This window comes from Magnetospirillum aberrantis SpK (assembly GCF_011022235.1).
Taxonomy (GTDB): Bacteria; Pseudomonadota; Alphaproteobacteria; order Rhodospirillales; family Magnetospirillaceae; genus Magnetospirillum; species Magnetospirillum aberrantis.
Genome location: NZ_JAAIYP010000044.1, coordinates 1 through 54,648, shown reverse-complemented (window position 1 = coordinate 54,648; position 54,648 = coordinate 1). Strand labels below are relative to the sequence as shown.

The following is a 54,648-nucleotide window of genomic DNA, read 5'->3' as shown; positions in this document are numbered from 1 at the left end:
CCTTCCCGGTGCTGATCGGCCGTCGCGACGTGGTACAGAAACGCATCAAGGATCTGGACCTGCGCCTCAAGCTGGGAACCGATTTCGATCTGGTGGACCCCGAGAACGACCACCGCTTCACCGAATACTGGCGCGCCTATCACACCATCATGGAGCGCAAGGGCGTGTCGCCCGACTATGCCCAGACGGTGATCCGCACCCGGACCACGGTGATCGGTGCGCTGATGGTCCTGCGCGGCGAGGCCGACGCCCTGATCTGCGGCACCATCGGCCGCTACGAAAAGCACCTGAGCCATATCTCGGACGTCATCGGCCTGCGCGACGGCGTCAAGGTGCCGGCGGCCATGAGTCTGTTGATCATGCCCCAGGGCACGTTCTTCATTTGCGACACCTACGTCACCGCCGACCCGACGCCGGAACAGATCGTCGAGACCACCTTGCTGGCGTCCGAGGAAGTGCGCCGCTTCGGCATCGAACCCAAGGTGGCGCTGTTGTCCCATTCCAACTTCGGCTCGCACCGCTCGGCCTCGGGCGCCAAGATGCGCGAGGCGCTGGCCCTGTTGCACGAACGCGCGCCGTATCTGGAGGTCGAGGGCGAAATGCATGGCGACGCCGCCATCAACGAAGGCATCCGCTCCCGCATCTTCCCCAATTCGCGCCTCAAGGGACAGGCCAACCTGTTGATCATGCCCAACCTGGACGCCGCCAACATCTCGTTCAACCTGATCAAGGCGTTGGGCGAGGGCATGACCGTCGGCCCGATCCTGATGGGCGCGCGGTTGCCGGCCCACATCCTCACGCCGTCGGCCACCGTGCGCAACATCGTCAACGTCACGGCCCTGGCCGCCGTCGACGCCCAGATGGCGGCACAGTCCCGACGCTAAGGAGCTGGGGGCGCGGTTCCGGCCGCGCCCCATCCACCATCATGACACCCGATGAAATCCTTTCCCGCATCCTGTACCAGGATCAGGACGTCATCGTCCTGGACAAGCCGGCCGGGTTGCCGGTGCATGCCGGGCCCAATTCGCCCGACCATCTGGAACTGTACCTGGACGCGCTGAAATTCGGCTGGAACCAGCCGCCGCGCCTGGCCCACCGGCTGGACCGCGACACCTCGGGCTGTCTGGTGCTGGGCCGCCACGACAAGGCCATGCGCCGTCTTGGCAAGATGTTCATGGCCCATCAGGTGGACAAGGCCTATTGGACGGTGGTGGTCGGCCGCCCGGCCCAGGATTCCGGCCGCGTCGACAGCCCCATCCTCAAGGTGGTGACACCGCGCACCAAGGACAGCCACGGCTTTTGGCGCATCGTCTGCGACCCCAAGGGGCAAGAGGCGGTGACCGACTGGCGGGTGATGGGCAGCACCGGCGATTTGACCTGGATCGAATGCGTGCCGCGCACCGGCCGCACCCACCAGATTCGCGTGCACATGAAGGAGTTGGGCTGTCCGGTTCTGGGCGACGCCTATTACGGCCTCGATCCCCAACCGGCCGCCCCCTTGCACCTGCATTCGCGGCGTGTCGGGCTCAGGCCCCTGTCGCCCAGCAAACCCGCCATCCGGGTCGAGGCGCCGCCGCCCGAGCACATGCGGGCGGCACTGGGGGCTTGCGGCTGGAACGGCGCCTGAACACAACCATTTGAGTCGCATTCCTTCCGGGATTCCGGCAACCTTTTTGCGCGTTCAAATATGAATGCACAATCGGGAGGGGAATTACCGTGAGCAACAACCACTCGAAAATCCGCTTTATCGGCTATGCCATTCCCACCACTCCGGCATCCATGGTCGCCATCGGCGATCCCAACGGCCCCGGCGCGGTGGCAGGCACCTATCTGGGCAGCAAGGATCTGGCCGCCGACATCGCCGCCCGGGTGGCGGTCCTGAAGAACGCGGTCGAAGCGGCCCGCGCGCAATTGCAAGGCGCCCCCAACGACACCAGCATCACCAACGTATTCGTGGCCCCGGAATTCTATTTCCACGGCGAGCAAGGCCCCTATGTCTATGCCGACGATGCCGACGACCCGGCACCCATGCTCCTGGCGGCGCTGGCCAAGGCTTTCCCGGCCAGCGACTACCCCAACTGGACCTTTGTCTGCGGCTCGGCCATTTCCGCCCAGATCCGCAATATCGACCATGTCTACGCCGAGAACTCCACCGTCGTGCGCAATGCCGTGGTCGAGGCGCTGTCCAAGCAATGGCTGGCGGCTTTCGGACCGCTGAACGGCGTGATCTTCGACATGCTGGTGAACTTCATCAAGAACTGCCATTCCTATCCCAACATGGAAGTGCGCAACCGCGCCCTGGTGGTCAGCAACATCCCGGTCAGCACCTATGACGGCGCCAGCACCGACCGCATGACCACCGAGAAGTACTTCGTCTCGAACGAAGACTTCATCCTGTACGACGTCACCGGCCGCCGTGACGTGGTCACCGAGCAGATGACCGCCTATCCCCTGATCGATCTGAGCGGCGGCGACCTCAAACGATCGCCCTTCGACCAATACGCGGTGTTCCGCCAGGATTACGGGGTCGCCAACTTCCCAGAATACATGGATTTCGCCATCGAGATCTGCCTGGACCACAGCGACGTGCGTCTGCGCCGCAACATCGAAAGCGAGCCGTGGCCACGGCCCACCGACGCCATCCACATCCACCTGATCCCGTCCTGCGGCATGCAGATCAGCCAATCCAGCGTCGCCGCCGACAAGGACGGTTTCGTCTTCAACTGCGACGGCCAATACGCCTTGGACAAGAGCGACGGCACGCCGCAACAGGGGACGTTGAACAGCGTGGATTGCGTCTACGTCAACCACAACCAGCCGCCCGGCAATACCGGCTATGCCGCCCACACCCAACTGGCACGGGTCTCGGTGGCGGCCACCGGCAACGACCCCAAGGCCAAGACCTCGACCCAGCCCCAGTTCCACAAGCTGGAAGCGACCGACATCGTGGTCGCCGACGTCACCGCCATCCCCGAATTGGCTTCCCATTTCGCCGGGGGGCCGGGACAAATCCACATCTACGGCCGCGACACGCCGTTTACCCTATACCCGTGATACCGCGGCCGCCCTTTGAAATATTCGCCGGGCGGTATGACAGGGCAGGAAGGGGGCGTCAACGGGCGTCCTCTTCCTCATCGTCATAAATTCGTCATTTCGCCAAATGACGAAATAAGCTTATGCTGTCGCCATGATCGACAGCTTCGAAATCCTGACCAAGGCTCTGGCCGACGCCTCCCGTCTCCGCCTCCTCAAACAGCTTGAGGACGGCGAGGTCTGCGTCTGCGTGCTGACCGAATCGTTGGGTCTGGCCCCGGCCACCGTTTCCAAACACCTGTCGCTGCTGAAGGCCGCCGGATTCATCCAGGCGCGCAAGAACGGCCGCTGGGTGCATTACCGCCTGCACGATTCCCCCGCCCCGGCGGCGGCAGCGTTGCTGGCGGTGCTGCGCGAACAAGTGTCGTCCGAGGCGGCATCCCCCACCCCCTGCTGCGAGTAACGTCATGACCGACCGTGTCTATAACGTCCTGTTCCTGTGCACCGGCAATTCCGCCCGTTCGGTGCTGGCCGAGGTCCTGCTGGCCACCAGGGGCGAAGGCCGCTTCCGTACCTTTTCCGCTGGATCGCATCCCGCCGGCGCCGTCAACCCGCTGACCCTGCGCACCCTGGAACTGGCGGGCCTTTCCACCGAAAACTTGCGTTCCAAGAGTTGGGACGAATTCGCCGTCCCCGGCGCGCCAACCATGGATTTCGTCTTCACCGTCTGCGACAACGCCGCCGGCGAGGTCTGCCCCGTCTGGCCGGGTCAGCCGATCAGCGCCCATTGGGGGTTCGAGGACCCCGCCGCCGCCACCGGCAGCGAGGCGGAACGGCTGGCGGTGTTCGCAGAGGTGTTCCGCCAGATCGACCGCCGGGTCAGCGCCTTCGCCGCCCTGCCCATCGCCAGCCTGGACCGGCTGGCGCTGAAGCGCGAAGTGGACCGCCTGGGCCAGGAGAGCGCCCGGTGAGCACCTTCGAACGCTATCTGTCGCTGTGGGTGGCGCTGTGCATCGTCGTCGGCGTCGCCCTGGGCCATTTCCTGCCCGGCGCGGCCCGGGCGCTGGGCGACCTGGAAGTGGCCCGCGTCAACCTGCCGGTGGCGGTGCTGGTATGGCTGATGATCATTCCCATGCTGCTGCGCATCGATTTCGGCGCGCTCGGCCATGTGCGCGAACACTGGCGCGGGTTGCTGTCCACGGTGGGCATCAACTGGCTGGTCAAGCCGTTCTCCATGGCGCTTTTGGCCTGGGTGTTCGTGGAAACCCTGTTCCGGCCGCTGCTGCCCGCCGAACAGATCGAATCCTACGTGGCCGGCCTGATCCTGCTGGCGGCGGCACCGTGCACCGCCATGGTCTTCGTCTGGAGCAACCTGTGCCGGGGCGAACCCCATTTCACCCTGACCCAGGTGGCGTTGAACGACACCATCATGGTGTTCGCCTTCGCCCCCATCGTCGGCCTGTTGCTGGGGCTGTCGTCCATCGTGGTGCCGTGGGACACCCTGTTGCTGTCGGTGGCGCTGTATATCGTGGTGCCGGTGGCCGTGGCCCAGGCATGGCGCCGTACCGTACTCAGGCGCGGCGGCGAGGCTGCGCTGGCGGGATTGCTGCGGCGGCTGGGGCCGCTGTCCATCACCGCCCTGCTGGCGACGCTGGTGCTGCTGTTCGCCTTTCAGGGCGGGCGCATCCTGGAACAGCCGCTGGTCATCGCCCTGCTGGCGGTGCCCATCACCATCCAGGTCTATTTCAACGCCGCGCTGGCCTATGGACTGAACAAGAAACTGGGCGTCGCCCATTGCGTCGCCGGCCCATCGGCGTTGATCGGTGCCAGCAACTTCTTCGAACTGGCGGTGGCCGCCGCCATCAGCCTGTTCGGGCTGGATTCCGGCGCGGCGCTGGCCACCGTGGTCGGCGTGCTGGTGGAAGTGCCGGTCATGCTGAGCGTGGTGCGCATCGTCAACGCCAGCAAAGGCTGGTACGAGGAGGCATGACGCCTCCTCACCCGGTCAGCGCCCGATGGTCAGCGTCGCCCAGCCGTCGATGACCTGACGGTCCTTGAGGGTCAGGCCCTGGCGCTCGTGCACGCCCATGACCATGCGTTCCTGCCAGTCCAACAACCCCGACAGCACGGCGACGCCGTCGGGCGCCAGATGGGCCGCCAGATCCTTGGCGAAGCGCATCAGCGGCTTGGCCAGGATGTTGGCGCAGATGATGTCGAACGGCCGTTTCTTCTTCAGCAGCGGATTGCGGTAACCGTCGGACACCACGCTGGTAAAGCGGGCGCCCACCTGGTTCAGTTTGGCATTGTTGGCCGCCACCTTGACCGCGCCGGGGTCGATATCGGTGGCGATGACGTCGCAGGCCCACATCTTGGCCATGGCGATGCCCAGGATGCCCGAGCCCGAGCCCAGGTCGAGGGGACGCAGGAAACGCCGCTTCTTGGCCAGCTTGTCCAGCGCCAACAGACAGCCCCGCGTGGTGGCATGCTCACCCGAACCGAAAGCGGTGCCGGCGTCCACCAGAAGCTCGATACGGCCGATGGGGGTCGGTTCCTCCCAATGCGAGCCGCGCACGTAGAAGCGGCCGGCGTCGATGGCCGGAAAATCGCGCAGGTTCTCAAGCACCCAATCGACGTTGGGCAGCCGCTCGACCACCAGTTCCGGCACCTCCAACCCGTTGGCGGCGGCCACCGTGGACAGGGCGGCGATGATCTTGGCCCGCTCGGGCGGAGTGCGGGAATAGCCTTCCAGATGCCAGGGGCAGTCGCCATCGGAAATGCCCGACTTGTCGTCCATGAACATGGTGACCGATTCGGCGAAGCGCTCGAACACCTCTTCGAACACGGGCATGGCCTCGGGGCCGGTGGTCAGACGCAGGTGCCAGATATCGGGAAACACGGGGGGCATGGAAAGAGCCTTGCTGGAATGGACCGAAAGACCGCCACCTATACCGCAGCAATCACCGGAAAGCCAACCGGCACGACCCCCACGCCAGACGGATCAGCGCCCGGCTGCCGAAATTGCCCTTGTTGCCGGGACCTGCCCGGCGCACGGTGCCGAAATAGGTCAGGTAAAGCTGGCGGAAGCGGGTCTTTTCCACCGCCACGCCGCCCAGGCCGCGCACTTTCTGCACCTGACGCCCGTTTTCGGGCGCGAACCCCATGCCGGCGCGGGGCGCCGACAACAGCGCCGCCGGTTCGCCGTCCAATGCCGTCATCACCCGGAAAAAGGCGCCGTACCCTTCGCCCATGCCCTCCAGATACAGATCCAACTGTTCCGGTTCCTCGACCAATCCCGCGCCGTCGCGCAACGGCAAGTCGTCGGGATCGTGGATCAGGATTTCGTCGGCCGATCCCCACAACTCGCTTCGCCCGGCCTTGTCCAACATTTCCGCCAGGGTGGGAAAGGCCGAAACGTGCAGCGCCGGCCCCGACAGGCCGCCGGTATAAACCAGCGAAAAAGCCCGACGCGCCACCGTGAGCGTGCCGCCCACCGGCCGGATGTCGCGCCCGTCCTGGCGAGCCAGCAACTGGTCGCAATGCAGCGTCGGCGCGGAGGATTGCGGCGGCAGGGGAACCGGCTGGCTTTGCCGCGGTGGGACCGGAAGCGGTTGCGGCTGCGGTTGCGACACCGGCGGCGGCGCCTCGGGCTCGGGTGGCGGCGTCTCGGCACAGGATGCCAAGAGCAAAAGCCCTCCCAACAGGCCGGCCATCCCTATCCGGCGTGGCGTCATGGCATCCCCCCTTCGGACCCAGGTCACTGCGTTTCGACGAAACTTCCCAGAACCTTTTTCAGTCCGGCCTTGTCAAAATCCACTTCCAGCTTGTCACCGTCCACCGCCACCACGAAGCCGTTGCCGAATTTCTGGTGGAAAACGCGGTCGCCGACGGCGAAGTCGCCCGCACTCTCGCGCGACGCCACCTGCCACGACGTGCCCTGCGCCTCGGGTTTGCGCCAGCCGCCGCCAACATCGCCGGAATTCCACGCCGCCGAGGACGCGCCGCCGGCATAAAGCCCCCGCTCGGCCTGACGTTCCACATGGGAATCGGGCAGTTCCTCCAGAAAGCGCGACGGCAACGCCGCCTGCCACTGGTTGTAGATACGGCGGTTGGCGGCAAAGGTCACCAGCACGCGCCGCCGCGCCCGGGTCAGCCCCACATAGGCCAGACGGCGTTCCTCTTCCAGGCCGGGATTGCCGCCTTCGTCCATGGCGCGCTGATGGGGAAAAACGCCTTCCTCCCAACCGGGCAGGAACACGCTGTCGAATTCCAGCCCCTTGGCGCCGTGCAAGGTCATGATGGTGACCTTGTCGACGTCGGAACGTTCGTCGTTCTCCATCACCAGGGCGACATGTTCCAGGAAGCCCTGAAGGCTGTCGAAATCGGCCAGGGCGCGCACCAGTTCCTTGAGGTTCTCAAGCCGACCCGGCGCCTCGGGACTTTTGTCGTTCTGCCACATGGTGGTGTAGCCCGATTCGTCGAGCACCACCTGCGCCAGTTCGCCATGGGACAGCGTCGCCATCCGCTCGCGCCAGCGCAGCATGTCGTCGCAGAAACCAGCCAGGGCCTTGCGCGGCTTGGGCTTCATCTCGTCGGTTTCGACCACCAGCCGCGCCGCCTCGAACAGCGACAGGCCGCGGGCACGGGCGGCGTTGTGCACCACCTGCAACGCCGCGTCGCCCAATCCCCGTTTGGGCAGGTTGACGATGCGTTCGAACGCCAACCCGTCGTCGGGCGAATTGATCAGCCGCAGATAGGCCATGGCGTCGCGGATTTCCTGACGCTCATAAAAACGTGGGCCGCCGATGACCCGATAGGGAACGCCGGTGGTGATCAGACGCTCTTCGAATTCGCGAGTCTGGAAGCCGGCGCGCACCAGGATGGCCATGGTCGCCAGACTTTCGCCGCGCCGCTGAAGCGTCTCGATCTCGTCGACCACCACGCGGGCTTCCTCGGGACCGTCCCACACACCGCGCACCCGCACTTTCTCGATGGCGGCGGCATCATGCGACAGGCCTGGGCGCAAGGTCTTGCCCAGCCGTCCCTCGTTGTTGGCGATCAGCCCGGAAGCGGCGGCCAGGATGTGCGGGGTCGAGCGGTAATTGCTTTCCAGCTTGACCACCTTGGCGCCGGGGAAATCCCGTTCGAACCGCAAGATGTTGCCGACCTCGGCACCGCGCCAGGAATAGATGCTCTGGTCGTCGTCACCGACACAACAGATGTTCTTGTGACTTTGCGCCAAAAGCCGCAGCCACAGATATTGGGCGACGTTGGTGTCCTGATATTCGTCCACCAAGATATAGCGGAACTGCGCCTGATAATGGGCCAGCACGTCGGCATGGTCGAGAAACAAGGTCAGGCAATGCAGCAACAAGTCGCCGAAATCGCAGGCGTTCAGCGTCAACAGCCGTTGCTGGTACTGGGCGTAAAGTTCCTGCGCCCGGCCGCCGGCCAGTTCGGTGGTGTCCGCCGCCGTCAGCTTGTCGGGCAAACGACCCTGGTCCTTCCAACGCTGGATGGTGCCCATCAGCGCCTGGGCCGGCCACCGCTTGGCGTCGATGTGCTCGGCCTCCATCACCTGTTTCAACAGCCGCACCTGGTCGTCGGCATCAAGGATGGTGAAGTTGGATTTGAGCCCCAGCAGTTCGGCATGGCGGCGCAGGATGCGCACGCACAACGCATGGAAGGTTCCCAGCCAGACGCCCTCGGCCACCGGACCGATCAGCCCGGCGACACGGTCACGCATCTCGCGCGCCGCCTTGTTGGTGAAGGTCACCGCCAGACATTGCCACGGCTGCGCCCGGCGCGACGCCAGGATATGGGCCAGCCGCGCCGTCAGAACCTTGGTCTTGCCGGTTCCCGCCCCCGACAGCACCAGCACCGGGCCTTCGGTGGTGGTCACCGCTTGGTGCTGTTCCGGGTTCAGGCCCACCAGCCACGGCGCGTCGGGCGGCACCGCCACCGGACCGGCCGAAGCGCGCGGGCTGGCCGGTTGAAAAGGGGCGGGAATGTCGTCGTCAAGGGCGAAGGGATCGGACATGGCTGGAATATAGTGGGAACATTTCCCGCCGCCTAGCCCCAAAGCCAACCATCGGCGCTGGGAACAGACGCGAAACGCGTGTAATGTCCCAGCATGGATACCCTGATCCTTTCCGTCTTCGCCTTCACCTATGCCGGCATGGCGCTGGGGCGCGTTCCGGGCTTCAAGCTGGATCGCACCGGCATCGCGCTTTTGGGGCTGGTGGCGTTGCTGGCCGGCGGCGCGGTGGATTTGGAACACGCCGGGGCAGCCATCAACATGCCGACCCTGTTGCTGTTGTTCGCGCTGATGATCGTCTCCAGCCAGTTCCAGGAAGCCGGCTTCTATGGCGCGGTGGCGGCACGGGTGGCGGCGGCCAAGGGGTCGAGCGACCGGCTGTTGGCGGTCACCATCGCGGTGGGTGGCGGCCTGTCGGCGGTTCTGGCCAACGACATCGTGGTGTTCGCCATGACCCCCATCGTCGCCGAAGGGGTGCGCCGGCGCGGTCTCGACCCCCGGCCGTTCCTGTTGGGATTGGCCGGCGGCGCCAACGCCGGCAGCGCCATGACCATCATCGGCAATCCCCAGAACATCCTGATCGGTCAGGTCGGCGACCTGGATTTCTGGCGGTTCCTGTTGGCCTGTGGCGTGCCGGGACTATTGTCGCTGGGCGTGGTGTTCTGGGTGGTGCGCTGGACCTGGCGGGGCGCGTTGCAGGCCGTTCCCGCCCCCATCGTACCGCAACCCATGCCGCGTCCCGACCTGTTCCAAACCGGCAAGGGCGTGGTGGCGATCCTGTTCCTGATGGCGCTGTTCGCCACCGACCTGCCGCGCGAGGTGGGGGCGCTGATCATCGCCGCCTTCCTGCTGCTCAGCCGCCGGCTGGCCAGCCGCGACATGATCGGCGCGGTGGACTGGCACCTGTTGGTGCTGTTCGCCTGTCTGTTCGTGGTCACCGATGCCTTCTCGGCCACCGAATTCGCCGCCCAGGGCGCCGAAATGCTGGCCGAGACGGGATGGATGCCGCATCGCCTTGGCGTCATGGCGCCGATGATGGCGCTGGCCAGCAACACCATCGGCAACGTGCCCGCCACCATGCTGATCCTGTCGGTGTGGCCGTTCGGCGACCCCGGCCCCATGTACGGGCTGGCGCTGTTGTCGACGCTGGCCGGCAACCTGTTGCTGGTGGGATCGCTGGCCAACATCATCGTGGTCGAACGCGCCGCCCGCGCCGGGGTGCGCGTCGGCTTCCTCGACTTCGCCCGCGCCGGCATCCCGATGACGGCGGCGACCATGGCCTTGGCCTGTGGCTGGCTGTGGCTGGGCGGCTGGATGGGGTGGTAGAGCGCTCCTCAGAACCCCGGCAAACGCCGTCCCAGGTCGTAGCCTTCCTCAAGCGCCGCCAACACGATGTTGGCACAGGCGGTGGCATCCGACAGCGCGTCGTGGTGCTTGAGCGTCAGGCACAGGTAGCGGGCGACGTCCGGCAGCTTGGTCGGCCGCAGGTTCCATTGGTCGCGCGCCACCTGCACCGTGCACAAAAAGGGCTTCGCTGGATCGGGCAGGCCATAGGTGGCGCAGCATCCCTCCAGCACCCGGCGATCGAAGGCGGCGTTATGGGCCGCCAGGAAGTCGACGCCGGCCACCATTTCAGCCAGTTCCGGCCATACCCCGGCGAAGTCCGGGGCGTCCTTGACGTCGTCCCAGGTCAGGCCGTGGATTTCGGTGAACATGACACGCGGGCGCGGCGGCCGGATCAGACGGGCGAGGGAATGAACGACACGGCCGTTCTCGGCCACCACCACCGCCACCGAACAGGCGGCGTCACGGCCGTTGTCGGCGGTCTCGAAGTCGATGGCGGCGAAACGGGTCATTCGCCGTCGTCGAATTCCAGATGGCTGGTGCTGGTCAGGTCGTCCTGGCTCATCACCCGGTTGCGCCCCTGGCGCTTGGACAGGTACAGCGCCTCGTCGGCGCGGTGGACGAAGGCGCCCAGCGTCTCGCCGAACTCGTATTCGGCGACGCCGATGGACAAGGTCACCTGTCCCAACACCTGACCGGTGCGGCGGTTCAACACCTTGCGGCTGGCCACCAGCCGGCGGATGTTGTCGGCCACCGCCACCGCGTCCTTGAGCCGGGTGTCGGGCAGGATGATGGCGAATTCCTCGCCACCGTAGCGCGCCGCCGTGTCCTTGCCCTTGATGCTGTCTGAAATGGTGCGGGCCACCAGCTTCAGCACCTGATCGCCCAGCATGTGGCCGTGGGTATCGTTGAAGTTCTTGAAGAAGTCGATGTCGATCATCAGCAGCGACAGGAACTTCCGTTCCTCTTCGCTTTCCAACGCCGCCTCGCGCAGCGCCACATCGAACAGCTTGCGGTTGGCCAGACCGGTCAGCGCGTCGGTGGTCGCCTCGCGCTTCAACTGGTCCAAATCCTCGCGCAGGCGGGCGATTTCCGAGGACGAGGTTTCCAGCCGCTGTTCCAGTTGGCGGTTGACCTCGATCATCATCTTGGTCTCGTCGAGGATCGAACGCACCAGCACGCCCAAATCGGCGGCGTCCTTGACCTCAAGCTCGCCCGAGAAGTTCTGCAACGCCTCGCCGTATTGGGCGGCTCCGGCATTGGCGGTGACCAGATATTCCAAGACACGCGCCACCGCGTCCTCGATGCGCTTGCCCACCGCGCGCAACTCGGCCTCGTGCTGGCTGGTGCCGAAGAAGCGCTCGTACAGGTCGGCGCAAATGTCGTCGGAAAATTTCTGTCCGGCCCGCAAGATGCCGTTGACCGCCTTGGTCAGGTCGGGGTTGCGGTCGGCGACGAAGGCGTACCACACCATGAAATTATTGGGATGTGCCGGCACGCCGTGGCGGTCCATCATGCCAAGGGCGGCCCGCGCGCAATGGGCGGCGACGTCGTAAGGGTCGGTGAACTTGATCCCCACCTGCGGTGTCCCCTGCCCTAGTTACATTGGCCGAGGGAACCCTCGGCGCAGATACGGTTGCCGTCCACCCAGCGCGCCCCGGACAGGTCAGCGTTGAGGAAGTCGGCCCCCAACGTCTTGGCCCCGGTCAGGTCGGCACCGCGCAGGTTGGCCCGGAAGAACCTGGCCCGCCGCAAATCCGCCTCGCGCAGCGACGCCCCCTCCAGGTCGGCCTTGGTGAAGTCGGCCTCGGCGAACACGCCCTGGTCCAGCCGCGCCGCCTTCATGGAGGTGCTGACGAAGCGGGCGCGATAGCCGTCGGCCCCCACCAGCGTCGTGCCGGCCAAGGTGGCACGCTGGAAACTGGTTTCACGCAGCCGCGCCCCGCTCAGGTCGTGGCCCGACAGATCGCGCCCGTCCACATAGCACCGCTGCCAATCGACCTTCGGCTCGGCCGGCTGGGTACAATCGGCGGCTTGGGCCGAGGCCAGCCGCACGGACACGGCAGCGACCACCAGCAAGAAAAAAAGAACATCACGCATGGCTTAAGGTTTAAACCGGACCCTGCCGGGGGCAAAGCGATATTTCCAGCCGCCGCGACGGTTTACCTGTGTGCCGTTCGGTCCTAGGCTATGAAGCAACGACCGAGGAGGACCCACCATGGCCAGAACTGCCGCCGACACAGCCTTGGACGAGGCCGAGAAGATGTGGCTGGCCGGAGAACGCCAGCAAGCGCGCGAGGCGTTCCGCCGCGCCCGGCTGTTGTTCCACGAGGCGGGCGACCACCTGGGCGAAGCATTGGCACTGACCCAATTGGGGGATTTCGAGACCGAGACCGGCCATCCGGCGGCCGCGCGCGAGGTTTACGCCGAAGCCCGCGCCCTTTATGCCCAACACGGCGGCCAATGCGAACAGGCGGCCATCGTGGTCAGGTTGGGCCAGTTGGCCGCGCGCGAAGGCGATCTGGTCAAGGCTCGGCAATGCTATGCATCCGCCCACGAGCTGTATCACGCCGCCGGCGATCTGTCGGGACTGGCGCATGTGGCCAAACGGACCGGACACCTGGAACGCGACCACGACCGCCAGGATCTGGCGCTCGACCGCTACAACGAGGCATTGGCTCTTTACACGCGGGCCGGCGACACCTTGGGGCAGGCACATACCCTCAAGGCCACGGGGCAATTGTTGCGGCAAATGGGCCATGCCGACCAATCCCACGACCGCCTGGAAAAGGCGCTCGACCTCTATCGCGAGGCCGGCGACATCCTGGGCGAGGCGGCGGCGTCGCACACGCTGGCCCATCTGCTGCACCATCTGGGCGACACGGACGGTGCGCGCGATGCCTTGGACAAAGCGCGCCACCTGTTCGCCGCCGCCGGCCACCTCAAGGGCGAGGCCGAGGTGCTGACCGACCTGGGGCGAATCCTGACCACCGCCGACCCGGTCCGCGCCCACAGCGCCCTCAAGCGCGCCGCCAGCCTGTTCCGTCGCCTGGGCGACGACAGGACGGCGGACGTGGAAGCCCTGGCCGGGAAGTTCTTTTAATTTATCAGATGGCGTAATCGACGCTGGCAGGCAGGCGGGGGACAAAGGCCCCGCCCAGGATTTCCGCCAGAACCCGCAAATCCGAGATGACGTCCAACACCGCCGTTTCGGCACCGCCCCCCAACAGGACGCCGTGCCCGGACCCGTCGGGCAAGACCAGTTCCAGGCCGGTCCGCCCGACCTGATCGATAGCCGCCTGACAGTCGCTGACCGGATAGCTCAGCATGTAGGGCACCCCCACGGTGTCCATCAGGATGGCGGCGTCGACACCATAGGCCGGGCCACGCGGATCGTCGGGCGGCGGATCGACGAACACGAAATGCGGCCGTTCGGGACGATTGAGACGCGAGCGCAGGAACAAGAACCAATCATGGCTCCACAGCCGCACCCAGCCGCGCTCGCGCGCCGCCTTGGCCGCTTCCATCACCGCCGGCTCGATGTCGTTGACGTCCATCTCGATGGCCAGTTGCGGCCCCCCCACCGCGCCCAGCACCCGCCCCGCCACCACCCAGGAGCCGGGATGCGGGTCGGGCGGGATCGGTCCCGGTACGGCGGAAAACCATGCGCGGTTGGCGAAGCGGCTGTGGTTCTCGATGACCGAGGCCACCGCCGGCAACGGCCCCGGCAGGGCGCCGGCGCCGGCATGGGTGTCGGTATAGGAGAAGTACACCAAGTCGTCGCCGGCCCGTTCGGCCACCGGCAATGCCAGACGAGCAACCGCGGCGGCCAGGATGAACTGGTTCCACAAGGTGGCGCGATGATCCACGGTCATAAAGGTCCCAAGGCTTTTTCCGTCGGGCCTTATGACGCCCGTTGCATGGGCGTACGTCAATAGCTTAGCTGTATGGTTGGGTATTAATTTTTCGCAATATCCTCACTGCCCTTGGCGGAAGCCGCGGACGTGGTGCCGACCGGTTTGTCTTCCGGTTTGCCACGAGTCAGGGCGACGGCGACACAGGCCAGGACAACGGGTGACAGACTGCGCCACAGGAACATCGGGAACCCTCCATCAAGGCGACCACGGTCGCACGGCAGGGGCCTTCCGATCAACAGGTAATGCGAATGACTTTCGATTGCGGACGTATAATCAGCGCCCAGTCCGCTTTTGCGCCGCCCCTTGGACCGGACGAGGACCGGCGACGCGCGGCATGGTGGCAAGCACGCCCTCGACCTGCCGGCCGAGCGAGCGGACGTCGGCGCGGGAGCTGACACCCACCGCCCGCAGCTTGCCGGCGAAGGCGGTAACCGCCGGGGCGTTCCCTGGTTTTCCGAAAATCTGACCGAACCCGGCACGCCCCAAGGTGCGGTAACAGGTGCCCAACAGCACCGCCGCCTGATAAAGCGACAACCCCAGCGGCGCCAGCAACTCGCCGCGCGTCGCCTCGCCCAGTTGGCAGAAAGCGGCCGTCAACTCGCGCATTTCGCTATCCGGGGGATTGGACAATGCCAGACGGACCTGGTTGTCGTTCAAGGTTTCCCACCAGAATTCCTCTTCGCGCGAGCGGTTCTCGACCACCATGGTCTCCAGCTTCTCGCGCGCCTCGACCAACGCCGCGGCGTGGGTGTTGGCGTTGGCCGGCGCCGCCGGCGCTTCGGCCACCTTGACCTCGGCCCGGCGGTTGGCGGCCTGGGCGACCACTTCCGCGACCTGCTGGGCGGTCTTGAGCTCCAGCAACATCGGCCCCATCTCGCGCACTTTTTCCACCGAAAGGCCGGCGTAATGGGGCACCAGCGGCACCTGCCACTCGTGGATCAGGTACTCGTTCATCGCTTCGTACAGACGGCCGGCCTTGCTGGCGGGATTGTTGGGGTCCCCCCCCACCGTGGCGCGGAAATGCTTTTTCGCGTGGGTGCGCACGATCATCGAGACGATGTCGTGCACCGAGCGGCCACAGCGCAGACGAACGAAGTCGTCGTTGACCGGCCGTCCCTGGGCGTCCACCAGCAAATGGGAAAAGGCGTCGCGGCGCTTTTGGAATATCAGCATCAAGCCGTGCAGAAGGTCCGAAGACGTCAGCACCGAATCATAGAATTCATCACCATCCATGTCGCCGAAAGCGGGAATAAGATCGCGGAACACTGCCGCCACCGGCCCCTTCAGGGTCTCGGTGATCAGACGGACGGCAAGGTTGTGTTCCACGTCTTTCACGGCAATCGTCCCCTGGCGCATTCTGCGCCCGTTGCCACCCCAGTCAACTCTAGCAGTATCGTCCGATCATTTCGGCCGTGCAATCGTCGAGATGTGACGAAATCCCTCGGAAAATAGGCCCTGGCAACGCTTTTTGACAATACTCGCATCCCGCCTGGGGTTGACTTTTGCCCTTACTGAACCGCACTCTCCAGTTTCTTACCGAAGGGGTGTCCCGGATGCGGGACTGAGAGGCCGGAACAGCGTCCGCCGGCGACCCTTGGAACCTGATCCGGGTCATGCCGGCGAAGGGATCGGAAGCAGATTTTCCGCACCCGCCGGCCTGTCCAAGCAATATCGAGGGATAGGCCATGTCCGAAACGTCCGAAAACCTGTTGGTCACCACCGGCCCGTTGCCGGGGTCGCGCAAGATTCATGTCGCGGGGTCCCGCCCCGACATCCGCGTCGCCATGCGCGAAATCGACCTGGAACCCAGCTCGGGCGAGGCGCCGGTGCGGCTTTACGACACCTCGGGGCCCTACACCGATTGCGGCGCCAAGGTGGACATCACCCAGGGCTTGCCCGAGATTCGGCGCAACTGGGTTGTGGAACGCGGCGATGTGGAAACCTATCCCGGCCGCACCCACCGCCCCGAGGATGACGGGCTCAAGCCCGGCGAGACCATCGGCGTGCCGGTGTTCGACCGCGCCCACCGTCAGCCCCTACGCGCCAAGGCCGGAAAGGCGGTGACCCAACTGGCCTATGCCCGCGCCGGTATCGTCACCCCCGAGATGGAATACGTCGCCATCCGCGAGAATTTGCGCGTGGCCGAAGCCCGCGAAGCCGCTGCCCGCGACGGCGAGGATTTCGGCGCCGACATCCCCGATCAGGTGACGCCCGAATTCGTGCGCTCCGAAATCGCCCGCGGCCGCGCCATCATCCCGGCCAACGTCAACCACCCCGAAGCCGAGCCGATGATCATCGGCCGCAACTTCCTCACCAAGATCAACGCCAACATCGGCAATTCGGCGGTGGCGTCCAGCGTGTCGGAAGAGGTGGAAAAGCTGGTGTGGGCCATCCGCTGGGGCGCCGACACGGTGATGGACCTGTCCACCGGCCGGCACATCCACGCCACCCGCGAATGGATCTTGCGCAATTCCCCGGTTCCCATCGGCACCGTGCCCATCTACCAGGCCCTGGAAAAGGTGGACGGCAAGGCCGAGGACCTGACTTGGGACATCTTCAAGGACACGCTGATCGAACAATGCGAACAGGGCGTGGACTATTTCACCATCCACGCCGGTCTGCGTCTGGCCCACATCCCGCTGACCGCCAAGCGGGTCACCGGCATCGTGTCGCGCGGCGGCTCGATCATGGCCAAATGGTGTCTGGCCCATCACAAGGAAAACTTCCTCTACACCCATTTCGAGGATATCTGCGAGATCCTCAAGGCCTATGACGTGGCCTTCTCCTTGGGTGACGGCCTGCGCCCCGGTTCCATCGCCGACGCCAACGACGCCGCCCAGTTCGCCGAACTGGAAACCCTGGGCGAGTTGACCCACGTCGCGTGGAAGCACGATTGCCAGGTGATCATCGAAGGCCCCGGCCACGTCCCCATGCACAAGATCAAGACCAACGTCGAGAAGCAGCTCAAACTGTGCGGCGAGGCGCCGTTCTATACCCTGGGGCCGCTGGTCACCGACATCGCGCCGGGCTACGACCACATCACCTCGGCGATCGGCGCGGCCATGATCGGCTGGTTCGGCACCGCCATGCTGTGCTACGTCACGCCCAAGGAGCATCTGGGACTGCCCGACCGCCAGGACGTGCGCGAGGGCGTGGTCACCTACAAGCTGGCCGCCCACGCCGCCGATCTGGCCAAGGGCCATCCGGCGGCGCGCGAACGCGACGACGCGCTGAGCCGTGCCCGCTTCGAGTTCCGCTGGAAGGACCAGTTCCACCTGTCGCTCGACCCGGAAAAGGCCCAGGACTTCCACGACCAGACCTTGCCGGCCGAGGGCGCCAAGCTGGCGCATTTCTGCTCCATGTGCGGCCCCAAGTTCTGTGCCTACAAGATCAGCCAGGAAGTGCGCGATATCGCCGCCGAACAGGGCATGGAGGCCATGAGCGAGAAGTTCCGTTCCGAAGGCGGCGAAATCTACCACAGCGAAAAGCCGGCGGCGGAATAGCCCCCCCTATTGCGCGCAACGGCGGCATGACCAAGTCCCGGCGGGGTCCGCTCGCCGGGACCTTTCGTTTCAATGCACCGCGTGCAGGCCGCCGCGCGGCGGCGGCGCCTCGGCGGTCATGGCCTCCAGGATGGCTTGCTTCATGCCCTCGGACAGGTCGCGGGCACGGTCCAGGCCGTCCAGGACGATGAAGGTGATGCCGCTGTCGTCCTTGAGCAGCCGCGCCGACACCCCGGCGTCACGCAGCATGGCCAGCACGGTGTCGCGGTCGGACAACGCCCGCACCACTGCCGCCGTCAGTGGATGGGTGACCTCGCGCGGCAGAAGGTCGAAATAAAGCCGCCCCACCGTCACCGGATCGGCCGCGGAAATCTGGCGCAGGATCGTCTCGGCCCGGCGCACCACCGCCGCCATGATACCCATCGGCTTGATATGGGCGGCGGCCCGGTGCAGCGTCTCGCAAAGCCCTTCCAGACGGCCTTCCCAGGCCGGATCGTGCAGGACGATGGACGTCAGGTTACGGGCCAATTGCTCGACGGTGTCGGCCTTGAGGCTTTGTGGGCTGGGCATGGTGTCCTCCGTTCGGCTTTGCACTGATACGGAACATCCACATCCTGTCAGGCGTTTTATTTCGGCAAGGTGAAGACGAAGGTGCTGCCCTGGGCCGGGTCTCCTTCGATCCAGATACGGCCGCCAGCGTCGCTAACGATGCGCTTGACGATGGCCAGCCCGGCGCCGGTGCCGCTGCGCGGTCCCGGCGGGTGCAGGCGAGTGAACAAACGAAAGACGTCGTCGCGATAGACGGGATCGATGCCGATGCCGTTGTCTTCCACCCACAGCCGCCAGCAATCGCCCATGTCCTCGGCGCCGATGCGAATATGGGGGGAAACTCCGTCGCGACGATAGATCAAGGCATTGGCGATCAGGTGACGGAAAAGCTCATGCAGTGACATGCGGGCAAGCGCCACCGACGGCAGCGCCCCGACATCGACGACGGCATGGGCGTCCTTGACTTCCTCGGCCAACAGGTCAAGCACCGCGCTCACCACCACCAGCAACGACACCGGCTCGAGCTTGCCGCCCGGTTCGGTACTGGGGGCGGCATAGACCGCCAGATCTTGAACCAGCCGACGCATGCGCCGGGCGCCATCGATGGCGAAATGGGCCAACTCGCGGCCTTCGGCCCCCAGGTCGGAGCCATGGCGACGTAACAGCAACTGGCAGAAACTGACCACCAGCCGCGACGGTTCGGCCAGGTCATGGCTGGCGACGCGGGCGAATTCCCGCAATTCCTCGTGCGTCGCCTCAAGCTCGGCCACCGTTCCCGACAACGCCTGGGATTGTTCCGCCAACATCTCGTGGGCTTGGCCCAACGCGGCAAGCGCCTCGTTCTTTTCGGCAATGATCCGCTCCAGATGGACCACGTACTCGCTTTCCAGTCCCTGGACGATCTCGTGTTCACTGATGACGCCGCTGGCCACGCCATCGTCGTCCACCACCACCAGATGGCGGATGGCATGGACCCGCAAGGCCTCGGTCGCATCCAGAAGCGATGCACTTGGCGCGATGGTGTGCAACGGTTTGCCCATCACCTCGCCGGCGCGAAGGCCGTCCACCGGGCTGTGCTGGCGCAACAGCCGCACCGCGTCGCGTTCGGTCAGGATGCCGACCGCGCGCCCCTGGCTTTCGATCGCCACGCAATAGATGCCCGGCTGGGCCAGAAGCGACAGCACGCCATGCAAGGACGCATTCTCGTCCGCCGTCGCCACCGGAGCCATGACCGCGCGGACATCCTTTGGCCGAACATAGAAATCGACGCCGAGATGACGCACGAAATCGGTCTCGGTCACCACCCCGGCGACGCGACCATCGGCATCCGTCACCACCAGATGGCGGAAACGATGCTCCTTCATGAGTTTGAAGGCCTCGAAATGATCAAGGTCGGCCGGCACCGACAACGGCGTCGAGGTCATCACCTGGGCCACCGTCAGTTGGGTTCCGGCCTCGACCCCATCATAGCACTTGACCACGTCACGTTCGGTGACGATGCCCACCGGACGGGCGTCCTCCTCCACCACCAGACACGAGATGCAGCGCTCGGACAGGATATCCAGCGCCTCAGCCATGGTGGTGTGCGGCGCCACGGTGACCACCGCTGTGCTCATGATCTGGGAAAGCGGGACCGCGCGCATGGTCTGCCGTCGCATGATTGTGGAACGGCCGTACTTTACGGGCATGCCCTTACCGAGGCGAGGGACATCTGCGCATGGCTGGAGGGATTCCTCAGAATGTTCTCATAGACCGTTGGCAAGGGCGATGCGACGCATCAGCCGGTAGCTGTCCTTTGGGGTGCGCTTCAGGCTGTCGAAATCCACCCGCACCAGCCCGAACCGCCGCGACAGGCCGAACGCCCACTCGAAATTATCCAACAGGCTCCAGGCCAGATACCCTCTGACGTCGGCACCCGCGCCCAAGGCCCGATGCACCTGCGCCACATGATCTTCAAGGAAACGGGCCCGCTTGCTGTCGCGCACGCTGCCGTCCGCTTCCACCACGTCGTCATAGGCGGCGCCGTTCTCGGCGACAAAGACCGGCGGATTGCCGTAACGGTCGCGCAGGTCGAGCAATTGTTCGTAAAGCCCTTCGGGCTCGACCGGCCAGCCCATGTCGGTGCGCCGCGATGTCTTGGGCGTTCCCCAGCCGGCGGCGAAGGGACGTTCCGGCGCATGCCTCATGGTGTTGCGGCTGTAATAGTTCAGCCCCAACAGATCGACGGGACATCGCACCAGTTCCATGTCGCCCGGCCGCACGATGGCCGCCATGCGTTCGGCCAGCAAGGCCGGCACCTCGCCCTTGAACAATCCGTCCAGGGTGACGCGGTTCCACACCGCGTCCCACAGGGCGGCGGCACGACGGTCGGCGTCGGTCCCGCTGTCGGCGACGCACGGGCTGAAATTGCTGACGGTGCCGAGCATCAGGTCGGAGCGTTCGGCACGGGCCGCCCGCAGCCCCGCGCCCTGGGCCAGATTCTGGTGGTGCAGCGCCTTCAGGATGCCATCCTCGCCCAGGCGCAGACCGGGGGCGTGTTCGCCCAAGCCGTGGCCGAACACCGCCACCACGTTAGGCTCGTTCAACATCATCCAGGTCTTGACCCGATCGCCCAGCCGACGCACCGCCAGAGCGGCATAATCGGCGAAAGGTCCGGTCATCTCGCGTCCCAGCCAGCCGCCCTTGTCCTGAAGCGGTTGCGGCAGATCCCAATGGTACAGACAGGCCATGGGCCGGATGCCGGCGGCCAACAGCGCGTCCACCAGACGATCATAGAAATCCAGCCCCTTGGGGTTCACCGCGCCGGTTCCGGCGGGAACGATCCGCGGCCAGGCCAGCGAGAAACGGTAGGCGTTGAACCCTGCCGCCCGCATCAGGGCGACATCCTCGGCATAGCGGTGGTAATGGTCGCAGGCCACCCGCGCCGAAGTCCCGTCCAGGATGCGCCCAGCTTGGGTAAAGGCGTCCCAGATGTCCGGGCCACGGCCATCGGCGTCAAGCGCCCCCTCGACCTGATAGGCCGAGGTCGACGCCCCCCACCAGAATCCTTTTGGGAATTGTCGGGTCGGCGCGGCGAAAGCCGCCGCCGGCAACGCGGAAGAGGCGGCAACCCCGGCAAGAAGCTGGCGTCGGCTGATCCTCATGCTGTCCTCGCGGTGGTGGCGTCCCACGGCAAGTAGGTCCCGAACGCGGGCCCGGCAAGCCGGTCAGAAGGTGGGACGCTGATGGAAGCCATGGCCCGGCAGTTCGCTCCACGGTTCCACCTCGATGGCGCTGACCCATGCCGAGGGCGGCCCCTGACGACAGGCGGCCAGCATGGCCTCCACCGTCGCCGCATCACCCATGAACACCGCCTCGACCCGGCCGTCGGACAGATTGCGCACCCAACCGGCCAACCCCATCCCCTGGGCCGTCTGCACCGTCCAGCCGCGATACCACACGCCCTGGACCCGGCCCGAGACCACGGCGCGGACACAGGTCGGATGGTTCATGGCGTATTCCCCGAAGCCTGCGGCACCGCCGATGCCGGCATCTCGATGGAAATCTCGACCCGGCGGTTACGGGCGCGGTCATCCATGGTGTCGTTGCCGGTCAGCGGCCGGCTGTCGGCGAAACCTTCGGCCGACAACCGGTCGGGGGCGATCCGTCCGGTCTGAAGCAGGTAATGCACCACCGAGGCGGCACGCGCCGCCGACAAATCCCAGTTGGAACGGAACAATTCGGTCGAGATGGGAACGTTGTCGGTATGCCCCTCGACCCGGATGCGGCCCGGCGTGCGGCCCAGCACGGTCACGATGTTGTCGAGCGTCGGCAGGATGGCCGAGGACAATTCGCGTTCGCCCGGCGCGAAGGCGGCATGGTCGCGAAAACGGATGACCACCATGTTGTCGCGTTCGATCACGTCCACCAACTGGCGGCGCAATTCCTCGAGCAGCACCCGGCGCAGTTCCTCGGCCACCACCTTGGAAGGCGGCTCGGGCTGGACCGCCTTGCTTTCCTTGTCCTCGACCTCTTCCTCGTCGTCGCTCTGGTTGATCTCGAGCTTCATGTAGGGAAGGACCTGGGGCGGCGGCACGATGGATTTGGTCGGGGCCTGGGAATCGAAGGCCTGGGAGATGGGGCCGGCGTTCTTGTGGAAGCTGTCGCTGTTGATGTCCGAAAACGACAACAGCATGACGAACATGGCGAACAGCAACGACATCAAATCGGCAAACGACGTCAACCACATGGGCTGGCGCCGTTCCGTCTTCTTGAAACCGTTGTCGAAGTCCATGGCCGCGCGTTCCGCGTCAGGTTTCGTGGCTGCCGGCGGCGTGGGCGCCCTTGCCGTTGCCCGACGGCTTGCCGCCGCCGCCCGAACCGCCACTGCCGGTGTAACTGTCCTTGGCCCCCAACTGCCGCTGCTTCTCGGGCAGATAGGCCTCGAGGATTTCCATCATGGCGGTGGGATTCTGCTGTTGCTGAATCTGGAACACGCATTCGATGATCAGGGACCGCAGCGCCACCTCGCGCTGGCGCTTGTCCTCCAGTTTGTCGGCGATGGGAATGGCGATCAAATTGGCGATCAGCACGCCGTAAAGCGTGGTCAGCAACGCCACCGCCATGCCGCGGCCGATGGTGGTGGGATCGTTCATGTGGCTCAGCATCTGCACCAGGCCGACCAGCGTGCCGAACATGCCGAACGCGGGAGCGAATTCGGCGATGGCCATGAATACCTTGGCGCCGATCTCGTCACGCTGGATGGACAACGCCATATCCTGGGTCAGAACCTTGCGGATATAGTCGAGGTCGCGGCCGTCGGCCACCAGTTGCAGCCCCTTGCGGAAGAACTGGTTGCGGACCTTGACGTTCTCGGCGGCGATGTGGCCCGACTTGCGCACCAGCTTGCTGATGGCGATGGCCTTGCGGATGAAATCGCGGGGCTGTTCCTTTTCGTTGCGGAACGCCGCCTTGAACCCCACCGGCATGGCGACGAACACACCCGACAGCGGAAACTTGACCATGGTCGCGGCGAAAGTCCCGCCCACCACGATCAGGAAGCTGGGCAAATCCAGGAAAATGCTTAATTCAGAGCCGGTGGCGATGGCCAGCGTCACCACCAGGATTCCGATCACCAACCCCGCCAGTGTGGCGTAATCCATGAATACCCCCCGCGCGTCAGGCCCTCCCGACCTGCCGTTTGCCCATCCCCGGAATGGTACGGCAAGATCGGTGTCGCCGCCACACCCACGAATGATCGGAATTGTCGATTTTAATATCGGCGACTTCCAATTGGATCGATTCGGCCAAGCTTCCTATGGTCGTCTTCAGAGCACGGCGGACAGCTTCCGCCGAACCAAGTACGGGAGAGAAGACCATGAGCATCGACATCGGCATCGACGACGGCGCCCGCAAACAGATCGGCGACGGCTTGGCCCGGCTTCTGGCGGACACCTACACCCTTTACCTCAAGACCCACAACTTCCACTGGAACGTCAAGGGGCCCATGTTCAACACGCTGCACCTGATGTTCGAGCAGCAATACAACGAACTGGCCCTGGCCGTGGATCTGGTCGCCGAGCGCATCCGGGCGCTCGACTTTCCGGCGCCGGGCTCCTATGCCGCCTTCGCCCGCCTGACCTCGCTCAAGGAAGAGGAAGGCGTGCCCTCGGCCGAGGACATGATCCGCATCCTGGTCAAGGACCAGGAAGCGGTGGTACGCACGGCGCGCTCCATCTTCCCGGTGGTGGACGAAGCCCATGACGAACCCACCGCCGACCTTCTCACCCAGCGCATGCAGGTGCACGAGAAGACGGCCTGGATGTTGCGGTCGCTGTTGGGATGATCCCCTGAACGAAAAACCCCCGGCGCCTCGCGGCACCGGGGGTTTGCGTTTTCAACAAGAACGCCTTACGAGGCGAACTCGATGATCTTCTGATCCACCGCCAGCGATTCGCCCGGCTGGGCGTGGACCTTGGCGATGACGCCGTCGCGCTCGGCCTTGAGGATGTTTTCCATCTTCATGGCTTCGACCACGGCCAGCGGCTCGCCCGCCTTCACTTCCTGGCCCTCGACCACTTCCAGCGAGCGCAGCAGGCCGGGCATGGGCGACAGCAGGTACTTGGACATGTCCGGCGGCGCCTTGATCGGCATCAGCTTGTTCATGCGCGCGGCCTGACGCAGCAGGACGGCGGCATGAACGCGCGAACCGGCATGGGCCAGGGTGTAGAACACGCCGTTGCGGTCGATCTGCACACAGACGGCCAAGCCTTCGACGGTGGCGCGCACCAGCGGTTGGCCGATCTGCCAGTCGGTCTTGACGCTGACCGCTTCGCCGCCGATGACCACGGCGAAGCCGCCGGCGATGGGCCGGCATTCCACGTCATGGTAATCGGAATTGTTCAGAACGACCGTCCATTCCACCGGCACGGTCATGTCGTGACCGGGGAACTGGCCCGAAATCTGGATGTTGCGGGCCATGACCGTGCACTTGACCGCCGCGGCGACGGCGATCAGCACGGTCGGATCGCTGGCCGGCAGATCCTTGGCGTGGAAGCCGTTCTTGTACTCTTCGGCGATGAAGTTGGTGGTCAACTCGGCCTTGACGAACCGCTCCTTGGCCATCAGCGAGGCCAGGAACGGAATGTTGTGCGACAGACCACGGATGTAATAAGCGTCCAGCGCCTCACGCATATGGGTGATGGCGGCGTCGCGGGTGGGGCCGTAGGTGATCAGCTTGGCGATCATCGGATCGTAGAACATGCTGATCTCGCCACCCTCGTACACGCCGGTATCGACGCGGACGTGCTGGGTCTCCTCCGGCGGCTGATAGCGGGTCAGGCGGCCGGTGGACGGCAGGAAGTTGCGGAAGGGGTCTTCCGCGTAGACGCGGGCCTCGATGGCCCAGCCGTTCAGCTTGACGTCATCCTGGGTCAGCGGCAGCTTGTCGCCGGCCGCAACCTTGATCATCAGCTCGACCAGATCGAGGCCGGTGACCATTTCGGTGACCGGATGCTCGACCTGAAGGCGGGTGTTCATTTCCAGGAAGTAGAACTCGCCGGTGGCGCCGCCGACGATGAACTCGACGGTACCGGCCGACTTGTAGTTCACCGCCTTAGCCAGGGCGCAGGCCTGCTCGCCCATGGCCTTGCGCATCTCGGGGCTCAGGAAGGGCGACGGCGCCTCTTCGATCACCTTCTGATGGCGGCGCTGGATCGAGCATTCGCGCTCGCCGAGATAGATGGTGTTGCCGAAGCTGTCGGCCAGCACCTGGATCTCGATGTGGCGGGGCTGCTCGATGAACTTCTCGATGAAGACGCGGTCGTCGGCGAAGGACGACTTGGCCTCGTTGGTGGCCGAGATGAAGCCTTCCTTGGCCTCGGCGTCGTTCCACGCCAGACGCATGCCCTTGCCGCCACCGCCGGCCGAGGCCTTGATCATCACCGGATAGCCGATTTCCTTGGCGATCTTCACCGCCTCGGCGGCATCCTTGATGACGTCCATGTGGCCGGGAACGGTGTTGACGCCGGCGGCCTTGGCCAGTTTCTTCGACTCGATCTTGTCGCCCATGCAGAAGATGGCGTGGGCGTCGGGGCCGATGAACGTGATGCCGGCCTTGGCCAGCGCCTCTTGGAACTCACGCTTTTCCGACAGGAAACCATAGCCCGGGTGCACGGCCTGGGCGCCGGTCTTCTTGCAGGCCTCGACGATCTTGTCGGCCAACAGATAGGACTGGGCCGAAGGCGGCGGGCCAAGATGGACGGCCTCGTCGGCCATCTGCACATGCAGCGCATCCTTGTCGGCGTCGGAATACACCGCCACCGTCTTGATGCCCATCTTCTTGGCGGTCTTGATGACGCGGCAAGCGATCTCGCCGCGGTTGGCGATCAGAATTTTGGTGAACATGCTCGCAGCCCCCATCAAAGCGGAATGTTCCCGTGCTTCTTCCACGGGTTTTTGAGGTCCTTGTCCTTCAGCATGGCCAGCGAGCGGCAGATGCGCTTGCGGGTCGAGTGCGGCATGATCACATCATCGATGAAACCACGCTTGCCGGCGATGAAGGGGTTGGCGAACTTCTGGCGGTATTCCTCGGTGCGGGCGGCGATCTTGTCGGCGTCGCCCATGTCCTGACGGAAGATGATCTCCACCGCGCCCTTGGGACCCATCACCGCGATTTCGGCGGTCGGCCAGGCGAAGTTGACGTCGCCCCGCAGGTGCTTGGAGCTCATCACGTCGTAAGCGCCGCCATAGGCCTTGCGGGTGATGATGGTGATCTTCGGCACGGTGGCCTCGGCGAAAGCATAAAGCAGCTTGGCGCCGTGCTTGATGATGCCGCCGTATTCCTGGGCGGTGCCGGGCAGGAAGCCGGGCACGTCGACGAAGGTCACGATCGGAATGTTGAAGCTGTCGCAGAACCGCACGAAGCGGGCGGCCTTGATCGAGGACGCGATATCCAGGCAACCGGCCAGAACCATGGGCTGGTTGGCGACGAAACCGACGGTGCGGCCTTCCATGCGGCCGAAACCGACGATGATGTTGCCCGCATAGCCCGGCTGAATCTCGAAGAAGTCGTTTTCGTCCACGACCTTCAGGATCAGTTCCTTCATGTCGTAGGGCTTGTTCGGATTGTCGGGGATGAGGGTGTCGAGGCTCATCTCCTTGCGGTCGGGCACGTCCGGGGTCGGGCGGACCGGAGGCTTTTCCTTGTTCGACGACGGCAGGAAGTCGATGAAGCGGCGCAGTTGCAGCAGCGCTTCGACGTCGTTCTCGAACGCCAGATCAGCCACGCCCGACTTGGTCGAGTGGGTCATGGCGCCGCCCAGTTCCTCGGCGGTGACCGTCTCGTGGGTCACGGTCTTGACCACGTCAGGACCGGTCACGAACATGTACGAGCTGTCCTTCACCATGAAGATGAAGTCGGTCATGGCCGGGCTGTACACGGCGCCGCCGGCGCACGGACCCATGATCATGGAAATCTGAGGCACCACGCCCGAGGCCATCACGTTGCGCTGGAACACTTCCGCGTAACCGGCCAGCGAGGCGACGCCTTCCTGGATGCGGGCGCCGCCCGAATCGTTGAGGCCGATCACCGGGGCGCCGACCTGGACGGCCTTGTCCATGATCTTGCAGATCTTCTCGGCGTGCGCTTCCGACAGCGAACCGCCGAACACGGTGAAATCCTGGCTGAACACGAAAACCAGACGGCCGTTGACGGTGCCGTACCCGGTCACCACGCCGTCGGACGGAATGGATTGCTGGTCCATGCCGAAATCGGTGCAGCGGTGTTCCTTGAACATGTCCCACTCCTCGAAGGAGTCGGGATCGAGAAGCAACTCGATGCGTTCGCGGGCAGCCAGCTTGCCCTTGGCATGTTGCGAAGCGATACGCTTCTCGCCGCCACCCAGACGGGCGCGGTTCCGTTTCTCTTCGAGTTGGCGAATGATTTCCTGCATCCGATTTCCCCTAATGAAGGTATGGGCAAGCGCCTGTTTTCGGGCACGCCGGAACCTTCGGGTGGTTGCCCACCCTTATGGTCAGGGCAGTGCAGATACCATTACTTCCCGCCGGCTTCCACCGAAAAAGACCCCACACCCACTCACGTTGTGTTGCAATTTGTGACTAACGAAAAGGCTTTAGCTACTTGGCTTTAACGGGGTTGCGCGGGGCGCATGGCTTAAGTAACAAAATTACTTTACCCCATTCCCCCCACCATCGGTTTAATTTCCCGCCCATAATGCGCAAAGCCCCGGAAACCGGGGCTTTGCGGGTAGGATGAGGTGGGTCACGCTACTGCGCGCCCACTCATTTTTAGGAAATTTTCTTTCGACGAGCGTTTTTTCCCGGTTATCAAACGGCCAATGCCAGCAACCGCTCGGCCGCCAGGATGTCACGACGAAGGGCCGCACGACGGTCTGCGGCCTCGGCATCCTCACCCCATTGTTCGATCTGGAAGGTCTCGTCCAACTGCGACAGGGCGTAGGTCCGCTCGCCATCCAGCCGCCCTTCCACCAGCGCCAGGGCCAGCACCAAAGACCCCGCGGCGGCGCACGTCGCCTGCGCCGCCGTCAGCCGCCAGTCGTCGTATCCGTCAAGCCGCGCCGCCAGCGCCGCCACCGCCCCGGCCGGCTGGTCCACCGCGATCACACCGGTGGTGACCACCAGACGGGCACCGATGGCCTCCGCCGCCCAGTCGAGCAACGGTTGCCATTGCCCGGTCTGGCGCGCCACCAGATCCTGGGGGGCTTCGGCGCGATAACACAGCAGGTCCGTGTCGGAAAACCGGGTCAACTGATCCAAGATGGTGGCGCGTTCGGGGCCGACGCGATCCAGCGCGGTGCTGACCAACTGGGTCATGGGCATGGATTTGGGCTTGATCTCCTCGCCCTGCTCCCGCCATTCGACGGCCATGGCCTCGGCCAGGGCGCGGAACGGCACTTCCAGCTTGCGGCCGGCCGGTGTCTTGACGCAGCGGCCATCCAGATGGACGGCGAAACCGCCCGACACTTCGGCCACCTCGGCCAGTTTGTAAAAACGTTTCAAGGTCTTGTTCAGCATGGCGCCGGCTCTTGCTCAGAATGTCGCCGGGACATAGGGGAAAACGGCGGACACGGCAAGCCCCACGCTCTCAGCCACCGAACAGGCCATCAAGGAAACCGGATTCGCTTCGGGACTGCTTACGTCCCTTCTTGCCGGCAGGCTTCTTGCCCTTGTCACTTTTAGCCGGTGCATTCCCCAGCGCGGTCTTGCACGGGGTGTCGTCGCCAGTCAGGCGGTCGAACAAGGCCTCACCCAACAGCGACAGCCCGCCGGTGGCCATCGCCGCCCCCACCGAGGCGGCGGTCCGAGCCGTTCCCATCTCGTCCAGCGACAGCGACGGTTCGGCCAGGGTGCCGCGCACACGGGTCAGCCCCGCCAGAGGCGAGGTCAGCGACAATCCGATGCCATCGCGGGCCTTGGGCACGATCCCCAGGTCCAACCGCTCGTCGCGCAGGTCCACCGTCCCGCTTCCGACCACGTTGACCTTGGCGGTTTCCACCGCGATACCGCGATCCGCGGTGGCGATGCCGTCACGCACCACGAACCGGACCACCGCACAGGACAAAGGCGTGTCATCCTCGGACCGGCTCAGCGGATTGAGCACGCCCAACACCTGGATCAGCAGATCGCCGGCCGCCCAGTCGATGGCGGTGTTGTGCACCCGCCCCTCGCCGACGCTGAGCACGCTTTCCCCCGAACTAGAAGCCATCAACGCCCGCCACGATTCGCCCCGGCCGTGCAGATCGAGGCGCAAAGTTGAGCGGCCGCCGGCCAAAGCGTCGATCCCGGCCTCTTTCAGCATGCGCCCCAAATCGACACCGCGCCCCTGAAGCTTGAGCGCCAGATCGCCGCCCTTATCCAGGGCGGCCAGGGTCATTTCCGCTTCGACCGTGCCGCCGGCCAGCGCGGCGCGTAGTGGCCGGACGGACAACCGGCCATCGGCCACCGACATTTGGGCGGTGGCGTCGGTCAGATGCGCCTTGCCCAGGTCCAACCGGCCGACATGCAGATCCACCTTGGCGTCGAAACTGCGCAAAGCGGAAAACGACACGGGCGTCGCCGGGAACAGCCGACCGTCATTGGCCGCTTTCAATCCTTTGGGCGCCAGCTTTTCTCCCGGTTTCGACGCCGGCGTGGTGAAGTCGGCAAGAGCCAGCGCCACCGAGGTCAAAGCCCCGCTCAGCCGGGGCCGTTGGCTCATGTCCAAAGCCAACTGGCCACTCAGGTCGCTGCCGCCCAGATTGGCCTTGAAGTCACCCAGCTTCCATTGCGTCCCACCACCGGACAACTGGCCCGTCGCCTTGAGCGGGCCGATGGACGGCACCTCGCTTCCGGTCAGGCGCGACAAACCGGCCAAGGTGTCGCTGTCGGCGCCAAGCGTCAGTTCCACTCCCGTCAGCGCCATCAGGTCGGCGACACCGCCCCGCGCCGTCACCAACAAGGCGTCGCGCCGGCCGGCGGTCAGGTCCAGATCGGCCACCGCCAGCAATCCGTGCCCGTCGGTCAGACGGGCCGACAGCTTGAACGGTCCCAGCGCCAACGGGGACTGAGCATCCAAGGGCTTGCCCGGCGCCTGGGAATGCAAGACCACCTTGCCCAGTTCGTCACCTTGGGCCGCCACGGCCAATTCGATGCCTCGGCCGCCCAACGGATCGGCCACGGTTCCTTCGACCTTGGCCTGGATGGCGTCGAAGCTGCCTTGCAGGTGCACCCCCCAAGGCTTGTCCTCGGCGGCGGGCATGACCAGCCGGCCATCCAGGTTCAGCATGCGCCCCTCAAGGTCGCCCACCGCCTGGACCGCCACCCCGCCCTTGCCCAAGGCCTCGGGCTGCACCATCAGCTTGTGCAGGTTGAAATGACGGCCGTTGCCGGCCATGCCGTCACGCCAGAACAAGCGGGCGTTCTTGATCTTGACCTCACGCAAGGTGAAGCGGGTCGCCGGAGGGCCGCCCTTGGCCGGCGGCAATGGTTCGGACACGTTGTCCGCCGCCGTGAACGACCAGTTGCCGTGGCCGGCGCGGTCGGTTTCCAACAGGACGTCGGGGGACGACAACACCAGACGCTGGACGCGGATTTCGCGTTTGAGCAACGGCAGCAACGCCACCTCGGCCTCGATCCGCTCGACCGACACCATGGTCGGCCGGCTGCCGCCGGGCATGTTGGACAGGCTGACGTCGTTGGCGATCAGCCGGGGCACCAACCCAAGGCGCAGTTCCAAAGGCCCGGCCAAAACCAGCTCGCGCCCGGTGGCCGCGCGGACCTGCTCGACGGCCAAGGTCTTGAGCTTGCCCATGTCCATGGACTTGACCGCAGCCACCAGCGCCACCGTCAAGGCGGCAAGCAGCACGGCCAGCAACTTGAGAGCGGCACTCAGGCGCATGGCGCGTCTCCCAGGGAAACGGTCAGCATTTCCGCCAGACCGTCGAAACTGTCGATCACCACATGCGCCCCCGATTGCTCAAGCTCGGCGACGGAATGATAGCCCCACGACACGCCGACGGCATGGGCCTTGGCGGCACGGGCCATGGCCATGTCGTAGGCGGTGTCGCCGATCATCACCACGTCGGCCGCCGCCACACCGGTTTCCGCCGCCGCCCGCAGCAACATGCCGGGATGCGGCTTGCCGGGATTGTCGTCGGCGGTTTGGATGGTGACGAAACGCCCGTCGAGCGCGTGGTTGTGCAGCATGGAATCGACGCCGCGTCGCGACTTTCCGGTCGCCAGCCCCAAAAGCCAGCCATCGGCGTCAAGCGCCGTCAGCGTCTCGACAACACCGGGAAACAGCGGCTCGACGGTATTGGGCAACAACCGCAAGGCGCGAAACGCATCCTTGTAATGTTCGGCCACGATGCGATGGGTGTCGTGTTCGATACCGGGCAACAAGGCGGCGCACGCTTCGACCAGCGACAGGCCGATGACCCGACGGACCGCCGCGGGATCGGGAACCCCCAGGTCCATGCGCGACCACGCCTCGGTCATGGCGGCCACGATGTTGTGTTCGGAATCGATCAAGGTCCCGTCGACGTCGAAGACGGCGAGTCGCAGACGGCTCATGGAAAGGCCACATCCATATGGTTCGGTCGCAGAGCTTACCCCAAGCCCAGCCTGCAACCAACCGCCGAACGATGGCGAAAGTGAGGCGACTTGCACCCATGCCATGCTTGCCCCTGTCCTTGACGCAAGGGTTGGAGTAATGTGCGCGCCGTCGTCGCCATCGCCCGACACCCGAAACCCGCCCGCGCCCGCTGGCGGACCGGTTGGAATGCCCGGCGCCCCTTGCACGCAGAAAGGCAAGGGCGCCACCATGGAGATCGCTTCACATGCGTTTCGGCCTCTCTACCCTTGCCTTCGCGCTTGCCGCCGTGTCCGCCCCCGCACTGGCGCAGACCACTTCCGAGCAGCCCGCCCCCCAGGTGCCGGCCGCCGAACAGTCGCAAGACCCCCAGCAGCGCTTTCAGGCCTATGTCACCAGCCCCGGCTACAAGTCGATGATTTCCCAGTTGGCGGTCATGGGCGACACCATTTCCGCCCCCGAATGCAAAGAGCACAAGCCCAAGGAGCGGGCCAGCCTGACCATCTACAACATGCCCTATTTCGAAACCGGAATCCATCCGGTGGCCGGGTTGTGGCTGGACCGCATCAAGATGGACCGTTGCGGCACCGCCACCTTCCAGAACGTGCTGATCCAGGCGCAAAAGGAGGGCCAGCCGCCGCGCGCCGCATTGATGTTGCCGGGCACCACCATGACCAACCCGCCGATGCAAGGCGTGGTCATGCGCGACATCATCGCCGCCCTTGACAAGAAAGGGTGCAACGACATCACCAAGATCATCCCGGTCGACACCAAGCACGGCAAGGAGACCAAGGCGATCAAGCTCAACGAAAAAGGCATGATCGCCGAAGGTGTCTGGAAAGAAACCTGGTCCTTCAAGGCCTGCGGCAAGTCGGTGACCGCCACCGTCGATTTCACCGCCGACGGCAAGGGCGGACTTGAGCACAAGATCAAACTGTAGGCGGAACCCCGCCCGACAGGAAAAAGGCGGCCTTGCAATGCCGCCTTTTTTTATTCCAGTTCGGCGAAAGCCTGGAACGGCTTGCCCGCCGTCCCCTCGTCGAAACCGAAGAACTCGAACGACTTGGCGATGTGTTCGGACAAGGGGGCGACCACCGTCAACTCCTTGCCGGTACGGGGATGAGGCAGACGCACGGCACGGGCATGCAGGTGCAGCTTGCGCGAAACGCCGGTGCCGGAAATGAACGCCTCGGCGGCGCCATACTTGCCGTCGCCCAGGATCGGCGTGCCCAGCAACGCGCAATGGGCACGCAACTGGTGGGTGCGGCCGGTGCGCGGCTCCATCTCCAGCCAGGCGGCGCGCTTGAGGGCGTTGTCCACCACCCGATACCAGGTGACGGCGCGCTTGCCTTCGTCGTTGTCCACCGCCATCTTCTCGCCGCCACGGCCCGGCAACTTGGCCAATGCCGCGTCGATGCGACCTTGCCGGTGCTTGGGCACCCCCACCACCAACGCCCAATAGCATTTGCGCGCTGCCCGGCTCTTGAACGCGGCGGCCAACTTGGACGCGGCGCTGGCGCTGCGCCCCAGCAGCAACACCCCGGAAGTGTCCTTGTCCAGCCGATGCACCAGCCGCGGACGCTCGGGCTTGTCGAATTGCAGACAGTCGAGCCAGGCGTCGAGATGCTTGTCGGCCATGCCGGTCCCCCCCTGCACCGCCAATCCCGCCGGCTTGTTGAGCGCGATGACGTCGTCATCCATGTAAAGGATGGCGTCCCGCAGCATCTTGGCGGTCTTGTCGTCCACCGGCGCCCGCTTGGGCTGCTCGGGCCGGGCCGAGACGTCGGCCGCCGGCATGGGCGGCACACGGATGTCCTGGCCCGCTTCCAGACGTTGGTTGGACTTCGCCCGCTTGCCGGCCACCCGCACCTGACCGGTGCGCAGCCATTTTTCCAACAGGCCGTGGCCGACCTCGGGGAAATGGCGCTTGAACCACCGGTCCAGCCGGATGTCGGCGTCGTCGGCGGAAACAGTGATCATCTGGACGGACATGAGAGTCTTTTCAACAGCGATAGGGGCGACGCTGGGGTTTTACCGCCTTCCCCCCCTCAGGAACACGAAAATCGGTGTCAGCCAGCGACCTGACGCACGGTCGCCATGGCCGCGCCCCAGAAAGTCGAACTGAGGGTGGTGACCAGATCCGTTCCCTTACCGCCTGCGTCGGCTCTTTTGCCCCAGGTGGCGGCGGGACACCAGCGTTTAGCGTGCGTCGGCGAACAGCTTGAGCGGCGTGATCTCGACCGGCCCGCCCCCCAGGTCCCGGAACCGCAGGGCCCGCGCGGCACCTTCCGACAGGTCGATCCGCCCCGCTTTCCCTGGCATGCGATCGTTGATGCGCACCACCACGCTGTGATACTCGCCGTTCCTGGAATTCTTGGTCAGCCGCCGAACCTCGACCAAGGTCCCCAAGGGCAAGGTCGGGTGGGCGGCGGTCATCGCCCAGGGGTCGAATTTTTCACCACTGGCGGTGGGGCGGCCGGCATAGGCGCCGCCGTACCACGTGGCTCGCGCCACTTCTCCCGCCTGGATTTCACCGGACAATAGAGCCAGGCCGGCAACGGCCATGAAAAAGCGGAATATCTGCACGCGCACCCTCTCCACGAGTTTCCTCGCCCGTCCCTTCTGGGACTATCCACAGGGGCTGTGCGTGTTGCAACACATTTAATATCCGTTTAAATTTAGGGAAAATATTGTAACACGAAGTGACGCTACAGCTTTTCCGTCGTCCCCTTGCGGGCCCGCAGCCGATCCCAATAATCCACCCGCTTGCGCAACTCCCGTTCGAAGCCGCGTTCCGGCGGATCGTAGAACCGTTGGCGGGTCATGCCGTCCGGGAAATAGTTCTGGCCCGAGAAACCTTCGGCGGTGTCGTGGTCGTATTGGTAGCCGTCGGCGTAGCCCAGATCCTTCATCATCTTGGTCGGGGCATTCAGGATATGCATGGGTGGCATCAGGCTGCCGGTCTGGCGTGCCGTGCGCATGGCCCCCTTGAACGCCTTGTAGCCGGCGTTGGATTTGGGCGCGGTGCCGAGATAGATCACCAATTGGGCGATGGCCAGCTCGCCTTCGGGACTGCCCAGGCGTTCGTACAGATCCCAGGCGGCGATGGCCTGGGTCAGCGCTCCGGGATCGGCCAGACCGATGTCCTCGACCGCGAAACGGGCCAGACGACGCAACAGGTAAAGCGGGTCCTCGCCACCGTCCAGCATGCGCGCCATCCAATAAAGCGCCGCGTCGGTGTCGGAACCGCGCAGCGACTTGTGCAGCGCGCTGATCAGGTTGTAATGCCCCTCGCGATCCTTGTCATAGGCCGGAGCGCGTTTTTGCACTACCCGCGCCAAGCCGGCGGGGTCGAGCTTGGGTTCGGGCGGCAGGATGGACAGCGCCTCGACCATGTTCAGGAAGTAGCGGCCGTCGCCATCGGCCAGCGCCTTGAGCTGGACACGGGCGTCGTCGTCCAGTGGCAGGGCGTGGCCGACCAGCGCCTCGGCCCGGCCGATCAACACTTCAAGCGCGGCTTCGTCCAGCCGGTTGAGCACCATCACCTGACAGCGTGACAAAAGCGCGCCGTTCAGTTCGAAGCTGGGATTTTCGGTGGTGGCGCCGACCAGAACCACCGTGCCGTTTTCCACGTAAGGCAGGAAACCATCCTGTTGCGCCCGGTTGAAACGGTGGATTTCGTCCACGAACAACAAGGTGCCCTGCCCCACCTCCTTGCGCTTGGCGGCCGCATCGAACACCTTGCGCAGATCGGCCACGCCCGAGAACACCGCCGACAACGGTTCGAAATGCAGCTTGGTCCGTTCGGCCAACAGGCGGGCGATGGTGGTCTTGCCGCAACCGGGCGGCCCCCACAGGATGAACGACGACAACCGCCCGGCAGCCAGCATGCGCCCCAAAGGACCGGTCGGACCGATCAGGTGGTCCTGGCCGACCACCTGGTCCAAATCCTGCGGACGCAGGCGGTCGGCCAGCGGTCGATCCTCGTCGCGCTCGAAAAGCGAGCTCACCCGCCGACCTGCAAGCTCAGGGTCTGACCATCACGATTGATGGTGACCCGCCATGTGTCCGCACGCGCCGCCAACAATGCCTTGGCCTCGGCCACCGTCGATACCGTCTGGTCGTTGATGCGCAAGATGATGTCGCCCGGCTGGAACTGAAGCCGATGGGCGACCGAACCACGCTTGATGCGCAACACCACCACCCCGGTCGACACGCTGGCCATGCCCACTTCCTCGGCCAAAGCGGGGTTGAGGTTGGCGAGGGTCGCCCCGGTAAAGGGATTGGAACCGCCGATGTCGGTCACCTCGCGCGGGGGGGTCTCCGGCGGCGCGATCAAACGAACCAAGGCGGTATGTTCGGCACCATCGCGCATGTAGGTGACCTGGGCCTCGGCACCGGGGGCCAAGGTGGCGAGACGGAAGCGCATGGCCTCGGCGTCGTCCACCTCGCGCCCCTGAATGTGGGTGACCACGTCGCCGACCCTGAGACCGGCGCGATCCGCCGGACCGCCCTTGGCGATACCGTTCAACAACACGCCGATCGGGCGCGGCAAGCTCATCGCCTGGGCCAGTTCGCTGGTCACCGCCTGTCCCGACGCCCCCAGCCACGGCCGCACCACCTTGCCGCTTTGGGTGATGCTGGCGATCACCGTCTTGACCAGGGAGGTGGGAATGGCGAAGCCGATGCCGTTCGAGCCGCCATCCTTGGAATAGATCGCCGAGTTGATGCCGATCAGCCGGCCGCTCATGTCCACCAGCGCGCCGCCGGAATTTCCGGGATTGATGGCCGCGTCCGTCTGGATGAACGAACGATAGTCGCTGATGCCGACATTGGTGCGCGCCAGCGCCGAAACGATGCCGCTGGTCACCGTCTGGCCGACACCGAACGGATTGCCGATGGCGATGACCAGGTCGCCCACTTCAAGCGCGTCGGAATCGCCCATGCTCAGCACCGGCAGGCTTTCGCCCCGGCTGGGATCGATCTTCAGCACCGCCAGATCGGTGCGTTCGTCGGAGCCGACGATATGGGCCTCGAACTCGCGGCGGTCGGACAAGACCACCGTGACCTCGTCGGCGTCCTTGATGACGTGGTGGTTGGTGACCACCGTGCCATCGGGCGAAAGGATGACCCCCGACCCCAACGACCGCTGGATCTTCTCCTTCACCGCGCCCGGCGGCAACGCATCACCGAAGAAACGGCGAAAGAACGGATCGTTCAGCAAGGGCGAGGCGGCGGCCCGCACCACCCGCTTGGTGTAGATGTTCACCACCGCCGGAGCCGCCGATTTGACCAGCGGGGAAAAAGACAGCGAAATTTGTTCCCGCGACGAGGGCACCTGCTGGGCCTGCGCCGACCCGGCTGTCATCGGCGGCACCACGGCCGCCATGGCCAACAGCGACAGGACGAAAAAACGCGGCATCCTCATGACGACCCCTTTGCGGCACTAAACGACGATGAACCGCCATACTATCGGTTCAGGGCCGCATCGTGGCAAGGAGACGTTGATTTTTCGGCACCCCGCCGTCGGCTCAGGCGCCGGCGGGCAGAACCGGCGGCCGGCGCAAGACGGCCTCCAACAGGGAACCGGCGCTCTGAATCACCTCGATGGCCGACAACGGCTTGGCGATGATCTCGTCCACACCGGCTTCGCGAGCCTGTTCCAGAACCGCATGATGGCTGCTGGCGGCCAACCCCAGGACCGGAGTGCGTGCGTCCAAAAGCTCGCCACGACGGATGCGGTGGATGAACAACACCGTCTCGGTGGCGTCGCCGGTCATGTCGGCGATGATCAGATGCGGGGGATTGTCCTGGATCAGCGGCATGGCCGCCGCCGGATTGCGCGCCTCGTGCACGTCCTTGATGGACAGAGCCCCCAGAAGCGTGGCGATAAGTCGGCGGATGTGGGCGTTGGCGTCAACCACCAGCACCCTGAGTTCACTGAATTGATTCACGCCCTACCCCTTTCTTCCCGGTCTTAGCTGACCGGTTGTCGTTTCCTGTCCAAGCACCATATCCTGGGGCGCACGCTACGCACAACCGCCTTGCGGTATGGGCTTTTTTAACCGAACGGGTGGGGTTTTTACCCGAGAGGAGAAAAAAGCCGCCACAGGGTATGATCCCGATGTAACAGCACCGGCAAAAGGCGGCGAACATGTTGAAGCGGTTGATGGGGGTAGGCGCGGCGGCACTGGCGGCCGTGGTTTCCGGCTGCGGCGACGGCCCCGCCACCGTGGCCGGATGGCGCAGCCCGGCGGCGTGGTCGTCCCTGGTCCACGCCACCAGCAAGGGGCCGCTGCTGGTCGAAGTGCACGGCGCAGCTTTCGCCATGGCCGCCCCGGATTTTCGTGCGGATGTGGTCGAGGCCATGGCCGGCGGCGTTTTCGGCCGCCCGACCGCCTTCACCCTTGACCCGCAACTGACGCCAGAACCACGTTATCGCGCGGTCCTGGCGTTCAACGCTCCCGCCTCGACCGATCCCCGCGACCTGTGCCGGGGACAGGTGGCGACCGCCGTCGAAACGCCCGAGCGCGTGACCGTCCACGCCGCCTTTTGCGACGGCACCTCGCTTCTGGCATCCATTCGCGGCTGGGTGGCCAAGGTGGAAAGCGCCGATGACCCGCGTTTCCGCCGACTGGTGAACCAACTCACCCGAGAGTTGTTCGGAACGCCGCAGTAACGTGACTCTGCGGCTAGATTTTGCTATGATGTTCCTGATCCGTCGGAAGGGAGACGATCAATGGAAATCGCCGCAGCAGCGGAAATGGCGATGACGGTCAAGCGGGCGGAGTTCGTACAGAGCCTGTCCGTTCAGATGACCAAACAGGCGTTGGCGCAAGATGCCGCCGTTCTGCAAGTCGTCGCCGCCGCCACGCAGCCCGGCGTCCAGGCTGCGTCTCCACCACCCGTCAGTGGTCCCGGTCAGGTGCTCGACATCACCGTCTGAGTCCACCGGCCGACGCGGTCCCCAACAGGCGCCCACCGGGCGCCTGTGGTGTCTCTGGACCACAGCCATTCGCCCCAACAAAAAGAACAACCCAAACGAAAAGGGCGCCCCCAACCGGGAGCGCCCTTTCGTGACGTCGTCACAGACGATGAGGAGATTACTCCTCGCCGTCTTCCGACTTCTCGGCGGTCGGGCCGGAATCCTGGCCCTTGGCGGCCGGATCGCGGTCAACCAGCTCGATGAAGGCCATCGGGGCGCAGTCGCCATACCGGAAACCGGCCTTGAGGACGCGGGTGTAACCGCCCTGGCGACCCTTGTAGCGCTCGGCGATCACCGAGAACAGCTTGGCCACCACGGCCTCGTCGCGCAGGATGGCGAAAGCGCGGCGACGGTCGTGCAGAGTGCCCGACTTGCCCAGAGAAATGATCTTCTCGGCGATCGGACGCAGGTCCTTGGCCTTGGGCAGGGTGGTCTTGATCTGCTCGTGCTTGATGAGCGCGTTGACCATGTTAGCGAACATCGCCTTGCGGTGGGCGCTGGTGCGGTTCAGCTTGCGGCCGGACATACCGTGACGCATGGGATCACTCCTTGGGCTTGGCCTCGCGGCGCGAGGACCGATTGTGTTCCCGTCCGCCCTGATTCCAGGTACGTCCGGGGCGGGCCGTCATGGCCCTTTTGGAAAAGTCACGGCGCGACGTGGACCGAAAGGCCCAGGCGTCGCGCCGGAAACCAGCGAACCCTTAGTAGGGTTCTTCCAGCTTCTTAGCCAGTTCCTCGATGTTCTCCGGCGGCCAGTTCGGAATTTCCATGCCCAGGTGGAGACCCATCTGGGACAGAACTTCCTTGATCTCGTTCAGAGACTTGCGGCCGAAGTTCGGGGTGCGCAGCATCTCGGCCTCGGTCTTCTGGACCAAATCGCCGATGTAGATGATGTTGTCGTTCTTGAGGCAGTTGGCCGAACGGACCGACAGCTCAAGCTCGTCAACCTTGCGCAGCAGGTTCTTGTTGAAGGGCAGTTCGTCCTTCTTCTCTTCCTCGACGACCGCGGTGGGTTCCTCGAAGTTGATGAACAGCTGCAACTGATCCTGAAGGATGCGGGCGGCCAGGGCCACCGCGTCGTCCGGGGTCACGGCGCCGTTGGTCTCGACCACCATCGACAGCTTGTCGTAGTCGGTCACCTGACCGACGCGGGTGTTCTCGACCTTGTAGGCGACCTTCTTGACCGGCGAGAAGATGGCGTCGATCGGGATCAGACCGATCGGCGAATCCTCGGGACGGTTCTGCGAAGCCGGGACATAGCCCTTGCCGGATTCGACGGTGAACTCGACGTTGAGCTTGGCGCCCTCGTCCAGGGTGCACAGCACCAGGTCGGGGTCCATGATCTCGATGTCGTGTCCGACCTCGATCATCCCCGCCTTGACCTCGCCGGGGCCGGTGGCACGCAGATGCATGCGCTTCGGTCCCTCGCCATGCATGCGCAGGCCGAGGTTCTTGACGTTCAGGATGATGTCGGTGACGTCTTCGCGCACGCCGGGGATCGACGAGAACTCGTGGAGAACGCCCTCGATCTGGATAGCGGTGACGGCGGCGCCCTGGAGCGACGACAGCAAGACGCGGCGCAACGAATTGCCCAGCGTCATGCCAAAACCGCGTTCCAGCGGTTCGGCGACCACGGTAGCGGAACGGGACGGGTCAGCCCCGGCCTCGATCTGAAGCTTCGAGGGCTTGATCAGTTCCTGCCAGTTCTTTTGAATCACGAGCGTGACCTCATGCTAGGAACAATCCATGGCCCCTGAACGGCATGACCGCCGGCCCCCCATGGCGGAAGGCGGCGGTTAGCCCGTTCACGGACCTCTTCCGATCACACGCGGCGACGCTTGCGCGGACGGCAACCGTTGTGCGGGATCGGGGTGACGTCGCGGATCGAAGTGATGGCGAAGCCGACGGCCTGGAGAGCGCGCAGGGCGCTCTCACGGCCGGCGCCCGGACCCTTCACCTCGACCTCGAGGGTGCGCATACCATGTTCCATCGCCTTCTTGCCGGCGTCTTCGGCGGCAACCTGCGCGGCGTAGGGGGTCGACTTACGCGAACCCTTGAAGCCCTGCATACCCGAGGACGACCACGAGATGGTGTTGCCCTGGGCATCGGTGATGGTGATCATGGTGTTGTTGAACGTGGCATTCACATGCGCCACGCCCGAGGTGATGTTCTTGCGCTCGCGGCGACGAGGACGCGCGGCAGCGGACGGCTTAGCCATGAGAGGTGATCCTTAAATTACGTCGCGTGTTTTAGCGGGTCGCCTTCTTCTTACCGGCGATCGGCTTGGCCGGGCCCTTGCGGGTGCGCGCGTTGGTGTGCGTGCGCTGACCGCGAACCGGCAAGCCGCGGCGATGACGCAGGCCGCGATAGCAGCCCAGATCCATCAACCGCTTGATGTTCATGGCGACCTCGCGACGCAGATCACCCTCGACGCTGTAGTCGCGGTCGATCAGTTCGCGGATCTTCAGGACCTCGTCGTCGGTCAGCTGATTGACCCGACGCTCGGCGGGAATGGCCAGGGCGGTGCAGATTTCAGCCGCCTTGGCACGACCGATGCCATGGATATAGGTCAGCGCGATCAGGACGCGCTTGTTGGTCGGAATATTGACGCCAGCGATACGGGCCAAAGCTGGTTACTCCTTTAGACGATCAAAGGGCGGACGGATACGATCCGCCCCCGCTTTTCCACCCGGCATGGGCCCACCCCAGAGGCCGGAATTCAAATAACACCACATCGGGCCTCGCCCAACATGGGAGAAACCGAAGGTGCGCGATTATAGGGTGATTCGGCGAAGAGTCAACGCAAAGCGACTCTTCGCCATCACACCCCGTCAGCCCTTGAGGGCCGCGCCGAGGATACCCTCGAGCGATTGGGTCACGACCGCAATGTCCTGGGTGCCGTCGACCAGATGGTAGTTGCCCTTGCCCTGGTAATAGGGAATGAGCGGCGCCGTCTGGGCGTGGTAGGCAGCCAGGCGCTTGGAGACGGTCTCGGCGTTGTCGTCGGCGCGCCGGGAAAACTCGGAACCGCCACACGAATCGCAGGTGCCGTCCACCTTGGGACGCTGGAACTTGTCATGATAGCCGGCGCCACACTTGGCGCAGGTGAAGCGGCCGGTGATGCGTTCGATGATCGGCTCGTCGGGAACGCGGATCTCGATGGCGAAATCCAGCTTCTTGCCCTTCTTCACCATCATGGCGTCAAGCGCCTCGGCCTGGGCCACGGTGCGGGGGAAGCCGTCGAAGATGACGCCGTTCTTGGTGTCGGGTGCGTCCAGCCGGTCTTCGATGATGGCGATGACGATGTCGTCGCTCACCAACTGGCCGGCGTCCATCACCGCCTTGGCACGCTTGCCGACCTCGGACCCCGAGGCGACGGCGGCGCGCAGCATGTCGCCGGTGGACAACTGAACAAGACCATACTTGTCCATCAGACGCTTGGCCTGAGTACCCTTGCCGCCGCCCGGCGGCCCCAACAAGACCAGATTCATCTCTGCTTCTCCCTTGTCGGCCGTGCGGATCAGCCGCGACGGCCCCTAAGCCGGGACTTCTTGATGAGTCCCTCGTACTGGTGCGCCAGCAGGTGCGACTGAATTTGGGCCACGGTGTCCATGGTCACCGTCACCACGATCAGCAGGCTGGTGCCGCCAAAGTAGAAGGGCACGGACCACTTGGCAATCAGCAGCTCGGGCAGGATGGACAGCGCCACCAGATAGGCCGCCCCCGCCACGGTCAGCCGGGTCAGCACGTAATCCAGGTAATCCGAGGTGTTCTTGCCGGGCCGGATGCCGGGAATGAAGCCGCCGTACTTCTTGAGGTTGTCGGCGGTGTCCACGGGATTGAACACCACGGCGGTATAGAAGAACGCGAAGAACACGATCAGGCCGGCATACATCGCCAGGTACAGCGGATGCCCGCGCCCCATCAGCGCCGTGAAGGTGGTCAGCCATTCCGGGCCACCCTGGGCGGTGAACTGGGCCACCGTCACCGGCATCAGCAACAGCGAGCTGGCGAAGATCGGCGGGATGACGCCCGAGGTGTTGAGCTTGAGCGGCAGGTGCGAGGACTCGCCGCCATACATCTTGTTGCCCACCTGACGCTTCGGGTACTGGACGATCAGGCGACGCTGGGCGCGCTCCATGAACACGATGAAGGCGATGGCGGCGACCGACATCACCAGCAACGCCATGATCACCAGCGGATGCAGGGCGCCGGTGCGGCCCAGTTCCAGGGTCGCGGCCAAGGCGTGCGGCAATTGCGCGACGATACCGGCGAAGATGATCAGCGAGGTGCCCTGGCCGATGCCGCGCGCGGTGATCTGCTCACCCAGCCACATCAGGAACAGCGTGCCGCCGGTCAGGGTCACCACGGTAGCGAAGGTGAACAGCGCCGGGCTGTCCATCATCACCGCCGGACCGGTGGAACCGGTCATGCCCAACAGGCCGGTGGCGATACCCCAGGACTGGAAGATGGCGATCAGCACCGTCAGGTAACGGGTGTACTGATTGATCTTCTTGCGACCCTGTTCGCCTTCCTTCTTGATCGCCTCGAGCGACGGAATGACGGTCGCCATCAGCTGCATGATGATGGAGGCCGAGATGTAGGGCATGATGTTGAGCGCGAAGATGGTCATGCGCTGCAACGCGCCGCCGGCCAGCATGTCGAACATGCCGAGCAAGCCGCCGCCGCTCTGCTTGAACAGATCGGCCATGACATGGGGATCGACGCCGGGAATCGGAATCCAGGTGCCCAGGCGGTAGACCACCAGGGCGGCGACGGTGAACCAAATCCGCTTCTTGAGGTCGGTCGCCTTTGCCAGGACGCCAAAGTTCAGGTTCGCGGCAAGCTGCTCGGCGGCAGAGGCCATGCCCTTCTCCAGGAATGATAAAGCGTTGCACTGGTGTACCGGTTCCGGCGCCCTCTCCCCGACTTGCGCGGGGCGGCACCGTCACCGGAACGGGAACACCAGCTTTTAAAGCAATTACGGCGTGGAGCCAACCCATGACCTTTGGGGGTCACGAGAGGGCGCCACGCACGTAACGAAAGATGGGATCAGCCTTCGGCGGCCACGGCGGCTTCCGCCACCTTCACCGAACCGCCCAGCTTTTCCACCGCTTCCACGGCGGCCTTGGACGCACCGGCGACCTCGATGGTCACCTTGGTCTTCAGCTCGCCACGGGCCAGCAGGCGAACGCCGTCACGGGCATTGCCGACCAGGCCGGCGGCCTGGAGAGCAGCGGTGTCGATGGTCTTGCCGGCGTCGACCTTGCCCGCCTCGATGGCGGCCTGAAGGCGACCCAGGTTCACTTCGGCGAATTCCAGGCGGAACGGCTTGTTGAAGCCGCGCTTGGGCAGACGACGGTAGATGGGCATCTGACCGCCTTCGAAACCATGCAGGGCGACACCGGTACGCGAACCCTGGCCCTTGACGCCACGGCCCGAGGTCTTGCCCTTGCCGGAACCGATACCACGACCGACGCGCTTGGCCTTGTAGCGGGCGCCGTCGTTGTCGCGAAGATCGTTGAGCTTCGTCATTGTCTTCTTCCTCGTTGCCGGCCCCCGCCGAAGCGGGGACCGGTCGGAGTATTACTCCTCGACCACCTGGACCAGGTGCTTGACCTTGTTGATCATGCCGCGCACGGCCGGAGTGTCCTCCAGGGTGCTGATGCGACGGATCTTGTTCAGGCCAAGACCAACCAGAGTGGCGCGCTGGTCCTTGGTGCGGCCGATCGGGCTCGCGACCTGGGTCACGGTGACGGTCTTCTTGTCAGCCATCGTCAGGTCCTCCGTTACGCCGCGGTGGCCGCGGCGGCGGCACCGTCACGACGACCAATGATGTCGCCGACCTTCTTGCCACGCTTGGCGGCGATGGAGCGCGGAGAGCACAGGCTTTCCAACGCGGCGAAGGTCGCCTTGATCATGTTATGCGGGTTGGAGGTGCCCAAGCACTTGGCCACCACGTCCGCGACGCCCACGGTCTCGAACACCGCGCGCATCGGACCACCGGCGATGATACCGGTACCGGGCGGGGCGGCGCGCAGGACCACGCGACCGGCACCGAAATGACCGTTCACGTCATGATGCAGGGTGCGGCCTTCGCGAAGGGCGACCTTGATCATGTTGCGCTTGGCCTGTTCGGTGGCCTTGCGGATAGCCTCGGGGACCTCGCGGGCCTTGCCCGAGCCGTAACCGACGCGGCCCTTGCCGTCACCGACCACCACCAGAGCGGCGAAGGCGAAGCGACGGCCGCCCTTCACCACCTTGGCGACGCGGTTGATGTGGACCAGCTTGTCGATGAACTCGGATTCCTCGCGCTCACCGCGCTGAGAATCGTTGCCACGACCGCGCGGAGCCCGGCCATCGCCGTCACCGCCACGGCCACGGCCGCGACGCTGCTCGGTGCTGTCTCCACCACGATCGGGATTGGGAGTACGTGCCATATTCTCGTTCCCTTAGAAAGACAGGCCGCCTTCGCGGGCCGCATCGGCCAGGGCCTTGACCCGGCCGTGATAGATGTAGCCGCCACGGTCGAACACCACCTCGGTGATGCCGGCCGCCTTGGCCCGCTCGGCGATCAGCTTGCCGACCGCGGCAGCAGCCGCGACATCGGCGCCGGTCTTCAGGCTGCCCTTGAGATCGGCCTCGAGGGTCGAGGCGGACGCCAGGGTCTTGCCCTGGGCGTCGTCGATCAGTTGAACATAGATGTGCTTGCTGGAGCGGAAGACCGACAGGCGCACACGGCCACCCGACTTCTTCGCGATGCTTGCACGGTTGCGCCGCTTGCGGCGCTCGAAAAGTTCCTTCGGCGTCATCATAGCGGAGCTCCTTACTTCTTCTTGCCTTCCTTGCGGAGGATCGTTTCGTGTTCGTACTTGACGCCCTTGCCCTTGTAGGGCTCGGGGCCACGGAACGCACGGATCTCCGCAGCGACCTGACCGACCTGGCGCTTGTCCTTGCCGGTAATCGAGATCGTGGTGGGCTTGTCACACTTCATGGTCACATCGGCCGGGATCGGATAGTCGATGTCATGGGAGTAACCAAGCTGCAACTTGAGGGTCTTGCCCTCGACGGCAGCACGGTAACCGACACCGTTGATCTCCAGGTTGATGGTGAAGCCTTCGTTCACGCCTTTGACGACGTTGTTGATGAGCGCACGGGTAGTGCCCCACATCATACGGGCGGCCTTGGTTTCAGACTTGGGCTTCACCCAAACCTTGTCGCCCTCGATGGTGGTCTCAACTTCGCCCGACAGGGGCATGCGGGACTCGCCCAGCTTGCCCTTGGCGATGAACTCGGCGCCGGCGATCTGGACGGAAACCCCAGACGGCACCGGCACGGGATATTTGCCGACTCGCGACATCTGTCAGTCCCTCCTTAGAACACCTGGCACAGGACCTCGCCGCCAACGTTGGCGGTACGGGCCTCGGCATCGCTCATCACGCCACGCGGAGTGGACAGGATGGAGATACCCAGGCCGTTCGCCACGCGCGGCAGGTCGGCGATCTTGGAATAAACGCGGCGACCGGGCTTGGACACGCGGGAGATCTCGGTGATCACCGGCTTGCCCTCGTGGTACTTGAGCTCGATGGTGAGCTCGGCCACGCCGGGACGCAGGTCAGCCTTGGAATAGCCGCGGATGTAGCCCTCGCGCTTCAAGACTTCGAGGACATTCATCCGCAGGCCCGAGGCCGGCGAAGTGATGCTGGACTTGTTCGCTCGCTGCCCGTTGCGGATGCGGGCGAGCATATCGCCGAGCGGATCGGTCATGGACATTGTCGTCTGCCTCCCTTACCAGCTCGACTTCACGAGGCCAGGAATCTGGCCCAGATTGCCAAGCTCGCGCAGCTTGTTACGGCACAGCTTGAACTTGCGGTAGTTACCACGCGGACGGCCGGTGAGCTCGCAGCGCAGACGCACGCGATTCTTGGCCGAGTTACGCGGTACTTCCGCCAGCTTCAAGGCAGCCTCGAAGCGCTCCTCCGGGGAGGTTTCGCGGTTCATGATGATCGCCTTAAGGCGAGCGCGCTTGGCCGCAAAGCGGTCGGCCATCTTGGCGCGCTTCTTGTTCTTCTCGACAGAGCTGATCTTAGCCATTGCGAGGGGTCTCCATTAGCTCGCGAACGGCATGTCAAAGCCCTTGAGAAGCGCCTTGGCTTCCGCATCGGACTTGGCCGTCGTGACGAAAATGATGTCCATGCCCCGGGTGGCATCAACCTTGTCATAGTTGATTTCCGGGAACACCAACTGCTCCTTCATGCCCAGGGCATAATTGCCGCGGCCATCGAAGGACTTGCCCGGCACGCCGCGGAAGTCGCGGACGCGCGGCAGCGCAATGTTGACCAGACGGTCAAGGAACTCGTACATGCGGTCGGCACGCAGCGTGACCTTGCAACCGACGACCTGGCCTTCACGCAGCTTGAACTGGGCGATGGACTTCTTGGCCTTGGTGGACACCGGCTTCTGGCCGGAAATCAGGGTCAGCTCGGCCAGAGCAGCCTCGATCTTCTTCGCGTCCTGGGCGGCTTCACCGACACCCATGTTGATCACGATCTTCTCGAGCTTCGGCACCTGCATCGGGTTCGCGTAGTTGAACTCGTTTTGCAGGGCGGGCCGGACCTTCTCTTCGTAATGCTTACGCAAACGGGCGGTCATTTGTCCCTCTCCCCTTACCGGTCGATGACTTCGCCCGAGCGCTTGGCGACTCGGACCTTGCGACCGTCTTCCAGGACCTTCACGCCGACGCGGGTCGGCTTGTTGTCCTTGGGATCGACGTGGGCGACGTTGGAAACGTGAATGGCAGCTTCCTTCTCGACGATGCCGCCGGCGGCGGCAGCGGTCGGACGCTGATGCTTCTTCACCTTGTTGACGCCCTGGACAACGACGCGCTCTTCGCGCGGGTAGGCGGCGATCACTTCGCCGATCTTACCCTTGTCCTTGCCGGCGATCACGATGACGCGATCGCCCTTCTTCACGTTCAAACCGGCCATTAGAGCACCTCCGGAGCCAGCGAGATGATCTTCATGAACTTCTTGGCGCGAAGCTCACGGGTGACCGGGCCGAAAATACGGGTGCCGATGGGTTCGTTCTGCTTGTTGATCAGAACGGCAGCATTGGTGTCAAAGCGGATCGCGGTACCATCCGGGCGACGGATTTCCTTGGCGGTGCGAACGATGACGGCGCGATGCACGTCACCCTTCTTCACCTTGCCGCGCGGAATCGCCTCCTTGATCGAAACGACAATAATGTCGCCGACGTTGGCGATGGTACGGTGCGAACCACCCAGAACCTTGATGCACTGCACCCGGCGGGCACCCGAATTATCGGCGACGTCCAGGTTGGTTTGCATCTGGATCATGTCGAGTTTCCTTTATTTCGAGGTCGATATCGTCGAGCAGGCTTACGCCTGTTCGACGATCACTTCCCAGGTCTTGGTCTTCGAGATCGGACGGCATTCGCAAATGCGAACAGTGTCGCCGACCTTGAAGGTGTTGCTCTCGTCGTGCGCGTGATACTTCTTCGAACGACGGATGAACTTCTTATAGATCGGGTGCATCACGCGACGTTCGACGGATACGACAACGGTCTTGTCCATCTTGTCGCTGACCACCACGCCCTGAAGAATGCGCTTCGGCATTGCCAGAGGTCCTTTTCTTAAGCCGCGCTAGCGCGGGCGCGCTCGCCGAGAATGGTCTTGATCACCGCGATCTCGCGACGGATCGCCGTGACGCGAGCGGTGTTCTCCAGCTGACCGGACGCCTTCTGAAAGCGCAGATTGAACTGCTCCTTCTTCAGCTCAAGGAGGGAATCCTTGAGCTGGTCGTCGGTCTTGGCGCGGAGATCGGTAGCCTTAGCCATGGCCATTACTCCCCGATGCGGACGATGAATTTGGTCTTGATCGGCAGCTTGGCAGCGGCCAACTCAAAACCACGACGGGCCAGATCTTCCGGCACGCCGTCCACCTCGAACAGCACGCGGCCGGGCTTGATCTTGGCCACCCAGAACTCGGGCGTACCCTTACCGGAGCCCATACGGACTTCGGCGGGCTTGCTGGAAACCGCCACGTCGGGGAACACGCGGATCCACACGCGGCCCTGACGCTTCAGGTGACGGGTCAGCGCGCGACGGGCCGCTTCGATCTGGCGAGCGGTGATGCGCTCCGGCTCCAGCGCCTTCAGGCCGAAGGCGCCGAAGTTCAACAGGGTGCCGCCCTTGGCATCGCCATGGATGCGGCCCTTGTGGAACTTGCGGAACTTAGTACGCTTGGGCGAAAGCATCTCTTGCTACCCCTTCAATCAACGGCGGTCGCCGCGCTCGGCCGGAGCCGATTCGCCAGCGGCGCGCTTGTCCTGGGCCATCGGATCGTGGGCCAGGATCTCGCCCTTGAACACCCACACCTTGATACCGCAGGTACCGTAGGTGGTCTTGGCGGTACCCACACCGTAATCGATGTCGGCACGCAGGGTGTGCAACGGCACGCGGCCTTCGCGATACCATTCCATACGGGCGATCTCGGCGCCGCCCAAACGGCCGGAGCAGTTGATACGAATGCCCAGGGCGCCCAGACGCATGGCCGACTGAACGGCACGCTTCATGGCGCGGCGGAAGGACACGCGACGCTCCAACTGCTGGGCGATGCTTTCAGCCACCAGCTGGGCATCCAGCTCGGGCTTGCGGATTTCGATGATGTTCAGGTGGACTTCGCCACCGGTCATCTTCGACAGATCCTTGCGCAGCACCTCGATGTCGGCGCCCTTCTTACCGATCACCACGCCCGGACGGGCGGTGTGAATGGTGATGCGGGCCTTCTTGGCCGGGCGCTCGATGACCACGCGGGAGACACCGGCCTGAGCCAGCTTCTTGCGCAGGTGGTCACGCAACGTGAGATCCTCGTGCAGCATCTTGGCGTAGGATTCGTCGGCGAACCAACGGGAATCCCAGGTGCGGTTGATGCCGAGGCGAAGACCGATCGGATTGACTTTCTGACCCATCTGCTTACTCCCCGGTCGCTTCTTCGCGCTCGCGCACGATCACGGTCAGGTTCGAGAACGGCTTTTCAATGCGGCCGACACGGCCACGGGCGCGGGCGCGCCACCGCTTCATCACCATCGCCTTGCCGACATAGGCCTCGGCCACATAGAGCCGGTCCACGTCGAGCTGGTGGTTGTTTTCCGCGTTCGCGATGGCCGACTGCAACACCTTCTTCACGATCTCGGCGACGCGGCGCTTGGAGAAGGTGAGGGAGTGCATCGCGGTCTCGGCCTTGAGGCCGCGGATCGAGGCCGCAACCAGGTTGAGCTTGCGCGGGCTGGTGCGAATCGAGGCCTGGAAGGCCATCGCTTCGGTGTCCGCGAGGACGCGCTCAGCAGGCTTCTTGCCCATGGCTTACTTCCTCTTCGCTTTCTTGTCGACGCCGTGGCCGTAGTAGGTCCGGGTCGGCGAGAACTCACCGAACTTGTGGCCGACCATGTTTTCGGTCACGAGGACCGGGATGTACTTCTGGCCGTTGTACACACCAAAGGTCAGACCCACGAAATTCGGCAGAATAGTCGAGCGACGCGACCAGATCTTGATGACCTCGTTGCGGCCGCTGGCACGCGACTTATCCGCCTTCTTCAGCAGGTAACCGTCGATGAACGGACCCTTCCAAACGGAACGAGCCATACCCCGTCCCTCCTTACTTGTTCAGTTGACGACGGCGCATGATCAGGCCATCCGTCTTCTTGTTGGAACGCGTCTTCTTGCCCTTGGTCGGCTTGCCCCAAGGAGTGACCGGATGACGGCCACCCGAGGTGCGACCCTCACCACCACCATGCGGGTGGTCGATCGGGTTCATGGCAACACCGCGAACATGCGGGCGGAAGCCCAGCCAACGGGTGCGGCCGGCCTTGCCCAGCGAGACGTTCTGCTGGTCGGGGTTGGACACGGCACCGATGGTGGCCATGCACTCGCCGCGAACCATGCGCAGCTCGCCGGAAGCCAGACGGATCTGGGCGTAACCCTGATCCTTGCCAACCAACTGGACATAGGTGCCGGCCGAGCGGGCGATCTGACCGCCCTTGCCCTGCTTCAGTTCCACGTTGTGCACCACGGTGCCCACGGGAATGTTCTTCAGCGGCAGCGCGTTGCCCGGCTTGATGTCGACCTTCTCGCCGGCGATCACGGTGTCGCCGACCGCCAGACGCTGCGGAGCCAGGATGTAGCTCTTTTCGCCGTCGGCGTATTCGATCAGGGCGATGAAGGCGGTGCGGTTCGGGTCGTATTCCAGACGCAGAACGGTCGCGGCCACATCGAACTTGGTGCGCTTGAAATCGACCAGGCGATAACGACGCTTGTGCCCGCCGCCACGGAAGCGAACGGTGATGCGGCCGAGGTTGTTACGGCCACCCTTCTTGCGCAGACCCTCGGTCAGGCTCGCCTCGGGCTTGCCCTTCCACAGCTCGGACCGGTCAACGGTCACAAGCTGACGCTGGCCCGGGGTCGTGGGCTTGTAAGACTTCAGTGCCATGGCGTCAGACCCCCGTGGTCACGTCGATGGAATTGCCTTCGGCCAGGGTCACGATCGCCTTCTTGACGTCCGAACGCTGGCCGACACGGCCGCGGAACCGCTTCACCTTGCCCTTGGCGACGATGGTGTTGACGGCGGTGACCTTCACCCCGAACACACCTTCGACGGCCGCCTTGATTTCCGGCTTCGAGGCATCCAGCGGCACCTTGAAGGTGACCTGGTTGTACTCGGAACCCATGGTGGCCTTCTCGGTGATCACGGGAGCGCGGATGATGTCGTACATCCGCTCCTTCGAGATGGTCTTGCTCATTTCAGGCGAGCCTCCAGGGCAGCGACCGCGTCCTTGGTCAGAACCAGGGTGTCGCGACGCAGGATGTCGTACACGTTGGCACCGACGCTCGGCAGCACGTCCACGAACGGGATGTTGCGGGACGCCAGCGCGAAGTTGTCGTCCAGCGCCGGGCCGTCGATCACCAGCACCGAGCCCCAGCCCAGCGCCTTGAGGCGGGTGGCCAGATCCTTGGTCTTGGGGGCCGACAGCTTGGCCTGATCCAGCACGATCAGCTTGCCTTCGGCCGCCTTGGCCGACAGCGCGGTCCTGAGCGCCAGCGAGCGGACCTTCTTCGGCATGTCGAAGGCGTGGGAACGCACGACCGGGCCGAAGATGGTGGCACCGCCACGGAACTGCGGAGACCGCAGCGAACCCTGGCGGGCGCGACCACCACCCTTCTGGGCGAAGGGCTTCTTGGTGGTGCCGGAGATCTCGGAGATCCCCTTGGTCTTGTGGGTGCCGGCACGGCGCTTCGACAGCTGATAGCTCACCATACGGTGAAGCAGATCGGTGCGAACCGCGACGCCGAACACTTCGTCAGCGAGTTCGATCTCGCCGACGGCCTTGTTGTCCAGGCTGATAACGTTCGTCTTCATCGCGCTTATCCTTACTCGCCGGCGACGGCGGCCTTGAGGCCGGCCGGGAACGGCACGCCCTCGGGCAGCTTGCGCTTGACCGCGTCCTTGACCAGGACCCACGAACCCTCGGCGCCGGGGACCGAACCCTTGACCAGGATCAGACCGCGCTCGGCATCGGTGGAGACCACCTTGAGGTTCTGGGTAGTGACCTGTTCGTCACCCATATGGCCAGCCATCTTCTTGCCCTTGAACACCTTGCCGGGGTCCTGGCGCTGACCGGTCGAACCGTGCGAGCGGTGCGACACCGACACGCCGTGGGTGGCTTCCAGGCCGCGGAAGTTCCAGCGCTTCATGCCACCGGCAAAACCCTTACCGATGGTGTTGCCGGTGATGTCCACGAACTGGCCGGGGATGAAATGGGCGGCCGACAGTTCGACACCAACCTCGAGAACGTTCTCGGGGGTGACGCGGAATTCGGCGAGCTTCTTCTTGGGCTCGACCTTGGCGTTGGCGAAGGTGGTGCGCTGCGCCTTGGCAACGTTCTTGACCTTCGCGGCGCCAGCGCCGAGCTGAACGGCAACATAGCCGTCCTTTTCCACAGAGCGGGTCGAGACCACCTGTACGGTGTCGACCTTCAACACGGTGACGGGCACATGGGTGCCGTCCTCGGTGAAGATCCTCGTCATGCCGACCTTCTGGGCGATGAGACCGGATCGCATCGTGTTGGTTCCTTAGAGCTTGATCTCGACGTCGACACCGGCGGCCAGGTCGAGCTTCATCAGGGCATCCACGGTCTGCGGGGTCGGGTCAACGATGTCCAGCAGACGCTTGTGGGTGCGAATCTCGAACTGCTCGCGCGACTTCTTGTCGATGTGCGGGGAGCGGTTGACGGTGAACTTCTCGATCCGGCTGGGAAGCGGGATCGGTCCGCGCACCTGCGCACCAGTCCTCTTGGCGGTGTTCACGATCTCGCGGGTGGACTGGTCCAGCACGCGGTGATCGAACGCCTTGAGGCGGATACGGATGTTCTGGCTTTCCATTTCACGTCATCCGTTAAATCGGATCGGCGCCCACGTTGATGCGCGGACGCCGATCGGTGTGAATTTCGTTTCGGTTCAAAGAACCCTCCGCAGTCAGCCCCGTCCGTGATCAGCGGGACAGAGGCTCTTGCGGAGACGGCCAACGGGCCGGAGCCACGGGTTATACAGAGACTCGGCAGGTGGTGCAAGCAGAGTCTTTGGACGATGTTTCCTGCGCCCTGTCGCTAGCTTGTATGACACTCGTTTGCGCAAAAAAAGCAGCCATTGGACTTCGAATAATATGCCTTCGCCGCCACCACAGCCTGTTGGCACGTCGCAAAATCACCCAGGAAAATTCTGTTTCCTTCGGAGGGCATAAAGCTACAGCCAGTTTTGTGGACTTCGTGATCGCCGTTGGGCTGAGCATTCTTATTCACGCCATTTTACACCCCCGGATCATAGACACACTCACATAGAGCGTATCGCATCCCAAGCAGTGCATCAACTGCGCAGCACCTTGAGGTTGCATTTTGTAAATGAAACCTCCAACAAAACGGCCTCCGAGGTTTCCCTCGGAGGCCGCTTTTTACTCGTCATGCCCGCGAAAGCGGGTATCCATGGCGCCGTCCGTGAACCGCCCCACCGTGGATCCCCGCTTTCGCGGGGATGACGGAGGAATGGGCGGTCGGTGCCGTGGCGATTACGCGATGACCTTGGCCACCACGCCGGCGCCGACGGTACGGCCGCCTTCGCGGATGGCGAAGCGCAGGCCCTGGTCCATGGCGATCGGGGCGATCAGCTTGACGGTCATCTTCACGTTGTCGCCCGGCATCACCATTTCGGTGCCTTCCGGCAGCGACACGACGCCGGTGACGTCGGTGGTGCGGAAGTAGAACTGCGGACGATAGTTGGTGAAGAACGGGGTGTGACGGCCGCCTTCTTCCTTGGTCAGGATGTAGGCCTCGGCCTCGAAGTCGGTGTGCGGGGTGATGGAGCCCGGAGCCGCCAGAACCTGGCCGCGTTCCACGTCCTCACGCTTGGTGCCGCGCAGCAGGGCGCCGATGTTGTCGCCGGCCTCGCCCTGGTCGAGCAGCTTGCGGAACATTTCAACGCCGGTGCAGGTGGTCTTGACGGTCGCCTTGATGCCGACGATCTCGACTTCCTCGCCCACCTTGATCACGCCGCGCTCGACACGGCCGGTCACCACGGTGCCACGGCCCGAGATCGAGAACACGTCCTCGATCGGCATCAGGAACGGCTTA

General features: G+C 64.5%; 66 protein-coding genes and 1 riboswitch (1 of these 67 only partly in view). Of the genes, 13 read left to right on the top strand and 53 right to left on the bottom strand.

Translation table 11 applies throughout. The features are described from left to right. The 6 genes from G4223_RS17180 to arsB form a co-directional block, all read left to right on the top strand. Positions 1-884, top strand: partial view of an NADP-dependent malic enzyme gene (locus tag G4223_RS17180; RefSeq protein ID WP_163682579.1) — the end only. It extends 1,399 nt beyond the left edge of the window; only the last 884 of its 2,283 coding nucleotides appear in the window; its start codon lies off the left edge, out of view; its stop codon occupies positions 882-884. Between the two features lie 41 nt (positions 885-925). Then, entirely contained in the window at positions 926-1,627 is a 702-nt protein-coding gene (locus G4223_RS17175; RefSeq protein ID WP_163682272.1) for an RluA family pseudouridine synthase, read from the top strand. A gap of 89 nt (positions 1,628-1,716) precedes the next feature. Continuing rightward, positions 1,717-3,054, top strand: coding sequence for a hypothetical protein (locus G4223_RS17170; protein WP_163682270.1), 1,338 nt, complete (start codon positions 1,717-1,719; stop codon positions 3,052-3,054). Between the two features lie 133 nt (positions 3,055-3,187). Then, positions 3,188-3,496, top strand: coding sequence for an ArsR/SmtB family transcription factor (locus G4223_RS17165; RefSeq protein WP_163682268.1), 309 nt, complete (start codon positions 3,188-3,190; stop codon positions 3,494-3,496). A gap of 4 nt (positions 3,497-3,500) precedes the next feature. Next, complete coding sequence (locus tag G4223_RS20105; RefSeq protein WP_163682266.1) at positions 3,501-4,004, top strand: arsenate reductase ArsC; 504 nt, start codon at positions 3,501-3,503, stop codon at positions 4,002-4,004. Beyond that, complete coding sequence (gene arsB / locus G4223_RS17155; protein WP_163682265.1) at positions 4,001-5,023, top strand: ACR3 family arsenite efflux transporter; 1,023 nt, start codon at positions 4,001-4,003, stop codon at positions 5,021-5,023. Before G4223_RS20105 ends, arsB begins: the two co-directional genes overlap by 4 nt. A 15-nt stretch (positions 5,024-5,038) precedes the next feature. On the opposite strand, the gene G4223_RS17150 is transcribed toward arsB, so the two are convergent. From G4223_RS17150 to G4223_RS17140, 3 genes are read right to left on the bottom strand one after another with little or no spacing between them, the layout of a single operon-like run. Further along, the gene (locus G4223_RS17150; protein ID WP_163682263.1) at positions 5,039-5,938 is read right to left on the bottom strand and encodes a 50S ribosomal protein L11 methyltransferase; all 900 of its coding nucleotides are present in this window, start codon (positions 5,936-5,938) and stop codon (positions 5,039-5,041) included. A 52-nt stretch (positions 5,939-5,990) separates the two neighbouring features. After that, positions 5,991-6,764, bottom strand: coding sequence for a hypothetical protein (locus G4223_RS17145; RefSeq protein ID WP_163682261.1), 774 nt, complete (start codon positions 6,762-6,764; stop codon positions 5,991-5,993). Positions 6,765-6,787: 23 nt separating this feature from the next. Then, entirely contained in the window at positions 6,788-9,070 is a 2,283-nt protein-coding gene (locus G4223_RS17140; protein ID WP_163682259.1) for an ATP-dependent helicase, read from the bottom strand. 93 nt (positions 9,071-9,163) lie between these two features. Here G4223_RS17140 and G4223_RS17135 point away from each other — a divergent pair, with 93 nt between their 5' ends. Continuing rightward, positions 9,164-10,393, top strand: a complete 1,230-nt coding sequence (locus tag G4223_RS17135) for an anion transporter (protein ID WP_163682257.1) — start codon at positions 9,164-9,166, stop codon at positions 10,391-10,393. Positions 10,394-10,401: 8 nt separating this feature from the next. Here the strand turns inward: G4223_RS17135 and G4223_RS17130 are convergent, their stop codons facing one another. From G4223_RS17130 to G4223_RS17120, 3 genes are read right to left on the bottom strand one after another with little or no spacing between them, the layout of a single operon-like run. Continuing rightward, entirely contained in the window at positions 10,402-10,923 is a 522-nt protein-coding gene (locus tag G4223_RS17130; RefSeq protein WP_163682255.1) for a 3'-5' exonuclease, read from the bottom strand. Next, positions 10,920-11,990 (bottom strand): GGDEF domain-containing protein, encoded by a 1,071-nt coding sequence (locus G4223_RS17125; protein WP_338086914.1) that lies wholly within the window; start codon positions 11,988-11,990, stop codon positions 10,920-10,922. The genes G4223_RS17130 and G4223_RS17125 overlap by 4 nt, the downstream gene beginning before the upstream one ends. A 17-nt stretch (positions 11,991-12,007) precedes the next feature. Then, complete coding sequence (locus G4223_RS17120; RefSeq protein ID WP_163682253.1) at positions 12,008-12,511, bottom strand: pentapeptide repeat-containing protein; 504 nt, start codon at positions 12,509-12,511, stop codon at positions 12,008-12,010. Positions 12,512-12,629: 118 nt separating this feature from the next. Between G4223_RS17120 and G4223_RS17115 the strand changes: the two genes are divergently transcribed. After that, on the top strand, positions 12,630-13,514 hold the full coding sequence (locus tag G4223_RS17115) for a tetratricopeptide repeat protein (protein WP_163682250.1): 885 nt from the start codon (positions 12,630-12,632) through the stop codon (positions 13,512-13,514). Between the two features lie 4 nt (positions 13,515-13,518). Here G4223_RS17115 and G4223_RS17110 read toward each other — a convergent pair whose 3' ends face one another. The 3 genes from G4223_RS17110 to G4223_RS17100 all read right to left on the bottom strand — a co-directional run bounded on the left by G4223_RS17110 (position 13,519) and on the right by G4223_RS17100 (position 15,663). Continuing rightward, entirely contained in the window at positions 13,519-14,286 is a 768-nt protein-coding gene (locus G4223_RS17110; RefSeq protein ID WP_163682248.1) for a hypothetical protein, read from the bottom strand. 83 nt (positions 14,287-14,369) lie between these two features. Next, the gene (locus G4223_RS17105) at positions 14,370-14,510 is read right to left on the bottom strand and encodes a hypothetical protein (RefSeq protein WP_163682246.1); all 141 of its coding nucleotides are present in this window, start codon (positions 14,508-14,510) and stop codon (positions 14,370-14,372) included. Positions 14,511-14,601: 91 nt separating this feature from the next. Beyond that, positions 14,602-15,663: a hypothetical protein gene (locus G4223_RS17100; RefSeq protein ID WP_163682244.1), complete on the bottom strand. Its 1,062-nt coding sequence runs from the start codon at positions 15,661-15,663 to the stop codon at positions 14,602-14,604. Positions 15,664-15,858: 195 nt separating this feature from the next. Next, positions 15,859-15,973: riboswitch (TPP riboswitch) on the top strand. A 40-nt stretch (positions 15,974-16,013) separates the two neighbouring features. Between G4223_RS17100 and thiC the strand changes: the two genes are divergently transcribed. After that, complete coding sequence (thiC, locus tag G4223_RS17095; protein ID WP_163682242.1) at positions 16,014-17,831, top strand: phosphomethylpyrimidine synthase ThiC; 1,818 nt, start codon at positions 16,014-16,016, stop codon at positions 17,829-17,831. Positions 17,832-17,900: 69 nt separating this feature from the next. Here the strand turns inward: thiC and G4223_RS17090 are convergent, their stop codons facing one another. From G4223_RS17090 to G4223_RS17065, 6 genes are all read right to left on the bottom strand, one after another. Further along, positions 17,901-18,401, bottom strand: a complete 501-nt coding sequence (locus tag G4223_RS17090) for a hypothetical protein (protein ID WP_163682239.1) — start codon at positions 18,399-18,401, stop codon at positions 17,901-17,903. A 56-nt stretch (positions 18,402-18,457) separates the two neighbouring features. Then, positions 18,458-20,038 carry a CBS domain-containing protein gene (locus tag G4223_RS17085; protein WP_163682237.1) on the bottom strand — a complete coding sequence of 527 codons (1,581 nt, stop codon included), beginning with the start codon at positions 20,036-20,038 and terminating at the stop codon, positions 18,458-18,460. Positions 20,039-20,125: 87 nt separating this feature from the next. Beyond that, positions 20,126-21,523: a GH1 family beta-glucosidase gene (locus G4223_RS17080; RefSeq protein WP_163682235.1), complete on the bottom strand. Its 1,398-nt coding sequence runs from the start codon at positions 21,521-21,523 to the stop codon at positions 20,126-20,128. A 63-nt stretch (positions 21,524-21,586) separates the two neighbouring features. Beyond that, positions 21,587-21,871: an acylphosphatase gene (locus G4223_RS17075; RefSeq protein WP_163682233.1), complete on the bottom strand. Its 285-nt coding sequence runs from the start codon at positions 21,869-21,871 to the stop codon at positions 21,587-21,589. Then, positions 21,868-22,653 (bottom strand): OmpA family protein, encoded by a 786-nt coding sequence (locus G4223_RS17070; protein WP_163682231.1) that lies wholly within the window; start codon positions 22,651-22,653, stop codon positions 21,868-21,870. Before G4223_RS17070 ends, G4223_RS17075 begins: the two co-directional genes overlap by 4 nt. A gap of 16 nt (positions 22,654-22,669) precedes the next feature. Next, on the bottom strand, positions 22,670-23,521 hold the full coding sequence (locus tag G4223_RS17065) for a motility protein A (RefSeq protein WP_163682230.1): 852 nt from the start codon (positions 23,519-23,521) through the stop codon (positions 22,670-22,672). 215 nt (positions 23,522-23,736) lie between these two features. Here G4223_RS17065 and G4223_RS17060 point away from each other — a divergent pair, with 215 nt between their 5' ends. Next, a complete protein-coding gene (locus G4223_RS17060; RefSeq protein WP_163682228.1) occupies positions 23,737-24,204 on the top strand; it encodes a Dps family protein in 468 nt (155 codons plus the stop codon). 65 nt (positions 24,205-24,269) lie between these two features. On the opposite strand, the gene G4223_RS17055 is transcribed toward G4223_RS17060, so the two are convergent. The 5 genes from G4223_RS17055 to G4223_RS17035 form a co-directional block, all read right to left on the bottom strand. Further along, positions 24,270-26,264: an acetyl-CoA carboxylase biotin carboxylase subunit gene (locus G4223_RS17055; RefSeq protein ID WP_163682225.1), complete on the bottom strand. Its 1,995-nt coding sequence runs from the start codon at positions 26,262-26,264 to the stop codon at positions 24,270-24,272. Positions 26,265-26,278: 14 nt separating this feature from the next. Then, positions 26,279-27,811: an acyl-CoA carboxylase subunit beta gene (locus G4223_RS17050; protein ID WP_163682223.1), complete on the bottom strand. Its 1,533-nt coding sequence runs from the start codon at positions 27,809-27,811 to the stop codon at positions 26,279-26,281. A 394-nt stretch (positions 27,812-28,205) separates the two neighbouring features. After that, entirely contained in the window at positions 28,206-28,913 is a 708-nt protein-coding gene (locus tag G4223_RS17045; protein ID WP_205762558.1) for an ATP12 family chaperone protein, read from the bottom strand. Positions 28,914-28,983: 70 nt separating this feature from the next. Then, a complete protein-coding gene (locus tag G4223_RS17040) occupies positions 28,984-31,275 on the bottom strand; it encodes an AsmA family protein (protein ID WP_163682221.1) in 2,292 nt (763 codons plus the stop codon). Continuing rightward, positions 31,266-31,949 carry an HAD-IA family hydrolase gene (locus tag G4223_RS17035; RefSeq protein WP_205762557.1) on the bottom strand — a complete coding sequence of 228 codons (684 nt, stop codon included), beginning with the start codon at positions 31,947-31,949 and terminating at the stop codon, positions 31,266-31,268. The genes G4223_RS17040 and G4223_RS17035 overlap by 10 nt, the downstream gene beginning before the upstream one ends. A gap of 266 nt (positions 31,950-32,215) precedes the next feature. Between G4223_RS17035 and G4223_RS17030 the strand changes: the two genes are divergently transcribed. Beyond that, entirely contained in the window at positions 32,216-32,908 is a 693-nt protein-coding gene (locus tag G4223_RS17030; protein WP_163682219.1) for a hypothetical protein, read from the top strand. Between the two features lie 50 nt (positions 32,909-32,958). Here G4223_RS17030 and G4223_RS17025 read toward each other — a convergent pair whose 3' ends face one another. The 5 genes from G4223_RS17025 to G4223_RS17005 form a co-directional block, all read right to left on the bottom strand. Next, entirely contained in the window at positions 32,959-33,960 is a 1,002-nt protein-coding gene (locus G4223_RS17025) for an RluA family pseudouridine synthase (RefSeq protein WP_163682218.1), read from the bottom strand. Positions 33,961-34,167: 207 nt separating this feature from the next. Then, complete coding sequence (locus G4223_RS17020) at positions 34,168-34,569, bottom strand: septal ring lytic transglycosylase RlpA family protein (protein ID WP_338086912.1); 402 nt, start codon at positions 34,567-34,569, stop codon at positions 34,168-34,170. Between the two features lie 107 nt (positions 34,570-34,676). Continuing rightward, complete coding sequence (locus G4223_RS17015) at positions 34,677-35,978, bottom strand: AAA family ATPase (protein WP_163682216.1); 1,302 nt, start codon at positions 35,976-35,978, stop codon at positions 34,677-34,679. Then, positions 35,975-37,396: a DegQ family serine endoprotease gene (locus G4223_RS17010; RefSeq protein ID WP_241004191.1), complete on the bottom strand. Its 1,422-nt coding sequence runs from the start codon at positions 37,394-37,396 to the stop codon at positions 35,975-35,977. Before G4223_RS17010 ends, G4223_RS17015 begins: the two co-directional genes overlap by 4 nt. Before the next feature lie 103 nt (positions 37,397-37,499). Beyond that, the gene (locus tag G4223_RS17005; protein ID WP_163682214.1) at positions 37,500-37,922 is read right to left on the bottom strand and encodes a response regulator; all 423 of its coding nucleotides are present in this window, start codon (positions 37,920-37,922) and stop codon (positions 37,500-37,502) included. Between the two features lie 200 nt (positions 37,923-38,122). Between G4223_RS17005 and G4223_RS17000 the strand changes: the two genes are divergently transcribed. Then, positions 38,123-38,647 carry a hypothetical protein gene (locus G4223_RS17000; RefSeq protein ID WP_163682212.1) on the top strand — a complete coding sequence of 175 codons (525 nt, stop codon included), beginning with the start codon at positions 38,123-38,125 and terminating at the stop codon, positions 38,645-38,647. A 60-nt stretch (positions 38,648-38,707) separates the two neighbouring features. Next, entirely contained in the window at positions 38,708-38,914 is a 207-nt protein-coding gene (locus G4223_RS16995) for a hypothetical protein (RefSeq protein ID WP_163682210.1), read from the top strand. 157 nt (positions 38,915-39,071) lie between these two features. Here G4223_RS16995 and rplQ read toward each other — a convergent pair whose 3' ends face one another. From rplQ to G4223_RS16855, 28 genes are all read right to left on the bottom strand, one after another. Next, complete coding sequence (gene rplQ / locus G4223_RS16990; protein ID WP_163682208.1) at positions 39,072-39,491, bottom strand: 50S ribosomal protein L17; 420 nt, start codon at positions 39,489-39,491, stop codon at positions 39,072-39,074. A gap of 163 nt (positions 39,492-39,654) precedes the next feature. Next, entirely contained in the window at positions 39,655-40,671 is a 1,017-nt protein-coding gene (locus tag G4223_RS16985) for a DNA-directed RNA polymerase subunit alpha (RefSeq protein WP_163682206.1), read from the bottom strand. A gap of 104 nt (positions 40,672-40,775) precedes the next feature. Then, entirely contained in the window at positions 40,776-41,171 is a 396-nt protein-coding gene (gene rpsK, locus G4223_RS16980; protein WP_163682204.1) for a 30S ribosomal protein S11, read from the bottom strand. A gap of 31 nt (positions 41,172-41,202) precedes the next feature. Beyond that, complete coding sequence (gene rpsM, locus G4223_RS16975) at positions 41,203-41,580, bottom strand: 30S ribosomal protein S13 (RefSeq protein ID WP_163682203.1); 378 nt, start codon at positions 41,578-41,580, stop codon at positions 41,203-41,205. A 204-nt stretch (positions 41,581-41,784) separates the two neighbouring features. After that, a complete protein-coding gene (locus tag G4223_RS16970) occupies positions 41,785-42,444 on the bottom strand; it encodes an adenylate kinase (RefSeq protein ID WP_163682201.1) in 660 nt (219 codons plus the stop codon). A gap of 29 nt (positions 42,445-42,473) precedes the next feature. Further along, positions 42,474-43,820, bottom strand: coding sequence for a preprotein translocase subunit SecY (secY, locus tag G4223_RS16965; RefSeq protein ID WP_163682199.1), 1,347 nt, complete (start codon positions 43,818-43,820; stop codon positions 42,474-42,476). 185 nt (positions 43,821-44,005) lie between these two features. After that, a complete protein-coding gene (rplO, locus tag G4223_RS16960; protein ID WP_163682197.1) occupies positions 44,006-44,488 on the bottom strand; it encodes a 50S ribosomal protein L15 in 483 nt (160 codons plus the stop codon). A gap of 51 nt (positions 44,489-44,539) precedes the next feature. Continuing rightward, entirely contained in the window at positions 44,540-44,728 is a 189-nt protein-coding gene (gene rpmD, locus G4223_RS16955; protein WP_163682195.1) for a 50S ribosomal protein L30, read from the bottom strand. A 14-nt stretch (positions 44,729-44,742) separates the two neighbouring features. Further along, entirely contained in the window at positions 44,743-45,393 is a 651-nt protein-coding gene (gene rpsE, locus G4223_RS16950) for a 30S ribosomal protein S5 (protein WP_163682193.1), read from the bottom strand. Positions 45,394-45,405: 12 nt separating this feature from the next. Next, positions 45,406-45,768 carry a 50S ribosomal protein L18 gene (gene rplR, locus G4223_RS16945; protein ID WP_163682191.1) on the bottom strand — a complete coding sequence of 121 codons (363 nt, stop codon included), beginning with the start codon at positions 45,766-45,768 and terminating at the stop codon, positions 45,406-45,408. A gap of 11 nt (positions 45,769-45,779) precedes the next feature. Then, positions 45,780-46,313: a 50S ribosomal protein L6 gene (gene rplF, locus G4223_RS16940; protein ID WP_163682189.1), complete on the bottom strand. Its 534-nt coding sequence runs from the start codon at positions 46,311-46,313 to the stop codon at positions 45,780-45,782. A 14-nt stretch (positions 46,314-46,327) separates the two neighbouring features. Then, positions 46,328-46,726 (bottom strand): 30S ribosomal protein S8, encoded by a 399-nt coding sequence (gene rpsH, locus G4223_RS16935; RefSeq protein ID WP_163682187.1) that lies wholly within the window; start codon positions 46,724-46,726, stop codon positions 46,328-46,330. 15 nt (positions 46,727-46,741) lie between these two features. Beyond that, complete coding sequence (gene rpsN, locus G4223_RS16930) at positions 46,742-47,047, bottom strand: 30S ribosomal protein S14 (RefSeq protein WP_163682185.1); 306 nt, start codon at positions 47,045-47,047, stop codon at positions 46,742-46,744. Between the two features lie 15 nt (positions 47,048-47,062). After that, positions 47,063-47,605: a 50S ribosomal protein L5 gene (rplE, locus tag G4223_RS16925; protein ID WP_163682184.1), complete on the bottom strand. Its 543-nt coding sequence runs from the start codon at positions 47,603-47,605 to the stop codon at positions 47,063-47,065. Between the two features lie 14 nt (positions 47,606-47,619). After that, the gene (gene rplX, locus G4223_RS16920) at positions 47,620-47,940 is read right to left on the bottom strand and encodes a 50S ribosomal protein L24 (protein WP_163682182.1); all 321 of its coding nucleotides are present in this window, start codon (positions 47,938-47,940) and stop codon (positions 47,620-47,622) included. Beyond that, on the bottom strand, positions 47,940-48,308 hold the full coding sequence (gene rplN / locus G4223_RS16915) for a 50S ribosomal protein L14 (RefSeq protein WP_163682180.1): 369 nt from the start codon (positions 48,306-48,308) through the stop codon (positions 47,940-47,942). The genes rplX and rplN overlap by 1 nt, the downstream gene beginning before the upstream one ends. Positions 48,309-48,350: 42 nt before the next feature. Further along, positions 48,351-48,587 (bottom strand): 30S ribosomal protein S17, encoded by a 237-nt coding sequence (rpsQ, locus tag G4223_RS16910; RefSeq protein ID WP_163682178.1) that lies wholly within the window; start codon positions 48,585-48,587, stop codon positions 48,351-48,353. Between the two features lie 17 nt (positions 48,588-48,604). Beyond that, complete coding sequence (rpmC, locus tag G4223_RS16905) at positions 48,605-48,808, bottom strand: 50S ribosomal protein L29 (protein WP_163682176.1); 204 nt, start codon at positions 48,806-48,808, stop codon at positions 48,605-48,607. 5 nt (positions 48,809-48,813) lie between these two features. Continuing rightward, positions 48,814-49,227 carry a 50S ribosomal protein L16 gene (gene rplP, locus G4223_RS16900; RefSeq protein WP_163682173.1) on the bottom strand — a complete coding sequence of 138 codons (414 nt, stop codon included), beginning with the start codon at positions 49,225-49,227 and terminating at the stop codon, positions 48,814-48,816. A gap of 18 nt (positions 49,228-49,245) precedes the next feature. Continuing rightward, positions 49,246-49,941 (bottom strand): 30S ribosomal protein S3, encoded by a 696-nt coding sequence (gene rpsC / locus G4223_RS16895; protein ID WP_163682171.1) that lies wholly within the window; start codon positions 49,939-49,941, stop codon positions 49,246-49,248. Between the two features lie 4 nt (positions 49,942-49,945). Continuing rightward, complete coding sequence (gene rplV, locus G4223_RS16890; RefSeq protein WP_163682168.1) at positions 49,946-50,332, bottom strand: 50S ribosomal protein L22; 387 nt, start codon at positions 50,330-50,332, stop codon at positions 49,946-49,948. Positions 50,333-50,335: 3 nt separating this feature from the next. Continuing rightward, on the bottom strand, positions 50,336-50,614 hold the full coding sequence (gene rpsS / locus G4223_RS16885) for a 30S ribosomal protein S19 (RefSeq protein WP_163682167.1): 279 nt from the start codon (positions 50,612-50,614) through the stop codon (positions 50,336-50,338). A gap of 13 nt (positions 50,615-50,627) precedes the next feature. Further along, a complete protein-coding gene (gene rplB, locus G4223_RS16880) occupies positions 50,628-51,458 on the bottom strand; it encodes a 50S ribosomal protein L2 (protein ID WP_163682165.1) in 831 nt (276 codons plus the stop codon). 4 nt (positions 51,459-51,462) lie between these two features. Next, positions 51,463-51,768, bottom strand: coding sequence for a 50S ribosomal protein L23 (locus G4223_RS16875; protein ID WP_163682163.1), 306 nt, complete (start codon positions 51,766-51,768; stop codon positions 51,463-51,465). Beyond that, a complete protein-coding gene (rplD, locus tag G4223_RS16870; protein WP_163682161.1) occupies positions 51,765-52,385 on the bottom strand; it encodes a 50S ribosomal protein L4 in 621 nt (206 codons plus the stop codon). The genes G4223_RS16875 and rplD overlap by 4 nt, the downstream gene beginning before the upstream one ends. 11 nt (positions 52,386-52,396) lie before the next feature. Beyond that, complete coding sequence (gene rplC, locus G4223_RS16865; RefSeq protein ID WP_163682159.1) at positions 52,397-53,086, bottom strand: 50S ribosomal protein L3; 690 nt, start codon at positions 53,084-53,086, stop codon at positions 52,397-52,399. 12 nt (positions 53,087-53,098) lie between these two features. Then, positions 53,099-53,407 (bottom strand): 30S ribosomal protein S10, encoded by a 309-nt coding sequence (gene rpsJ / locus G4223_RS16860; RefSeq protein ID WP_002725423.1) that lies wholly within the window; start codon positions 53,405-53,407, stop codon positions 53,099-53,101. 679 nt (positions 53,408-54,086) lie between these two features. Continuing rightward, positions 54,087-54,648 (bottom strand): EF-Tu C-terminal domain-related protein (locus G4223_RS16855; RefSeq protein WP_241003960.1); only part of this gene is annotated, 562 nt, incomplete at its 5' end.

Coding starts and splice junctions, on each gene's coding strand:
- G4223_RS16875 (WP_163682163.1), bottom strand. CDS start 51,768: ATGAGCAAGACCATCTCGAAGGAGCGGATGTACGACATCATCCGCGCT.
- G4223_RS17075 (WP_163682233.1), bottom strand. CDS start 21,871: ATGAACCATCCGACCTGTGTCCGCGCCGTGGTCTCGGGCCGGGTCCAG.
- G4223_RS17030 (WP_163682219.1), top strand. CDS start 32,216: ATGCGTTTCGGCCTCTCTACCCTTGCCTTCGCGCTTGCCGCCGTGTCC.
- rplO (WP_163682197.1), bottom strand. CDS start 44,488: ATGACGAAGCTCAACGATCTTCGCGACAACGACGGCGCCCGCTACAAG.
- G4223_RS17105 (WP_163682246.1), bottom strand. CDS start 14,510: ATGTTCCTGTGGCGCAGTCTGTCACCCGTTGTCCTGGCCTGTGTCGCC.
- rpsJ (WP_002725423.1), bottom strand. CDS start 53,407: ATGGAAAGCCAGAACATCCGTATCCGCCTCAAGGCGTTCGATCACCGC.
- rplD (WP_163682161.1), bottom strand. CDS start 52,385: ATGAAGACGAACGTTATCAGCCTGGACAACAAGGCCGTCGGCGAGATC.
- G4223_RS17110 (WP_163682248.1), bottom strand. CDS start 14,286: ATGACCGTGGATCATCGCGCCACCTTGTGGAACCAGTTCATCCTGGCC.
- G4223_RS17040 (WP_163682221.1), bottom strand. CDS start 31,275: ATGCGCCTGAGTGCCGCTCTCAAGTTGCTGGCCGTGCTGCTTGCCGCC.
- rpsC (WP_163682171.1), bottom strand. CDS start 49,941: ATGGGTCAGAAAGTCAATCCGATCGGTCTTCGCCTCGGCATCAACCGC.
- rpsQ (WP_163682178.1), bottom strand. CDS start 48,587: ATGCCGAAGCGCATTCTTCAGGGCGTGGTGGTCAGCGACAAGATGGAC.
- rplV (WP_163682168.1), bottom strand. CDS start 50,332: ATGGGCAAGAAGCCTGCTGAGCGCGTCCTCGCGGACACCGAAGCGATG.
- G4223_RS17025 (WP_163682218.1), bottom strand. CDS start 33,960: ATGTCCGTCCAGATGATCACTGTTTCCGCCGACGACGCCGACATCCGG.
- G4223_RS16970 (WP_163682201.1), bottom strand. CDS start 42,444: ATGAATCTGGTCTTGTTGGGGCCGCCGGGCGGCGGCAAGGGTACTCAG.
- G4223_RS17085 (WP_163682237.1), bottom strand. CDS start 20,038: ATGCGACGGCAGACCATGCGCGCGGTCCCGCTTTCCCAGATCATGAGC.
- G4223_RS17065 (WP_163682230.1), bottom strand. CDS start 23,521: ATGGATTACGCCACACTGGCGGGGTTGGTGATCGGAATCCTGGTGGTG.
- G4223_RS17145 (WP_163682261.1), bottom strand. CDS start 6,764: ATGACGCCACGCCGGATAGGGATGGCCGGCCTGTTGGGAGGGCTTTTG.
- G4223_RS17055 (WP_163682225.1), bottom strand. CDS start 26,264: ATGTTCACCAAAATTCTGATCGCCAACCGCGGCGAGATCGCTTGCCGC.
- G4223_RS17090 (WP_163682239.1), bottom strand. CDS start 18,401: ATGCCCAGCCCACAAAGCCTCAAGGCCGACACCGTCGAGCAATTGGCC.
- G4223_RS17140 (WP_163682259.1), bottom strand. CDS start 9,070: ATGTCCGATCCCTTCGCCCTTGACGACGACATTCCCGCCCCTTTTCAA.
- G4223_RS17050 (WP_163682223.1), bottom strand. CDS start 27,811: ATGCAGGAAATCATTCGCCAACTCGAAGAGAAACGGAACCGCGCCCGT.
- G4223_RS17070 (WP_163682231.1), bottom strand. CDS start 22,653: ATGGACTTCGACAACGGTTTCAAGAAGACGGAACGGCGCCAGCCCATG.
- thiC (WP_163682242.1), top strand. CDS start 16,014: ATGTCCGAAACGTCCGAAAACCTGTTGGTCACCACCGGCCCGTTGCCG.
- rpmC (WP_163682176.1), bottom strand. CDS start 48,808: ATGGCTAAGGCTACCGATCTCCGCGCCAAGACCGACGACCAGCTCAAG.
- rpsS (WP_163682167.1), bottom strand. CDS start 50,614: ATGGCTCGTTCCGTTTGGAAGGGTCCGTTCATCGACGGTTACCTGCTG.
- rpsE (WP_163682193.1), bottom strand. CDS start 45,393: ATGGCACGTACTCCCAATCCCGATCGTGGTGGAGACAGCACCGAGCAG.
- rplN (WP_163682180.1), bottom strand. CDS start 48,308: ATGATCCAGATGCAAACCAACCTGGACGTCGCCGATAATTCGGGTGCC.
- G4223_RS17150 (WP_163682263.1), bottom strand. CDS start 5,938: ATGCCCCCCGTGTTTCCCGATATCTGGCACCTGCGTCTGACCACCGGC.
- rplQ (WP_163682208.1), bottom strand. CDS start 39,491: ATGCGTCACGGTATGTCCGGCCGCAAGCTGAACCGCACCAGCGCCCAC.
- rpsK (WP_163682204.1), bottom strand. CDS start 41,171: ATGGCTAAGCCGTCCGCTGCCGCGCGTCCTCGTCGCCGCGAGCGCAAG.
- G4223_RS16995 (WP_163682210.1), top strand. CDS start 38,708: ATGGAAATCGCCGCAGCAGCGGAAATGGCGATGACGGTCAAGCGGGCG.
- rplX (WP_163682182.1), bottom strand. CDS start 47,940: ATGGCCGGTTTGAACGTGAAGAAGGGCGATCGCGTCATCGTGATCGCC.
- G4223_RS17120 (WP_163682253.1), bottom strand. CDS start 12,511: ATGCGTGATGTTCTTTTTTTCTTGCTGGTGGTCGCTGCCGTGTCCGTG.
- rplE (WP_163682184.1), bottom strand. CDS start 47,605: ATGACCGCCCGTTTGCGTAAGCATTACGAAGAGAAGGTCCGGCCCGCC.
- G4223_RS17060 (WP_163682228.1), top strand. CDS start 23,737: ATGAGCATCGACATCGGCATCGACGACGGCGCCCGCAAACAGATCGGC.
- rplR (WP_163682191.1), bottom strand. CDS start 45,768: ATGATGACGCCGAAGGAACTTTTCGAGCGCCGCAAGCGGCGCAACCGT.
- rplC (WP_163682159.1), bottom strand. CDS start 53,086: ATGCGATCCGGTCTCATCGCCCAGAAGGTCGGCATGACGAGGATCTTC.
- rplP (WP_163682173.1), bottom strand. CDS start 49,227: ATGCTTTCGCCCAAGCGTACTAAGTTCCGCAAGTTCCACAAGGGCCGC.
- G4223_RS17115 (WP_163682250.1), top strand. CDS start 12,630: ATGGCCAGAACTGCCGCCGACACAGCCTTGGACGAGGCCGAGAAGATG.
- G4223_RS20105 (WP_163682266.1), top strand. CDS start 3,501: ATGACCGACCGTGTCTATAACGTCCTGTTCCTGTGCACCGGCAATTCC.
- G4223_RS17175 (WP_163682272.1), top strand. CDS start 926: ATGACACCCGATGAAATCCTTTCCCGCATCCTGTACCAGGATCAGGAC.
- secY (WP_163682199.1), bottom strand. CDS start 43,820: ATGGCCTCTGCCGCCGAGCAGCTTGCCGCGAACCTGAACTTTGGCGTC.
- G4223_RS17135 (WP_163682257.1), top strand. CDS start 9,164: ATGGATACCCTGATCCTTTCCGTCTTCGCCTTCACCTATGCCGGCATG.
- rpmD (WP_163682195.1), bottom strand. CDS start 44,728: ATGGCTGACAAGAAGACCGTCACCGTGACCCAGGTCGCGAGCCCGATC.
- G4223_RS17130 (WP_163682255.1), bottom strand. CDS start 10,923: ATGACCCGTTTCGCCGCCATCGACTTCGAGACCGCCGACAACGGCCGT.
- rplF (WP_163682189.1), bottom strand. CDS start 46,313: ATGTCGCGAGTCGGCAAATATCCCGTGCCGGTGCCGTCTGGGGTTTCC.
- rpsH (WP_163682187.1), bottom strand. CDS start 46,726: ATGTCCATGACCGATCCGCTCGGCGATATGCTCGCCCGCATCCGCAAC.
- G4223_RS17010 (WP_241004191.1), bottom strand. CDS start 37,396: ATGAGGATGCCGCGTTTTTTCGTCCTGTCGCTGTTGGCCATGGCGGCC.
- G4223_RS17165 (WP_163682268.1), top strand. CDS start 3,188: ATGATCGACAGCTTCGAAATCCTGACCAAGGCTCTGGCCGACGCCTCC.
- G4223_RS17080 (WP_163682235.1), bottom strand. CDS start 21,523: ATGAGGATCAGCCGACGCCAGCTTCTTGCCGGGGTTGCCGCCTCTTCC.
- G4223_RS17045 (WP_205762558.1), bottom strand. CDS start 28,913: ATGCTGAACAAGACCTTGAAACGTTTTTACAAACTGGCCGAGGTGGCC.
- rplB (WP_163682165.1), bottom strand. CDS start 51,458: ATGGCACTGAAGTCTTACAAGCCCACGACCCCGGGCCAGCGTCAGCTT.
- G4223_RS17000 (WP_163682212.1), top strand. CDS start 38,123: ATGTTGAAGCGGTTGATGGGGGTAGGCGCGGCGGCACTGGCGGCCGTG.
- rpsN (WP_163682185.1), bottom strand. CDS start 47,047: ATGGCTAAGATCAGCTCTGTCGAGAAGAACAAGAAGCGCGCCAAGATG.
- G4223_RS17035 (WP_205762557.1), bottom strand. CDS start 31,949: ATGAGCCGTCTGCGACTCGCCGTCTTCGACGTCGACGGGACCTTGATC.